Raw genomic sequence first — 56,541 nt, forward strand, 5'->3', positions numbered from 1 at the left:
GGTGCGGGCCAGATCCTCGAACATGCCCCACACCTGGTTGTAGAGCCGCTCGTCCATGGACCAGCCGCTCGCGTCACCCGCGACGGGCTCTACGGGCTCGCCGGGAGCGGCGGGCGGTGCGGCCGGGGGCGGCGGGGGCGCGGTGGTCCGGCGGCGCGGATGGCCGTAGTCGATGGCACCGCCGACCGCGGACTGGGGTGCGGTGACGGGCTGTTGGCCGTCCGCCGACCCGGTCCCGCCGGCCGGTCCGGGCGCGGACGTACGGACCCGGGCGTCCTCGCTCGTACGGGGCGGGGCCGCCGCCACCGAACGGGAGGCGCCGAGGGTGATCACGTCCTGGGCGGCGGCGGCCAGCTGCTGCGCCTCGGGCAGTCCCTGGTCGGCGAGCAGTTCTGCGAGGCCGCCCGCGTATCCCTGCCCGACGGCACGGATCTTCCAGCCGCCCCGGCGGCGGTAGAGCTCCAGGGCGACGACGGCGGACTCGGTGCTGAGACCGGTGACGGTGTAGCTGGCGATCTCGGTGCCGTCGGGGCCGGTGACGGCCACGAAGGGCGCGGCGACGGCCGCGAAGCGGCTGGGTCCCGGGGCGCCGGGCGCCAGGGCGAGGAGCACGTGCACCCGGTGCACCTCCTCGGCCAGGGCCTCCAGGTCCACGGCGAGGCGGTGGTCGGGGGCGGCCTGTCCGGAGACCTCGACTCCGGGCAGGACCGGCGAGCCGGGGTGGGCGACCCGATCCGCGCCGCGCACCCTGCCCTGCTCGTCGCCGAGCGTGGCGCCGACCACGACCGGGGTGCCGACCGACACCCGGATCTCCAGTCGGGTCTGGGGCAGGGGGTGGTTCTGTCCCCGTACCAGCTCGGCCGTCATCGCCTCTGTCCCCTCGTCGAGTTGATGGTGGTGCGTGTGCGGTTGCGAGGCAGCTCCCGGTGGCGCCGTGCCTCCGGGAGCTGCGGTGTCGGTGATCCGGTGCGGTCAGAGCTGCGGCAGGATCGCCGGCATCAGGTCCTGGAAGGTGCGGCCGTTGGCGGGGTTGCCGATGGCGGTCATCTGCCAGCCGCCGCCCGCACGGTGCACCTTGGCCATGATCTGCGCGGTGTACTGGCCGCCGCCGTCCAGCGTGTAGCGGGCCAGCTCCTGGCCGTTGGTCTCGTCGACCAGACGGCAGAACGCGTTCTGCACCTCCTGGAACGTCTGGCCGGTGAACGAGTTGACCGTGAAGACGATCTGGTCGATGTGGACCGGCACGCGCGAGAGGTCCACCAGGATCGACTCGTCGTCACCGCCCTGGCCCGTGCCGCCCACGAGGTTGTCACCGGTGTGCCGGACCGAGCCGTCGTCGCTGACCAGGTGGCGGAAGAAGACCACGTCGACGGGCTGCTTGTCGGCGAAGAGCACCGCCGACGCGTCCAGGTCGATCTCCCGCGTCCGCTTGCCGAACAGGCCCCGGCGCGGTGCCGCCTGCCAGCCGAGCCCCATCCGCACCGCGGTCAGGGTGCCGCCACCCTGCTTCTCCAGACTGATGGCCTGGCCCTTGGACAGATTGACCGTCACGCGCTGTCCCCTCTCCCCATGTGTCGTTCTTGATGCGCTTTGCGCTCTTCTACGTTGTTCGGGCCGACCCTACGCAGCGGCAAGGCCCCCGCCGCCCCGCAGGGGCCTTTTGTGGCGGTGTTGCAACACACCGCGTATGCCCGGCACCGGCGCCCGCCGACGGGCCGGTCAGGCGAGCCCCGCCTCCTTCATCTGACGGAGCTCCTTCTTCAACTCGCCCACCTCGTCGCGCAGTCGGGCCGCCACCTCGAACTGCAGATCCGCGGCCGCGGCCCGCATCCGGTCGGTCATCTCCTCGATGATTCCGGCCAGTTCGGCCGCGGGCCGGTCGGTGAGCTCCTTCTTGCCGCCCTTGGCCGTCTTCGCCGCCTTGCCGCCGAGCGAGGGCACCGGCGCCTTGCCTTCCTTGCCCTTGCGGTATCCGGAGCCAAGCAGTTCCTCGGTGTCGACCTCTTCGCGCGCGATCGTCGCCACGATGTCGTTGATCTTCTTCCGCAGCGGCTGCGGGTCGATCCCCTTCTCCTTGTTGTACGCGATCTGCTTCTCGCGGCGCCGGTTGGTCTCCTCGATGGCCTTCTCCATCGCCGGGGTGATGCGGTCGGCGTACATGTGGACCTGGCCGGAGACGTTGCGCGCCGCTCGGCCGATGGTCTGGATCAGGGAGGTGCCGGAGCGCAGGAAGCCCTCCTTGTCGGCGTCGAGGATCGACACCAGGGAGACCTCGGGCAGGTCGAGGCCCTCGCGCAGCAGGTTGATGCCGACGAGCACGTCGTACTCGCCGGCGCGCAGTTCGCGAAGGAGCTCGATGCGGCGCAGGGTGTCGACGTCGCTGTGCAAGTACCGCACCTGGATGCCCAGTTCGAGGAAGTAGTCGGTGAGGTCCTCGGCCATCTTCTTGGTGAGGGTGGTGACCAGGACCCGCTCGTCCTTCTCGGTGCGCTTGCGGATCTCGTGCACCAGGTCGTCGATCTGGCCCTCGGTGGGCTTGACCACGACCTCGGGGTCGACCAGGCCGGTGGGGCGGATGATCTGCTCCACGAAGCCGTCGCCGCGCGACAGTTCGTACTTGCCGGGAGTGGCCGACAGATAGACGGTCTGGCCGATGCGGCCGAGGAACTCCTCCCACTTCAGCGGCCGGTTGTCCAGCGCCGACGGCAGCCGGAAGCCATGGTCGACCAGGGTCCGCTTGCGGGAGGCGTCACCCTCGTACATCGCGCCGATCTGCGGCACGGTCACATGCGACTCGTCCAGGACGAGCAGGAAGTCCTCGGGGAAGTAGTCGATCAGGGTGTTGGGCGCGGTGCCGGGCTCGCGGCCGTCGAAGTGCATCGAGTAGTTCTCGACGCCGGAGCAGCTGCCGATCTGGCGGAGCATCTCGATGTCGTACGTGGTGCGCATGCGCAGCCGCTGGGCCTCCAGGAGCTTGCCCTGCTTCTCCAGCTCGGCGAGGCGCTGCTCCAGCTCCTTCTCGATGCCGTTGACGGCCTTCTCCATGCGCTCCGGGCCCGCCACGTAGTGGCTGGCGGGGAAGACGTAGAGCGACTGGTCCTCACTGATGATCTCGCCCGTGATCGGGTGGAGGGTGGAGAGCGCCTCGATCTCGTCGCCGAACATCTCGATGCGGACGGCCAGTTCCTCGTACACCGGGAAGATCTCGATGGTGTCGCCGCGCACCCTGAAGGTGCCGCGGGCGAACGCCACGTCGTTGCGCGTGTACTGGATGTCCACGAAGCGGCGCAGCAGCTGGTCGCGGTCGATCTCGTCGCCGACCTTGAGCTGGACCATCCGGTCGACGTACTCCTGCGGGGTGCCGAGGCCGTAGATGCAGGAGACGGAGGCGACCACGATCACGTCGCGACGGGTCAGCAGCGAGTTCGTCGCGGAGTGGCGCAGCCGCTCGACCTCCTCGTTGATCGAGGAGTCCTTCTCGATGTAGGTGTCCGACTGCGGGACGTACGCCTCGGGCTGGTAGTAGTCGTAGTACGACACGAAGTACTCGACGGCGTTGTTGGGCAGCAGCTCGCGGAACTCGTTGGCCAGCTGGGCGGCTAGGGTCTTGTTCGGCGCCATGACGAGCGTGGGGCGCTGGAGCTTCTCGATCATCCAGGCAGTCGTCGCCGACTTTCCGGTGCCGGTGGCGCCGAGGAGGACGACATCCTTCTCACCTGCACGGATGCGCTTCTCCAGGTCGGCGATGGCCGCCGGCTGGTCACCGCTGGGCTGGTAGGGACTGACGACCTCGAAAGGCGCCACCGTACGTTCGATCTTGGAAACGGGCCGCATGCAACCACCGTACGACCCGCCACTGACAACCGGGGTCCGATCGCGTCCCGGTCACCAGTCGTGCGGGGAGGCCGAGCCTTCGCGCGGGGGCTCGGAAGCCGCCCAGCTGGTGCGTTCCGGGAACGACGGGCGGTGCCGGGGCACCGGGACGATCCGGGGTGGACGCTTCTCCCAGTCCGGTTTGCCCATGACGACCAGCGGATCGAACATCACGACCACCCCGGCGAGGAGCAGGAAGGCGACGGGACCGATCAGCATCGGCGCGAGCAGGGCGGCCGGCGACTCCCCGCCGCCCGCGGCATGCGTGCCGTGCAGCTGGACGCTGAGCGCGGCCATCCCCGTGTAGTGCATGCCGCTGACCGCGACGCCCATGACGAGGCTGGCCCCCAGACTGGCCAGGAAGCCATGCACGGAGACGGCGGCCCAGAGCGCGGCGGTGGCGGCCACCACCGCGATCACCACGGAGATGCTGACGATGAGGGTGTTGTACTCGAACTGCCCGTTCATCCTGATCCCGGCCATGCCCAGGTAGTGCATGGTGGCCACGCCCAGACCGGTGATCGTGCCTCCGGTGACCAGCGCCATGGGGGTGGCGCCCCGGTAGCCGACGATGAAGATGCCGATGCCGACCATCACGATCGCGACGGCGAGGCTGGCGAAGGTGATGCCCCGGTCGTAGCCGAGCGGCGCCTCATGGACCGTGAAGCCCATCATCGCGATGAAGTGCATGGTCCAGATGCCCGACCCTATGGAGGTGGCGCCGAGGGCCAGCCAGGCGGCCTTGAAGGAGCGCTCGGTCCGCAGGGACCGGGCGGTGCAGCGCAGTCCCAGTGCTCCGCCGAGGCAGGCCATGATGAACGCCGCGACCGGCGTCACAAGGCCATAGGTGAATCCGTCGACCGTCCCGTGCATACCCGTGTGCCCTTCACCCCGTACCGACTGAAGAGGCCCTACCCCTGTTGCGGCCCTGGTTCGGGGCGACCCTAGGGCCCGCTGCGCGACAGGCAAACATTTTCCGGGCAATTTATCGACTCCGGGCGCCTGGGAGTTCCGGTCTGGGCGGATCCGTTCCCATTGGTGCCGCCGATTTCCGCCCCTCGCGCCTCTCGCGGGCGGGCCGCGCTGTCAGTGGGCGGCCGTACGGTGGTCGACATGGACAGCAGTGCGCAGTTCGTCGAATGGGCCGTCGTCGAGAGCGACATCGGCCCGCTGCTCCTCGCCGCCACCGGCCAGGGCCTGGTCAACGTGGTGTTCCACGCGGATGAAGCGGTGCGCGACCGGGCCGTGCGGGCCCTCGCCGCCCGGTTCGGCACCGAGCCGGCCCCGGCCGTGCCCGGCCGGGCGGGTCCACTGGATGAGCCCATACGTCAGATCGCGGCCTACTTCGCGGGCGGGCTGCGGGAGTTCGCGCTGCCGCTCGACTGGTCGCTCGCGTCCGGCTTCAACCGGCAGGTACTGCGCGAACTGGCGACGGGCGTTCCGTACGGGACGGTGGTGGGCTACGGCGATCTGGCCCGCCGGGTCGGCCAGCCCGGAGCGGCCCAGGCGGTGGGCGCGGCCATGGGGGCCAACCCGCTGCCGGTGGTGGTGCCCTGCCACCGCGTGGTGGAGAGCGACGGTGGGCTCGGCGGATTCGGCGGCGGCCTGGAAACGAAGCGGCGCCTCCTCGCCCTTGAGGGGGTGCTGCCGGAGCCGCTGTTCTGAGGGGTTGCGGCGGCGCTGGGGGCCGTTTGTCTCTTGCACGGGTACGGGGTACGGGCGGGCTGCCGCAGCCCTGTTCTGGGCGACTGTGGCCCGGGGCCGTTTGCATCGTGCGCGGGTGCCAGGGGGCCCGGGGATGTGTGGCAGCCCGTATTCTGCGCGGCTGCGGCCCCAGGGGGCCGTTTGCACCGTGCGCGTGTACGGGCTGGCACACTGCGCCAGTGACTACGCTCCCGGATGCCTCCGACACCGGCCGCGCACCCGACAGGGCCGCACTGCCGGCGCTGCGGCGGCGAATAACCGCAGTGCTGATCGCGAGCCAGATACTCGGCGGACTCGCGAATGCCACGGGGATCGCACTCGCTGCCGTACTGGCCGCCGAGATCAGCGGCAGCCAGGCCCTGTCCGGGCTCGCCTCGGCGTCCATGGTGGCCGGGCCCGCGCTGCTCGCGATGCCGCTGGCCGCGCTTATGACCAAGCGCGGCCGCCGCCCCGGACTGGTGCTCGCCTATCTCCTCGGCGCGGTGGGAGCCGTGGTCGCGGTCACCGGCGCGGTGCTCGACAGCTTCCCGCTGCTGCTCTGCGGCATGGCCGTCTTCGGGGCCGGGTCCCTGGGCAACCTCCAGGCCCGGTACGCCGCCGCCGACCTCGCCGAGCCCGGCCGGCGGGGCCGGGCGATCTCCACCGTGGTCTGGGCGACGACGATCGGCGCCGTGCTCGGCCCGAACATCGCCGCACCCGCCGGGCGCAGCGTCACCGGGTTCGGCATACCGGCGGCCGCGGGCCCGTTCGTCTGGGCGGCCGGGGTGTTCCTGCTTTCCGCCGGACTCGTCGCCGTACTGCTGCGCCCGGACCCCCTGCTGACCGCACGCGAACTGGACGGCAGCGCGGCGCAGCCCCCGGCGGCCCGCTCGCTGCGGGCCGGGGTCGCGGCGGTCAGGGACTCACCTCGGGCCCGCCTCGCGCTGGTCACCGTGGCCGTCTCGCACACCGCAATGGTGTCGATCATGTCGATGACGCCGGTCGCGCTCACCCGCCACGGCGCGGACATCGAGCTGATCGGCCTGGTCATCAGCATCCACATCGCGGGGATGTACGCGTTCTCGCCAGTGATGGGCTGGCTCGCCGACCGCCTCGGGCGGCTCTCGGTGATCGGTCTGGCGGCCGGACTGCTGTGCTGCGCCGCCCTGTTGGCGGGCACCGCGGGCGCGAGCCACGGGCAGACCATGGCGGGACTCTTCCTGCTGGGCCTCGGCTGGTCGGCGGGACTGGTCTCCGGTTCGGCCCTGCTGACCGACTCCGTACCGGGCCCCGCCCGCGCCGCCGTGCAGGGCCTCTGCGACCTGACCATGAATGTGGCGGCAGGCCTCGGCGGCCTCGCGGCCGGCCTGATCGTGGCCCGCGCGGGCTACGGCTGGCTGAACGCGGTGGGCGCGTCATTACTGCTGCCGATGGCGGGCTTGGCACTGTTCACATCCCGGCGGCATGGGGCGCGGGGCACGGCCTAAGGAACAGCGAGGGGGTGGTTTCGGGGGGCCGGCTCATGCCTCCCGAAACCAGGGAACGCGGTTCAGGGCCCGACTACAGACTGATGTGGTAGGCCTTGCGCAGCGTCTCGTGGACGGTCCAGGTCGTTCGGTCGCCCTCGCGCAGCACGCATGCGTCGCCGGGGCCGACCTCCAGCGTGTCGCCGCCCGCCACCTCGACGGTGGCGCGACCGCTGATCACCACGAAGAGTTCGCTGGCCTCGGTGTCGGTCACCACGCCCGGGGTGATCTGCCAGATGCCCCGTATCTGCTTCCCGTCCGCCGACTCCCACAGCACCTTCCCGGTCACCTCCGGGGTGCCGGAGACGATCTGTCCGGGGTCGAGCGGCTCCGGCTCCAGTTCGGCGTCGGCAATGTGCACGGCAAAGGATGCGGGTGCGACGAGCGAGTGGGGAGAAGCAAGCGAGTCGGGAGAAGCAGCGGAGTCGGGGGCGGTGCGGGCCTGGTCCATGGTGCTCATGGCCGGTCAATCTAGCCGCGTACGGCAACGGCTCCGACCGGCAGTCCGGCCAGGTCTGACCACCCCTCCGCGACAGTCTGTCCAGCGCGTCTCCTCAGCCGGCGCGCAGTCGCTCAAACCGGCTTCGTCAGGAAGAAGTTGGAATGCCGGAGCGAGCGGCCCGGATCTGCCGCTGCCCTCAGCCGAGCTGTCCTTGGCTACGTGCGGCGCGTCGACATCCGCAGCCCGGCCCCGGCCCCGCGCGGCAGAACGTTTACCCGGCTTCCGGACGTGCCAGGGATGGGGCATGCCCTTTGACGACGTACCTGATGCGAGCAAGGTGTCGGACGAAGTACGGACCGCCCTCGACGAAGGCCGTCCGGTTGTCGCCCTGGAGTCGACGATCATCTCGCACGGCCTCCCCCGGCCGCGCAATCTGCGGGTCGCCACCGAGCTTGAGCAACTGGTACGGGCCAAGGGCGCCGTTCCCGCGACGATCGCCGTCCTCGACGGGCGGCCCCTGGTGGGCCTGGACAAGGCGCAGTTGGAGCGGGTGGCGAACGAGGAGTTGCGCAAGCTGGGGCACCGCGATCTGCCGATGGCCCTGGCGACCGGGGCGAGTGGGGCGACGACCGTGTCGGCGACCGCGTTCCTGGCCGCGCGGGCGGGCCTGCGCGTCTTCGCGACCGGCGGGCTCGGCGGCGTACACCGCGAATGGGCCGAGACGCAGGACGAGTCGGCGGATCTGCGACTCCTCGCCCGCACTCCGATCGCCGTGGTGTGCGCCGGCGTGAAGTCGATCCTCGATGTACCGGCCACGCTCCAGCGCCTGGAGACGCTGGGAATCGGCGTGCTCGGCTACGGCACGGACCGCTTCCCCGGGTTCTACCTCTCCAGTTCGGGCGAGCCGGTCGACTGGACGGTACGCACGCCTCAGGAGGCCGCGGACGTGCTGCGGGCCCATCGTTCACTCGCGCTCAACTCGGCGCTGATCGTGGCCAATCCCGTACCCGAGGCCGAACAACTCGATCCGCGACTGCACGACGAGGTGCTCGCGGCGGGCCTCGCCGCCTGCCGGGCCGCTGGCGTCACGGGCCAGGCGGTGACCCCGTTCCTCCTCGGCTACCTGGTCGAGCACACGGACGGCGCCTCACTGGAGGCGAACGTGGCGGCGGTGCGCGGCAACGTCCGGCTCGCCGCGGACATCGCGGCGGCGCTGTGAGGGATGCCGCGGGTGCGGGTGACGACCGGACAGGGGTGGGCGGCGGGCGCACCGGCACGGGCGGCGGGCGCACCGAGGCGGATGACGGGTGCCCCGGCGCCGACGGCGGGCTGACCGGCTCGGGCGGTGGGCTCCTCGTCGTCGGGGACGTCGTCACCGACGTGGTCGCCCGGCATCGCGGCCCGCTCGCGTCCGCGACGGACACCATGGCCCACATCCGTACGGTGCCAGGCGGCGCGGGCGCCAACGCGGCCTGCTGGGCGGCCCATTCGGGCTGTCCGGACGTACGCCTGCTGGCCCGGGTCGGCCGGGACTCGGCCGGCTGGCACGATCTTCGGCTGCGCCGGGCCGGCGTGCGCCCCCTGCTGATCCCGGACGCCGACGCACCCACCGCGACCGTGATCGCCCTGGTCGACACGGCGACGGCGGAGCGCACCTTCCTGACCGACAGCGGCGCCGTCCACCGCATGAACCCCGCCGACTGGTCGCCCACCCTCCTCGACGGCGTCTCCCACCTCCACCTCTCCGGGTACCTTCTCTTCGCCGACCCGAGCCGCGAACTGGCCCTCGTCGCAAGGAAGTCGGCCCAGCGGACCCGCGTCACCGTGAGCCTGGACCCGGCATCGACCGGCTTCATCCACGCGCTGGGCGTCGACCGCTTCCTGGCCATGGCCGAGGGCACGGACATCCTGCTGCCCAACGCGGACGAGGCGGCCTTCCTGACCGGACTGCCCGAACCAGCCGACGCCGCAGCCAAGTTGAGCCGCCAGTTCCCCCTGGTGGCGGTCACCCTGGGCGCGGCAGGAGCGCTGGTGGCCGCTGCCGGGGAGGTCATCGCGGAAGTCGCGGCGCCGCAGGCGACAGCCCTGGACTCCACCGGCGCGGGCGACGCCTTCACCGGCGCCTTCCTCGCCGCCCACCTGACCTGCGCGCCCCCGAGGGAGGCGGCGGAGGCGGGGTGCCGGGCGGGAGCACTGGCGGTGGGGCTGGTGGGAGGAAGGCCACCGTTGGGGTAGGGGTGGTGGCAAATGATGGACGGGCGTGCCAGGAGAGCCAGGTCATCGTGCCGGCCGACGGCTTCGCCGACCCGATCACCTGTGGTCTTCCCGCCGGTTGCCCTCCGGTCGGGCCAGGCCGGGAAGGCCACCCGCACCGGCTGGTTCCGCGTCGAACGGCGCTACCGTGACGGCTGGTCCACCCTGTACAACTCGCCGATGCCCTTCAGCCAGTACTTCAGCGGGGGCCGGGCCACGGAACGCGTCTTCCAGTCCCAGGCAGTCTGCCTGCCGGTCGGCTAGGGGATGTCCGTCCAAGCCGGATGCCGAGGATCGTCGACGCGTACGACAACATCGGCGGCGTCCCCCGGCCACACCTCGGCTTCGTAGCGTTCGAAGGCGGTGAGCGTCCAGCGGGCGTTCTCTTCCGTGCGGCGTCGCAGGGCAGGTGCGGACAGCCCGAGGTGCACGGTGAGGTCGAAGGGGAACCAGCGGCCGAGGAGCAAGGGGCCGTGCAGGACCAGCACTCCTCCTTCGGGGAGAAGTCGGTAGGGGCTTCGGGTCGCCCGGTCGGTCGCCGGGTCCCAGAGGTCGGGCAGTACCCGGCCGGTGCCGCCCGGCTCCAGTGGTCCGAACACCTCCCGCCACAGGGCGCCGGTGTCGAACCAGCCGTCGTAGTACGTGTCCGGGTCCTCGCGGCCGTACTCGTAGCGCAACGAGGCCGGTCGCAGGAAGCCCTCGGTCGAGACCGTGAGAACGGACCTGCCGCGAAGGCGGAGCGATTCCGCCACGCGTTCCGCCAGCTCCGCGGGGCGGGCCGCCGGGGCACCGTCGATGCCGATGCGCAGCCAGGGGCTGCCGTCGGCCGCCTTGAGGTCCATGGCCCGTTCGGTGAGAGCCCCGGTCAGCCGTTCCCAGGTGATCGCTTCGAGTCGCACGCCTCCATCATGCGGGGCGGGCCGACTTGACCTTGACGGCAGGATCCGGGCATCGCCGCGGTGAGCAACGACACGACAGCGGTGGATCCACGAACGGCAAGGCCAATCCGCCCTGTTCGACCGGCCATTGAGCGGGGAATCACAGAAGGGCGAGTACGCGAAGAGAGCCCTGTGGGGGTGCGAGGAGACAGGGCCGGTCGCCGCCCAGGGCGGCGTCAAGAAGGAGGCTGTCCCATCCTCGTCATAGAACCCCGGCGGCACCATCGCTGCACCGAGTGCGACCGCGCCCCGCTGCGCCATCTCGTCCTGGAATCCGGCGTTCCGCGCTGCCTGGACTGCTCGGACCTCGGCCATCTGGTCTTCCTGCCGCGCGGCGACACCGCGCTGACCCGCCGGGCCCGCGCGGGCAGTTCGCTCTCCGCCGTCGTGATCCGCTTCAACCGGCGCCGACGACGCTACGAGCGCCAGGGCGTCTTCGTCGAGGAGCCGGCCCTCGCCGCCGCGGAGGCCGCCTGCCTCGCCGACGCCGAGGCGCGCGCCCGGCGGCGCGCCCGGGACGCCGAGCGCCGCGCCGCCGAGGACGTACGGTTCACCGCCGCGCTGACCGAGGAGATCCTGCGTCTGTTTCCGTACTGCCCGGCCGAACGGGCCCGCGACATCGCGCTCCACGCCTCGGTGCGCGGCAGCGGCAGGGTGGGCCGGTCGGCGGCGGGTCGCGCACTGGACGAAGCCGCCGTGACGGCCGCCGTACGCGCCTCCGTACGGCATCTGGACACGGAGTACGACGCGCTGCTCATGGCCCGGGTTCCGCACAACCGGGCGCGGGCGGGGGTCGCCGCGGCGATCGACGCGGTACTGGCCTCCTGGGCCAGGGAAGCCGAGCCTCCCCCCGCGTAGCGCGGGTACGCGCGAGCCGGAGCGGACTCCCGGCCTCCACAACTCCCCTTTCCCGCCCCACACTTGAACCATCCCCCTGGGTATCCCTCCCCCATGACGACTGCGCCGGCTCGCCCCTTGCTGCTCCTCGACGTGGACGGCCCGCTCAACCCCTACGCCGCCCGCCTCCCCCAGGTGCGCGGCTACCGCGCCCACCGCCTCCACCCCTCGTCCTGGCTCTCCCGACAGACACCGGGCTCCCGCGCGCACCGGTGGGGCCTGCGCGTCTATCTCAACTCCTCCCACGGCCCACGGCTCCGCTCCCTCCCGTACGAACTGGTGTGGGCCACCACCTGGATGAACGAGGCGAACGAAATGATCGCGCCGGTCATCGGCCTCCCGCCCGACCTCCCCTTCATCGCCTGGCCCGAGCTCTTCGCCACCGATCCGGACGGCCTGTACTGGAAGACCAGACCCCTGCTGAAGTGGGCCGCGGGCCGCCCTTTCGCCTGGGTGGACGACATGATCACCAACCTGGACGACACTTATGTGCGCGACAACCACGATTCACCCGCGCTCCTGTTGCGCGTACACCCCCGACAAGGCTTGCGCGAGGCGGACTTCAGGCAGCTGACGCAGTGGGCGGCGAGCGTGTGAGACCCGGCCGCCGAGGCATATCGGCACCCTGGGCCACGACCCGTTCAGGCCTCGCGGTTCAGCCGAGCAGCGCCGTGAGCGCTCCCACCGGATCCGCGTCCGGGGTGCCGCGCGGCCACCAGTCCTCTCTCTCCGGGTCCGATTCGTATCCGTACCAGAGCCCGTCGCGGCCGTAGCGGAGTTGGGTGGTCCGGGTGGCGAGGCGGTTGCGGCTGGGGCGGAAGTCCGGGAATCCGGCGGCGGTCAGGGCAGGGCGGGCGCGGTCGAAGGGGCCCGCCGGCGGATCCCAGGGGGTTTCCAGTACGCCGAGTGCCGCTATGCCGCCCTGTCGCCAGGCGGCCACCGCGCGTGCCAGGTCGGTGGGGGTGCGGTCGGTGGCCCGGGTCAGGGACGTGTAGAGCGCCCGGGTGGCCGAGGTGAGGCCGGAGCCGGGGTGGGCGGCGGCGAGGCGGACGGCGTCCTGCCAGATGGAGAGCGGGGCGATCGGGTCCTCTCCGGTGCTGAGGAGCGTGTGGGCGCGGATGGCCGCCTCGGTGGCGAGGAGGTCGAGGGACAGCGGGTCGGGGCCCCCGTGCACCTCGGGGAAGGCGGGCGGGTGGCCCGGCCTCGGCGGCATGGGGAACGGCGGCGGGAGAGGGGGGAGCGTGCGCGACTGGACCGCCGTACGGGCCTGGACGGTGGGGAGTTGAGGGGCGGGGGCCACCCGCTCGACGGCCATGCGGGTGGCATTGCGCCGGGTGAGCGCGGCGAGGACTTCCTGCTCACCCCTCCCCCGCATCAGCAGCAGCACGAACGGATCCTCGTCCAGGAGCCGGGCGGTCTGGTAGCAGAGCGCCGCCGCGTGCTTGCAGGGATAGCCGTCGTCGGGGCAGGAGCAGTCGGGGATCAAATCGCCGGAGGCGGGCAGCAGGGCCGCCTCATCGGCCAGGGCGTGCGGAAGGTCCTTGTCGAGGAGCGCGGCGATGTGGGCGGGTGCCGCCGCCGCGGTGTCGAGGAAGTCCTCCCAGGCCTGGTCGGGGAGGGTGCGCAGACGCAGTTCCGTACGGTAGGGGCGCGGGCGGGAGCCGTGCACGTACGCGGTGATCCGGCCGGGCGTGACGGTGATCGCGTCCACGTTGCCGGCCGCCGCGTAGGCGCGCCCGCGTGCCAGTCTGGCCGGGTCCAGGGCGAGTTCCTCCAGGGCCTCCACCCAGGCGTCGCCCCACCAGGTCCCGGCCCGCTCGGAGCGGGCGCCGAGCGTGGGATAGGTGCGGCGGCGATCGTCGTGACGGGGGGTGCGGATGGACGGGCGGGCGGTCATGGCGTCCTCCGCAGCGAGATCAGGTCGGCCAGTTCCCGGTCGGTGAGTTCGGTCAGGGCGCTTTCGCCGCAGCCCAGGACGGCCTCCGCCAACTGGCGTTTCTGTTCCAGCATTTCGGCGATGCGGTCCTCGACCGTGCCCTCCGCGATCAGGCGGTGGACCTGGACCGGCTGGGTCTGGCCGATGCGGTAGGCGCGGTCGGTGGCCTGTTCCTCCACTGCCGGGTTCCACCACCGGTCGTAGTGGATGACATGGCCCGCGCGGGTGAGGTTGAGACCGGTCCCGGCGGCCTTCAGGGAGAGGATGAAGACGGGGACCTCGCCGGACTGGAAGGCGTCGACCAGGCGGTCCCGCTCGGTCACCGGCGTTCCCCCGTGGAGCAGTTGGGAGGGCACGCCGCGTGCGGTGAGGTGCGTGGAGAGCAGCCGGGCCATGGCGACGTACTGGGTGAAGACCAGCACCGAGCCGTCCTCGCTGAGGATGGTGTCCACCAGTTCTTCGAGCAGGGCCAGTTTCCCGGAGCGGGACGAAAGGCGCGGAGCCGCCTCCTTCAGGTACTGGGCGGGGTGGTTGCAGATCTGCTTCAGCGCGGTGAGCAGCTTCATGATCTGGGCGCGGCGGGCGATGCCCTCCGAGGCCTCGACCGCCGTCATCACCTCGCGGACCACCGCCTCGTAGAGGGCGGCCTGTTCGCGGGTGAGCGGCACGGGGTGGTCGGTCTCCGTCTTGGGCGGCAGTTCGGGCACGATGCCCGGGTCGGACTTCTTCCTCCGCAGGAGGAAGGGGCGGACCAGACGGGAGAGGCGGGCCGCCGCGTCCTCGTCCTCGCCGTTCTCGACCAGCCGGGCGTGCCGGGCCCGGAACGCCTTCAGGGGGCCGAGCAGCCCGGGGGTCGTCCAGTCGAGCAGCGCCCACAGCTCGGAGAGGTTGTTCTCCACCGGGGTGCCGGTGAGCGCGATCCTGGCCGGGGCGGGGATGGTGCGCAGCGCCTTCGCGGTCGCCGAGAAGGGGTTCTTGACGTGCTGGGCCTCGTCCGCGACCACCATGTTCCAGGTGTGGGCGGCCAGTTGGGGCGCGCTGCCGCGCATCGTGCCGTAGGTGGTGAGGACGAAGCCGCCTTCGATGTCCTCCAGGGTGCGGCTGCTGCCGTGGAAGCGGTGGACCGGGACGCCCGGCGCGAACCGGGTGATCTCCCGCTGCCAGTTGCCGAGCAGTGAGGCCGGGCAGACCACCAGGGTCGGCTCGGTGCGGGCCCGGCGCAGATGCAGGGCGATCACGGTGATCGTCTTGCCGAGGCCCATGTCGTCGGCGAGGCAACCGCCGAGGCCCAGCGAGGTCATCAGCTCCAGCCAGGCCAGGCCGCGCAGTTGGTAGTCGCGCAGTGTCGCGTTCAGGCCGGGCGGCTGCTCGGCCGTCGCGGGGCCTTCGAGGAGCCGGTCGCGGAGCACCGCCAGCGCGCCGACCGGGACCGCCTCGACCGTCTCGCCGTCGATCTCCGCGGTGCCGGTGAGCGCGACGGACAGCGCGTCCACGGGGTCGAGCAGGCCCAGGTCGCGCTTGCGTGCCTTGCGGACGAGCTCGGGGTCGGCGATCACCCACTGGTCGCGCAGCCGCACGATCGGACGGTGGGATTCGGCGAGCACATCCATTTCGGCGTCGCTGAGCGGTTCACCGCCGAGCGCCAACTGCCAGTTGAAGGCGAGGAGTTCCTCGGCGTCGAAGAAGGAGGTGCCGTCGGTCGCCGAGCCGGGCGCCGGCCGTACGACGGCGGCGGCGCTCAGCGTACGGGCCAGTTCGCGCGGCCAGTGGACGGCGACGCCCGCCGCGTCCAGCCTCGCCGATGCCTCGCCGAGCAGCTCGTACAACTCGGTCTCGGTGAGCGGCAGTACATCGGGGACGCTCCGCTCCAGGAGCAGTCCCAGCGGCGGCCAGACGCGGGCCGCGCGGCGCAGGGCGAGCAGCGCGTCGATCCGGGCCCGCGGGCCGAAGGCGTCAACTCCGGAGCCGATTCCGCCGGTTCGTGCCCGGTCGCCGCTTCCGGCCCGGCTCCCCGGCTCCTCGCCGTCCGCCCAGAGGCGGGCCGCGTCGACGACGAGGGTGGGGTCGGCGAGGCTGTGCACCTGGACGATCGCCGAGCCCGCGCGCCGGGCCTCGCCCTCCTCCTCGGACACCGTGTCGAACAACTCGTATCCGGACAGGTCCAGGCGGAGCGACACCCGTACGCCCGCGTCCATGCCCGCGGCCGCCTCCGCCGCCCAGGCACGGGCGGCGGGCAGGTGCTGGGCGGCGGGCGCGGCGAACGGGGCTCCCGCCGCGTACGCCGCGGCCGGGGTGCGCGGCAGGCTGTCCGCGACCGCGTCGAGGAAGGACCGCACCAGTGCCTCGGGGTCGGGCAGTTGGAGGGCTCCCCGGCCCGGGACGGGGGCGGCGTACGCCTCGTACGGCATGGCGGCGGCGATGGCCCGCAGCTGGGCGATGTCGTCGGCGTCCAGTGGTCCGGCCCGCCAGGCGTCGTGGCTGGTCGAGGTGAGTCCGGGCAGCAGCCTGCCGCGGGCGACGAGGTGCAGGGCGTGCAGTGCGGCGGCGCCCCAGCAGGCCGCCGCCGGGTGTGCGGCGCGGTGGCGGCGGGCCGCGATCAGCGCCGGAAGGGCGTCTACGACGGCCACGAGGAGAGCGGGGACCTTGCGGCTGCGGGCGCCCGCGCCGTGGCGGCGCACCACGGTCAGCTGGGTCACCTCACCCAGCGTTCCCTGCGGCACCGGCCCCTGGGCGGGGTCCCAGAAGGCGACCCTTCCGTCGCGCGGCAGCCCGGCGGGCAGGAACACGGCGGCCGCGGCCGTCCAGGCCCACGGAGGCGCGGCGGGCCCTGCCCCCGCGGCCCCCGCCTCGTGCTCCCGGGCGAAGCCGTGGCGGGGCTCCGGCCCATACCGGTGCTCGGGCTGCTCCTGCCAGGCGCGGGAGGCCGTCGGCCGCTCCGGGTGTCGCGTCGGTGTCGGCTGGGTCATGTGGCCGGTCACCTCCCTTCGTCCGCGGGTCGTCGTTCATCGCGTGGTCCGCGACTGTTCTACGACCTTACGGGCGGGGTCTGACAATGGGCCCCGCGGCCTCAGCGCACCCCCTCCCACAAGGCACGTTCCTCGCCGCGGGGGTCGCTCTCGACGGTCGGCGCGACATCGAAGACCTTGGTCGTCCGGCTCTCGCGGTCATACGGAGCCCAGCCCGGATCACCGGTCTTCGCGAAGGCCACCCAGGCCCCGTGCATCGCGTCCGCGAGTGCCTGCGGAGGCCGCTCGCCGAGGATCTGGGCGTACTCCGGGTCATCGAGCCGGTCGAAGACGAAGGCCAGCTCTGAGGCGTGGCAGGCGCCGAGTCTGCCACCGTGGGCCGGGGAGCGCCGGGCGAACTCGTACATGTACGAGCCGGGCACCGACTCGGCGATCCGGATGGCCGGGATCCGGTAGAACCAGTCGGTCGTGACCGCGTCGAACAGCTCACCGGGCACGGCGCCCGGTCGGCGCTCCGCGTATACACGCAGCGCCTTGTCGGGGTCGAGTCCGTACGCCGTCGTCGCCAGCCGGAGCCTGGACTGCGGCAGTACGTCGATGCGTTCGGTCGGCACCAGGAAGAGGCGGTACTCCTCGCGGTTGCTGCCGGCCAGGAGCTCTACCCCGCAGTCGGGCGCGGGAAGCGGCAGCTCGTCGAGGACGGGTTCGAACGGCATCATGTTGAGCGCCGCCTCGCCCCACAGCGCCGGATCCGGGCGGGCACCGATCTCGCCCCGCAGCTGCGCCTGCGCGCGCAGCAGCTCTTCGAGGGGCACGGCGGCGAAGTCCTCCGCCGTCGCCTCGATGCCGAGCTTCCCGGCGAGCCTGGCCGTGATCAGTTCGGCCGAGGCGGGCCGCAGGAAGTGGTGGGCGGCGCCGCTCTGCAGGATCGCGCGCCGGAACAGTCCGCGTGTGCGGGGCAGTGACAGCAGCGCGCCGATGCTCATGGCGCCCGCGGACTCGCCGAAGACGGTCACCCGGCCGGGGTCACCGCCGAAGGCCTCGATGTTGTCGCGGACCCATTCCAGGGCGGCGATCTGGTCGAGCAGCCCCCGGTTGTCGGGCCGGTCGGGCAGCCGCAGGAAGCCGTCGGTGCCGAGCCGGTAGTTGATGCTCACGTACACCACACCGTCGCGGGCGAAGGCGCTTCCATCGTACGCGGACGCCGATCCGGAGCCATTGGCGAAGGCCCCGCCGTGGATCCACACCATCACGGGGAGTCCGCCGCCGGGGAGCGGGTTCGGTGTCCAGATGTTGAGGTTGAGGCAGTCCTCGCCCTGGGAGCCGTCGTCCGGGAGGAGGGTGTCGAAGGGCGGCGCGTACGGGGCTCTGGGGACGCTCGCTCCATAGGAGAGCGCGTCGCGGACGCCGTCCCAGGAGGCGGCCGGCGCGGGTGCGCGAAAGCGTGCCTCCCCGAAGGGGGGTGCGGCGAACGGGATGCCGAGGAAGGCGGCCACGCCGTCGGCGACGAGCCGTCCTCGCACCGCGCCCTGGCGGGTCGTTCGGATGGGTTCCATCAGGTTCGTACGCCTTCCGACAGGGTTTCGAGCAGGGCCGTGCCGAACTCCGCGGGACGTTCGACATGGACCGCGTGCCCGGCTCCGGGCACCGCAATCTCTCGTACCCTGCCGCCGGCCGTGCGTAAAGGCCCAGCGCGTGGCGGGTCTGGGCCAGCATCGGCTGGGCCGGGGTGCCATCCCAGCCGGGTCGCGGTGCCCGCGCCGTAGCTTGCCTCCAACGGCAGGCAGGAGGGATACCCGGCCGTCCCGGCGGCGCTCGCGACGCCGCCCCCGCCCAGCAGGCCCATCAGCACCGCCGTGAGGTGATGTGCGCGCACCACACAAGACGAAGGGGAGGTGATGCGCGGCCCGGTCGCTCGGGCGGGCTATCGACGCGGCACACCGGATGCCGGAACGACCGGCAGGGGGCAGGCTGGCGGCACTGACCGCCGCAGCCATGCCGTACAGACGAGGACCGCTCATGTCCGTGCCCGCGTCCCAGTCCCCCGCCCCGGCCTCGCGCCGCCGTCGCGCGGCGATCGTCGCCGGGGCCGTGCTGCTCGCCCTCGCCACCGCGGCCTGCTCGGAGCTCGACCGGACGGCGATCGGAACGATCTCCTACTCGACCGGCACGGAGCAGCCCGTCATGCTGACCAGCCCGAAGGTGCGGGGCTGCCACCGGCTCCCGCCGACCGGCGCGACGTACCTCAACAACAACACCCTGGTCGACATGGTCATGTACCCGACACCGAACTGCACCGGCAAGGCCACGACGTACATCGGCAGCAGGTTCGCCAACAACGTGGCGCCGAAGGCCCCGCCTTGGCGCAGCTACACCTTTGTGCACTGAGGCGGCCCGGACCGCACCGAGCGGGCCACGGGGCCCCGCCCCCAGCTGGTGTCCCTCTGGCCCTAGCTTCTAGAGCTCCAGCCAGCCATGGCCCACGTACCAGTGGCCGCCGTCCAGCAGGTGCTGCGCGACGGCCTGCTCCACCCGGGTGCGCTGCGGAAGCTGCGCAATGGGTAGTTCCGGGTCGCCGAACACGAAGCCGACGGGGTCGCGGTCGGACGGCTCGTCGTCTTTGTATGCGGTACAGAACAAACCTTGAAATCGCAGAATGTTGGAGCGCTCGGGGAGATGGTCGCCCAGCTGCGGGTCGAGCAGCCAGGAGTGGCAGACGCCCACCCGGTACCGCTCCTCGGGGTAGTGGCGCGCGAAGAACTCCTTGGCCTCGGCGATGGAGTCGGCGCAGGCGCTGGGTGTCAACGGACCCTGGAAGTCCGGGATATGAAGACTCAGGCAGGTGTCGTCGGGGTCCGCCTCCAGACCGGCGGCCTGGACGGCCCGGCTCGTACGCTCCCCGAGCCGCGAGCGCTGGAACTGGAGCCGGCCGAGCTGGTAGATCTCCCCGCGGAAGTGCAGCCGCAGCCAGCCGGGCGCGTCGAGCCCACCGTTTCCGCGCCGCCTGCGGTGCACCGCGATGTGCCGGCCGAGGTCGGCGAGCGTACGGCGGGCGATGTCCTCGGGGATCTCTCGTTGCCGGTGGTACGCCCTGATGTGCGGCAGCGCCGCGATGGCGACGTACACGGGGAACCAGCGCTCCAGCTCCCCCAACCCGGCTGGCAGCGCGGGCGGTTCGGGGCGGAGTCCGATGGTCCCGATGTCCTGTACAAGGCCCCGCACCGCTCGGTCCAGCAGCTCGCCGAGCTCGGGTTCGGCGGTGAACCGGGCGGCCAGCGCGGTCAGTTCGTTGATGTCCTCGTGCGGGACGGCGAGGTCGAGCAGAGTCTCGGGGAGGTCGTCGACGAGCAGCATGCGCGCCACCCTAGCCATCCCGCCCCCGGGACACTGCGGCAATTCCGGGCACGCCCCACGCCCTGGGCCCCAGGGATCGGCTCCCCCTCCCGGCTTTCACGCGCGCCGCAGCGGGTAGACCTCTCTTAGAGGCGATCATCATGCTGCGCACCGGTAACGAACCGATCACCGCCCGCAGCCCCCTGCGGATGCGGCTGTGGCTGAGCATCTGGGGCCTGATCTGGGCCCTCGGTGGCACGGTCGGCTTCGCCCTGGAGGGCCGGCCGGGCTGGACCGCGGCGTGCGCGGTGCTGACGGTGGTGGTCGTGGTTGACCTCATCATGATCATTCGCCACATCCGGCAGGGGCCGCACTATCAGCCCGGCCGCGACATCCCGCCGTACGAGCCGCCGAGAACACGCTGGCCGTGAGGCCCCCCCGGCTACGCCCCCTCCTCCTCGAACCGCGCTGCCGCGAGGTACTCCGGCTTCGGGTCCAGGGCCGCCGCGAGGCGGAAGTGGCGTTTTGCCTGGGCGGGGCGGGACTCGCGTTCATAGGTGCGGGCCAGGGCGAAGTGGGCGAAGGCGTTGTCCGGTTCGCGCTCCAGGACCAGCTGGAACTCCAGCTCCGCGGAACGGAGTTGGGCCGAGGCGAAGAAGGCGCGGGCGCGCAGCAGGCGGGCCGCGGTGTTCTCGGGGTGGGCCGCGATGACCGAGTCGAGGAGTTTGACGGCGCCGCGCGGGTCCCGGGCGGCCAGGAGATGTTCGGCCGCACGGTAGTCGATGACGTGCGTCTCGGGGGTGCTCTCCGCCACGTGCATGTCCTTTCCCTCGCTGCGCGTTGTCAACGCCATGCCCAGCTCGTGTATTCCGTACGCATACGAACGCGGTCGCCCCTCCGGGAGGCGTGACTCAGAGCGCGGCCATCGCCAAGGTCAGCCCCAGCAGCACGATCACGGCTCCCGCCGCCATGAACGCCCGGTCCAGGGCGGTGCGTTCGCGGCCGAGGAGGATGACGGTGCGCGGGTCCGCCGGGTCGTAGGACACACGGACGCTGGCGCCCGGCGGAAGCGGCTCGCGGCGGTTGGGAGGGACCGGCGAAGGGAGTTCCAGGACGCGGCCGTCGGCCGTCTCGTACTGCAGGAGGGGGCGCTCCGACCCCTGCGGCGCCGGCTTCACCAGCGCCCACGTGAGCGCACCCGCCGCCTCCACGCGCCGGGTCTCCCGCAGCCCGTACGCCCCGGCGAGGACCGCCACGAGTCCGCCGAGCACTGTGAAACCCGCCAGTATGAAGAGCACACTCGGATCGTAATCCGCACCGGGTCGGGGCGGCGGCCCAAGTCGTGGAAACCCCGCGTGAAGAGGGAATCCGTACGGTTCGTGTACGCGCCGGTTCACACGGATGCCGGGTTCACGCCCTCAGAGCTGTGAGGCCCGCAGCGTGCCGGGGCCACTTACGCGCCGGGACCGCCATGTGCTGGGCCCACTACGTGCCAGGTTCGCGCCCTCGGAGCCGCGCCGCCACCAGCGCGCCAGGTCACGTACGCCGGAATCACCCCTAGCGGACCCCGGAAACACCCTCGCGGGCCCTACCGCCCCGCCCGCTCCACCAGCCCCTCCCACACCTTCCGCACCTGCGGCTCCAGCGCCTCCAAGGGGCCGTCATTGTCGATGACGACATCGGCCACGGCCAGCCGCTGGGCGCGGTCGGCCTGGGCGGCCATGCGGGCGCGGGCTTCGTCGGGGGTCATACCGCGCAGGCGCACGAGCCGGTCCAGCTGGGTTTCGGGGGCCGCGTCCACGACCACCACCAGGTCGTACAGCGGCGCCAGCCCGTTCTCCGCGAGCAGGGGTACGTCGTGGATGACGACCGAGTCGGGACCCGCCGCCGATTCGAGCGCCGCGGACCGCGCCCCGACCAGCGGGTGCACGATCTTGTTGAGGATCGCGAGCTTGTCGGGGTCGGAGAACACGACGCCGCCCAGCTTGGGGCGGTCCAGCGTGCCGTCCGCGGACAGGATGCCGGGGCCGAACGCCTCGACCACCGCCGCCAGGCCCGAAGTCCCGGGCTCGACGACCTCGCGGGCGATCCTGTCCGCGTCGATCAGCACGGCTCCGTACGAGACGAAAAGCCGTGAAACTTCACTCTTGCCGGCGCCGATACCGCCGGTCAGGCCCACCTTCAGCATGAGCGGAAGCCTAGGGGGTTCCCGTAAACCCGGCGCGGCCGGACGCACCTCCTGGGCGGGGCCGCCCTACGCGTCGCCCTCCCGCTCCGCGAGGAAGCGTTCGAACTCGCGGCCCAGTTCCTCCGCCGACGGCAGGTCCGCCGGTTCGGCGACCAGATTGCCGCGGGATTCCGCGCCCGCCACCGCGTCGTACTGGTGCTCAAGGCCCTGGACCAGGCTGACCAGATCCTCGTCGCCCTCGCCGATCTGCCGCTCGATCTCGGTCTGGGTGCGCTGCGCCTCCGTACGGAGGCCGTGCGCAACGCTCGGCAGAACCAGGCCCGTTGCCGCCGTCACCGCCTCCAGAGCGGTCAGCGCCGCATCCGGGTAGGCCGAGCGCGCCACGTAGTGCGGGACGTGCGCGGCGACGCCCAGGACGTCGTGGCCGGACTCCATGAGGCGGTACTCGATCAGCGACTCGGCGCTGCCGGGCACCTGCGCCTCGTCGAACGGCGAACGGTGGCCGGGCATCAGGTCCGTGCGGTTGCCGTGCGGTGTGATGCCGACGGGGCGGGTGTGCGGGACGCCCATCGGGATGCCGTGGAAGTTGACCGAGAGGCGCACGCCGAGGCGCTCGACGATCTGGCGGACGGCGAGCGCGAAGCGCTCCCACTCGACGTCCGGCTCGGGGCCGGACATCAGCAGGAAGGGCGCGCCCGTGGCGTCCTGGACCAGACGGATCTCCAGCGCGGGGACCTCGAAGTCCGTCCAGCGGTCCCGCTTGAAGGTCAGCAGCGGGCGGCGGGCACGGTAGTCGACCAGGCGGTCGTGGTCGAAGCGGGCCACCACCTGGTGGGGCAGCGTGTCCAGCAGCTTCTCGACGATCTGCTCGCCGGTCTCACCCGCGTCGATGTAGCCGTCGAAGTGGTAGAGCATGACCAGGCCGGCCGACTCCTGCGCGAGCGCCATGTCGACGACAGCGAGGCCCTTCGGCTCCCATTCGTACAAATCCTGCGGATCAAGCACGATTACCGCTCCTCCTCGTGTTCACCAGGAAGAACGACTGCGGGGACGCGGGCATTCCCATCCGCGCCGCTTTCCTGAAAGCCCCGCAACTTGCTTGCCGGGGAGACAAGTTGGCGAAGGGGCGCGGCACTTGGCAGGGGAATGAAGTAAGGCCCGCTCCCCATGGGGAGCGGGCCTTACTTTCAGCTATCTACCAGCTGGGGTCAGAGCCTTAGCTCTGGCCGCCCGCCAGCTTCTCGCGCAGGGCAGCCAGCGCCTCGTCCGACGCCAGGGCGCCGGAGTTGTCGTCCGACTCCGAGGAGTACGAACCGCCGGAGACGCCCGCCGGGGCGCCGGCCGGGGCGGCAGCACCCTCGGCAGCAGCGGCCTCGTCGGCCTCGCGGGACTTGATGACCTGGGCCTGGTGCTGCTCGAAGCGCGACTGCGCCTCGGCGTACTGACCCTCCCACGCCTCGCGCTGGGTCTCGTAGCCCTCGAGCCAGTCGTTGGTCTCGGGGTCGAAGCCCTCGGGGTAGATGTAGTTGCCCTGGTCGTCGTAGGACGCGGCCATGCCGTACAGGGTCGGGTCGAACTCGACCGACGCCGGGTCGGCACCGAAGGACTCGTTGGCCTGCTTCAGGGACAGCGAGATCCGGCGACGCTCGAGGTCGATGTCGATGACCTTGACGAAGATCTCGTCGTTGACCTGGACGACCTGCTCCGGGATCTCCACGTGGCGCTCGGCCAGCTCGGAGATGTGGACCAGACCCTCGATGCCCTCGTCGACGCGGACGAACGCACCGAACGGAACGAGCTTCGTGACCTTACCGGGAACAACCTGCCCGATCTGGTGCGTACGGGCGAACTGCTGCCACGGGTCCTCCTGCGTCGCCTTCAGCGACAGGGAGACACGCTCGCGGTCCATGTCGACGTCGAGGACCTCGACGGTGACTTCCTGGCCGACCTCGACAACCTCGGACGGGTGGTCGATGTGCTTCCAGGACAGCTCGGAGACGTGGACGAGACCGTCGACGCCACCCAGGTCCACGAAGGCACCGAAGTTGACGATCGAGGAGACGACGCCGGAGCGGACCTGACCCTTCTGCAGGGTGGTGAGGAACGTCTGGCGAACCTCGGACTGGGTCTGCTCGAGCCAGGCACGGCGGGACAGGACCACGTTGTTGCGGTTCTTGTCCAGCTCGATGATCTTCGCCTCGAGCTCCTTGCCCACGTAGGGCTGGAGGTCGCGGACGCGGCGCATCTCGACGAGGGAAGCCGGCAGGAAGCCACGGAGGCCGATATCGAGGATGAGACCACCCTTGACCACCTCGATGACGGTGCCGGTGACGATGCCGTCCTCTTCCTTGATCTTCTCGATGGTGCCCCAGGCACGCTCGTACTGAGCGCGCTTCTTCGAGAGGATCAGGCGGCCTTCCTTGTCCTCCTTCTGGAGAACCAGGGCCTCGATCTCGTCGCCGACCTTGACGACCTCGTTCGGGTCGACGTCGTGCTTGATCGAGAGCTCGCGGCTCGGGATGACACCTTCGGTCTTGTAACCGATGTCGAGCAGGACCTCGTCCCGGTCGACCTTCACGATGACGCCGTCGACGATGTCGCCGTCGTTGAAGTACTTGATCGTCTCGTCGATCGCGGCGAGGAAGGCTTCCTCGTTACCGATGTCGTTGACCGCAACCTGCGGGGTGGTGGCGGTGGTCTCGGTGCTGCTCGTCATGTGGGAAAGGGCTCCGGTTACGGACAGAAAGTCGTAGGTACTGCCACGCCGAGAGCCCGTATCGCCTCTGCAGAAGCCGGACAGCCTGGGAAGCGCCTATCCGGGTCGGTCCGGATGGCGCCTCGACAACCGAGGGGACATACAACAGATGGAAGCGCGCCTGCTACGTCTGAGGTGCGCAGGCTCGCAGCGCAACTTGTAGCATACGGGGGCAGCCGGACACGGTCAATGCGCGAAGGCGCACACCCGGGGCGGATCACCGCAATCCCGGCACAATTAAGGTTCACCGAGGCCACGATGGGCCCCGCAGACCTCGTTCAAGAACACGAGGTCGCGTTCCGCGCAAACTACAACGACGGACACGATGAGCCAAGAGATCCAAGCGTACGAGTCCGAGAACGGGCCCGAATCCGAGCCCGCGGCGACCCGGCGTGCCGCCGGGGACACGGAGAGCAGCCGGGCGAGCCGCGGCTGGTGGGACCGGAACGCCGACGAGTACCAGACCGATCACGGAGCGTTCCTGGGGGACGACCGTTTCGTCTGGGGACCCGAGGGTCTGGACGAGGCGGACGCCCGCCTCCTGGGTCCGGCCGAGTCCCTGAAGGACCTCGACGTCCTGGAGATCGGCGCGGGCGCGGCCCAGTGCTCGCGCTGGCTGGCCGCGCAGGGCGCCCGCCCGGTGGCCCTTGACCTCTCGCACCGCCAGCTCCAGCACGCGCTGCGCATCGACGGCGGCACGTTCCCTCTGATCGAGGCGGACGCGGGCGCACTCCCCTTCGCGGACGGAAGTTTCGACCTGGCCTGCTCGGCATATGGCGCGGTCCCCTTCGTGGCGGACCCGGTGAAGGTCTTCCGCGAGGTGCGGCGGGTGCTGCGCCCCGGCGGCCGCTGGATCTTCTCGGTCACCCACCCCATCCGCTGGGCGTTCCCCGACGAACCCGGCCCCGAGGGCCTGTCCGTCGCCGCCTCCTATTTCGACCGTACGCCGTATGTCGAGCAGGACGAGCGCGGCGAGGCGGTCTATGTGGAGCACCACCGCACGCTGGGCGACCGGGTGCGGGACGTGGTCGCGGGCGGCTTCCGCCTGGAGGACCTGGTCGAGCCGGAGTGGCCTGCCTGGAACACCCAGGAGTGGGGCGGCTGGTCCCCCCTGCGGGGCAATCTGATCCCCGGGACCGCCGTCTTCGTGTGCGTACGGGACTGACGCGGGCCCACGCCTGACCGGCCCCGGGCAGCACGTGCCCGGGGGCGGCCGCGGCGCCTCCCTTGACCGGTGACGCCCTCTGGGGCTGCCCGCTCGCGGCGAACGCTTCCGGAGCGCTTTACGAGTCGGGTCGGTCCTGTGCCGTGATGTCGAGAACGGCGAGGAAGGCGGTCGCCGCCGGCGTGCGGCTGAAGCGGCTCCAGATGACGTACTCGACGCGCGCCGGTGCGTCGGTGACCTCGATGGTGATGACGCCCGCGAGCTGAGGCGCGTAGGCGGAGGGGAGCATGGCCACGCCGAGGCGCTGCCCGACGAGTCGGGCGATGAAGTCCGCGGTGGTCACTTCGAAGGCGACGTCACGGCCGAGACCGGCGGCCGAGAAGGCTTGGTCGGACTGGATGCGTCCGGCTGTCCCGGCCGGAAGGTCCACGAACACCTCGCAAGAGAGCCGACGCAGGTCGACCGCCGGCTCGTCGGCGAGGGGATGGTCCGGCGCGACCACCGCGACGAGTCGGTCACGGGCGAGTTCGTGGGCGGCGACACCCTGGGGTCGTGCCGTGGTCGGCAGCCCGAGGAACGCCACGTCGAGGGAGCCCTGCCTGACCTGCTCGGCGAGTTCGTCGCTCGCGCCGACACGCAGGCTGATGCGCACGTGCGGGTACTGCTGGCGGAAGTCACGCAGCGCACTCGGGATGTCGACCGCGGCGACGGTGGGGATCAGGCCCACGGCGAGTCGTCCGCGTACCTCTCCGACGGCTGCGGCGACCTCGGCGGCCGCGCGCTCGGCGGCGTCCAAACACTGGCGGGCGGCCGGGAGGAACGCTTCACCGGCCGGTGTCAGCCGCACCCGGCGGCTGGTGCGCTCGAAGAGTCTCGCGCCGAGTTCCCGTTCCAGGCGCGCGATTTGGTGGCTGAGGGCGGACTGGACGACCAGACATCGTTCGGCGGCCCTGGTGAAGCTGTTCGTCTCGGCGACGGCGACGACGTACCGCATCTGCTGGAGCTCCATCGATCCATCTTGTATCGAGATTGATGAGCTGACAAACATGTGTTGGACTCATTGATCGCACGGCGATGAGACTGCGCGTATGACAAGTCCCGCAGCAATCAGGGGGTCCCACGGCACCAGCAGAGGTGCTCCCCGCGGAAATCTGCCTCGCACCGCCCTCACGGCGCTCGCTCCCCTGGCGTGGGGCACGACCTACATCGTCACCACCGAGCTTCTCCCGCGGGGACACCCGCTGTTCGCGGGACTCCTGCGTGCGTTGCCCGCCGGCCTGATCGCGCTGGCGATCACCCGGACGCTGCCGCGCGGCGCCTGGTGGGGAAAGGCCGCGGTGCTCGGTGTGCTGAACATCGGGCTGCTCTTCCCGTTGTTGTTCATCGCGGCCGAACGCCTGCCGGGCGGTGTCGCCGGCACCGTGGCGGCGGCCCAGCCGCTCATCGTCGCCGTCCTGGCCGTGACGGTCCTCCACGAGAGCCCCTCCGCCTGGCGCCTCGCCTGGGGCGTCATGGGCGTCGGGGGCGTCAGCCTGGTGGTGATCGGGCCGGCTGCGGCACTCGACGTCGCCGGGATCGTGGCGGGCCTTGCCGGCGCGGCCTCCATGGCGCTCGGCCTGACGTTCACCAAACGCTGGGGCCGGCCCTCCGAGGTCAGCCCCACCGCCTTCGCGGGCTGGCAACTCACCGCAGGGGGCCTCTTCCTGGTGCCCGTCACCTTCCTTGTCGAGGGGCCGCCTCCCGCGATCGACGCGACCGCCGCCCTCGGCTACCTCTGGCTGGGCCTGGTCGGCGGTCTGGTCTCCTTCGTCCTGTGGTTCCGCGGCATCACCACCCTGCCCGTCACCTCCGTCGCGGTTCTCACCCTGCTCTCGCCGCTGGTCGCCGCCTCTCTCGGCGCCGTACTGCTCGGCCAGACGCTCGGCCCGGTCCAACTCGTGGGGTTCGGGCTCTCACTCGCCGCCATCGTCGCGGGGCAGCTCCCGCCGCCCGCTCGCTCGCACGACTCAGCTTCCACACGCACACCGGAGAGGACACCTCGATGAAGATCGCCGTCGTCGGAGCCGCAGGAATGGTCGGCTCGCGCGTCGTCGACGAAGCCGCACGCCGGGGCCACGACCTCATCGCGGTATTCCGGACAGTACGGACGGCCGCTCTGCCGCCCGGAGTGACCGCGGTCCAGGGCGACGCCGACGACCCCGACCACATGAGCCGGCTGTTCAACGGCACCGACGCGGTCGTGGCCGCCACCCGCCCTGCCCCCGGGCACGAACACACCGCCGTCACGACCACGACGGCGCTGCTCGACGCGGCCGCGGCAGCCCGGACACGCATCCTCGTTGTCGGCGGCGCCGGCCCCCTGGAGATCCCGGGACGTCCCGGCCGGCTCGTTGTCGACAGCCCTGAGTACGTGCCGCAGGAATGGCGCACCGTCGCCGCCGCCAGCGCCGCGCAACTGGACGTCTGCCGCACACACCCGGCCAACTGGGTCTACCTCAGCCCGCCCGCCGTCCTCGAACCCGGACGCCGCACCGGAAAGTACCGCCGCGGCACCACCACGCTCATCACCGGCCCCGACGGCACGTCCCGCATCTCGGCCGAAGACCTGGCCCTGGCCGTGGTCGACGCACTCGAGCATCCGGGCGAGGACAGACACTTCACCGTCGGTTACTAGGTTCTGGAGGTCGGGACGCCGTGCACAGCAGGCATCCCGCCACCGACACAGCCCATTAGTCATACAATCCACCGCCCTTGTGGACAGAGCGTCACGCCGACCGGCGGGACGTACGACACTGAACGCATGATCCGAACCGACGCACTCGACGTCCTCCCGGTACGCGACGCCGTGCCCGAGCTGCTCGCCGCGCTCGACGGGCACGGGACGGCCGTGCTGTGCGCGCCGCCCGGCACCGGCAAGACCACGCTGGTACCCCTCGTGCTCGCCGGGCTCGTCGGGGGCGGCCCGGTGCGCCGGGTCGTTGTCGCCGAGCCGCGCCGGATAGCGGCCCGCGCGGCCGCGCGCCGGATGGCGTGGCTGCTCGGCGAGCGGACCGGTCAGCGGGTCGGCTTCACCGTGCGCGGCGAGCGGTCGGTGGGGCCGGGCACGGTTGTCGAGGTCGTCACCACCGGTGTACTCCTCCAACGCCTCCAGCGCGACCAGGAGTTGAGCGGAGTCGACGTCGTCGTCCTCGACGAGTGCCACGAGCGCCACCTCGACGCGGACACGGTGGCCGCCTTCCTCCTGGACGTACGGGCCGCCCTGCGGCCGGAACTGCGCTTGGTGGCGGCGTCCGCGACGACGGACGCCGAGGGCTGGGCCCGGCTGCTGGGCAACGCGCCCGTGGTCGAGGCCGCCGGTGTCGCGCACCCGGTGGAGGTCGTGTGGGCACCGCCCGCGCAGCCGGTCCGACCGCCGCACGGCATGCGGGTGGACCCGATCCTGCTCACACACGTGGCCTCGACGGTACGGCGGGCGCTGGCCGAGCGGGACGGTGATGTGCTCTGCTTCCTGCCCGGAGTGGGTGAAATCACCCGCGTGGCACGGCAGTTGGGAGATCTGCCCGGCATCGAGGTGCTCCAGGTGCACGGTCGGGCCCCCGCCTCCGTGCAGGATGCGGTGCTCGCCGGATCCGGCGGGCGGCGGGTGGTGCTCGCCACCTCGGTCGCCGAGTCCTCACTGACCGTGCCCGGGGTGCGCGTGGTCGTGGACTGCGGTCTGGCCCGCGAGCCACGCGTGGACCACGCCCGGGGTCTCGGCGCGCTGACGACGGTACGGGCCTCACGGGCGGCGGCCCGCCAGCGCGCCGGCCGGGCCGGGCGCGAGGCCCCGGGCGCGGTCTACCGCTGCTGGACCGAGGCCGAACACCTCCGCCTGACGCGCTTCCCGGCCCCCGAGATCCGGGTCGCCGACCTGGCCGCCTTCGCGTTGCAGGCCGCCTGCTGGGGCGACCCGTCGGCGCGGAGCCTGGCCCTTCTCGACGCGCCGCCGGCGGGCGCGATGGCCGCGGCTCGTTCCGTCCTGGCGGCGATCGGCGCGGTGGACGAGCACGGCCGGGCCACCGACCGAGGCGCCCGGATGGCCCGGCTCGGCCTGCACCCGCGGCTTGCCCGAGCCCTCCTTGACGGTGCGGCCGAGGTCGGCGGGCAGCGCGCCGCCGAGGTGGTGGCGCTGCTGAGCGAGGAGCCGCCCCGGGAGTACGGGGACGATCTGGCGGCGGCTTGGCGCGCGGCACGCCGGGGCGCGGACGCATACGCGGCGCGCTGGTTGCAGGAGGTGCGCCGCCTCGCCTCGTTCGCCGGGACCCACCCCGAGCAGGGATCCGCCGAGGCCGCCGCCGGGCTCATCGCGGCGCTGGCGTTCCCCGAACGGGTGGCGCGGGCCCGCGGTGGTGGCTCCTTCCTGATGGTGTCCGGCACCGGAGCCGAGGTGGCGCCGGGGTCCGGGCTGCGCAGCGCGGACTGGCTGGCGGTGGCCGTCGCGGACCGGCCCGTGCAGGCGGCCTCCGCGCGGGTGCGCCTGGCCGCCGTCGTCGACGAGCCGACCGCCCGGCTCGCCGCAGGGCATCTGCTGACGGAGAGCGAGGAGGTGCACTGGGAGGACGGCGATGTCGTGGCCCGCCGGGCGGCCCGGCTCGGCGCGGTCGACATATCTCTGCGCCCGCTGAAGAACCCGGACCCCGCCCTGGTGCGCGAGGCGCTGCTCGACGGCCTGGCGCGTGACGGGCTCGGCCTGCTGCGCTGGACCCGTGAGGCGCGGGGTTTGCGGGAACGGCTCGCGTTTCTGCACCGGGTGCTCGGGGAGCCCTGGCCCGAAGTCTCCGACGCCGCACTGCTCAACCGGGCCGAGGAGTGGCTGGAGCCCGAGCTCTCGCGGGCCCGTCGCCGGGCCGACCTCGGGCGGATGGAAGCGGGGCAGGCGCTGAACCGGCTGCTGCCGTGGGCGACCGGAGAGGCGGCCCGGCTCGACGAACTGGCCCCGGAGCGCATCGAGGTGCCCAGCGGATCACGGATCCGGGTGGAGTACGGGGGTGAACAACCGGTCCTCGCCGTGAAGTTGCAGGAGATGTTCGGCCTGGACGGCACGCCGGAGGTGGCCGGTGTGCCGGTGCTGATCCATCTGCTCTCCCCGGCGGGGCGGCCCGCCGCCGTCACCGCCGACCTGGCGAACTTCTGGCGCGACGGCTACCGCGCGGTCCGCGCCGAGCTGCGCGGCCGCTACCCGAAACACCCGTGGCCACAGGATCCGACGGGGGCGGAGGCGACGCGGTTCACGAAGGCGCGGCTCAGGCAATGACGGGTTCGAGCCGCTCCGTGACGGCGGGGGGCGGGTCGCTGGGGCGGCGGCTGCGCGCTTCCAGCCAGAGGGAGAGGGAGAGCAGGGCGATACCGAGACCGAGGAAGCCCCAGGGGAGGTAGGAGGTGAGGAGGAGGACCAGGGTGCGGTTCTTCTTGACCAGGTCGACGGTGTAGTTGACGTAGTCGTCACGCATCTTGACGTCCCCCGCGAAGACGGTGACCTTGTCCCGGCCGCCGAGCAGGGTGCCGCCCCGCAGCTCCTCGTGGTTGATCTCCTCGCCGTTGACCGGAGCGCCGGTCACCGGGTCGATCCAGAACCTGCGCTGGGTGGTGTACCAGAGGGTGGTGCCGGTGGTCTTCTCCAGGGTGCTGGAGTCGACGCCGGGCAGCGGCATCTTCTTGGGGTAGGGCACCTTGGTCCATGGGATGGTCTGCTCGAAGTAGTAGACGTCCAGGCCGTGGAACTTCTGGGTCCCCTGGTAGTGGATGGGCGCGGAGGCGCGGGCCTGGAAGTCGAAGTACTCGTAGTCCCGCTTCTCGGTCAGGAACGGCCACTTGAACTCGATGCCCTTGCGCTGCACCGGCTCCCCGTCGACCATCTCGCCGGTGGCGTGGACGGGTGCCTGGCTGTGCGCGTCGAAGATGTAGCGCTCGGGGATCTGGGAGACCATCTTGCCGTCGGGGCCCTGGATGTAGGAGAGGGTGTCCCAGACGACGACGTCCTTGCCCGCGGTCTTCTCGATCTCCTTGGCCGCCTCCACATTGCCCTTGAGCGTCTGGACGACGGTGACCTTGGGGACCTGCTTGGACTGCATGGTGCCGTAGTCGATGAGGGTGGCGTCCTTCGCTTCGAGGACGGCCTCCTGGTACTGGCTGGGCGGGATCTTCGCCAGCCGGGGAAAGGCGTACCAGCGCAGCAGGGGCGACAGGGCGCCGAAGAACACGGCAAGGGCGAGCAGGACGAGACTGGCTTTGCGTCGCATGGACCTGCTCTCCCTCTACTTGGTCTGGGTGATCTTCCCGGGGGCGCTCGGCACGGTGGTGAGCAGCGGCTTGGGCGAGGTCTTGCCCTCGGGGGCGCCGATGGCCGAGATGGTCAGGACGATGGCGAGGGCGGCGGCCAGTCCGATCGCGGCGGCTGTGAGGGCGCGCATGCTCGGCCTCCGTGGAGCTGATGGGTCGTCAGGAGGGGGCACCGTAGCAACGCCCGGCCAAGATGAGAACACGTCGAACAGCCCCTCTGCCGACGGTCGGCGGAGGGGCTGCTGGGAAGAGCGGGGACCAGGGGGTGTCCGGTGGATCGCGGCCGGACACCTCCCGGGCGGGCTCAGGAGGCGGCGGCCACCTTGAGCTGGACGGTGAGTGTGGCGCCGCCGTCGGTGGTGAGGCGGAGCAGGAAAGTACCGGTCTGGCCGTCCGCGTACATCTTCGGCAGGACCAGCGCTCCCTTCGCGTCCGTCTTGAGGTCCTTGAGCTCGCGGACCGGGTTGCCCTTGGCGTCCTTGAAGTACGGGCCCTTGTCGTTGACCTTGGGCTCGGCCTTCGGGTCGGCGCCGACGGCCGGGGTCACGATCATGGCCGCGGAGGCCGCGACACCGGAGGCGGCCGCGCCCTTGAAGGTCGCCTTGACACACACCTGGTTCGCGAACTCGCCGTTCGGCGCGGCCGTCAGCTCCTTGGTGTCGCTGAGGGCCAGCTTGTCGGCCTGACGGGCGACGACGGTCGCCTTCCACTCCACGGCGGACAGGTTCGTGTCAACGACGGTGGCCCGCACCGTGAACGTGCCGGTCTTCTCGCCCGCCGTCAGCGCCGGGGCGGCGGCCGTGCCGTCCGCCGAGGTGGCCACGGTCATGGTGGTGGCCCCGCTGGTGAAGCGGGTGTCGGTGTCGCCGACGATCTCGAACTTCACCGCGACCTTCGCCATCGCCTTGCCGGACGCGTCCTTGACCCGCGCGGTCGGCTGTACGGCGAACGCGCCGCCCGCGAAGGCCGTCAGCTCCTTGGTACCCGCGTCTTCGAACGTCGTCGGCCGCGGTACGGGCGTCGGGTTCGGGGTGCCGCCGTCGCCACCGGGCTTGGCCGGCGGCACCGGCGGCTTCGCCGGCGGGGCGGGCGGGGTCGGCTTGGGGGTCTGCTTCGTTTTCGGCGGCGCCTTCGGTGTGACCGGCGGCGTGCCGGCGGACTGGTCGCTGCGGCGGCCGGGCACCGAACCCGTGCCGTCGGGGACCTGGTAGCTGCCGCGCCGGTAGAAGTCGAACCACGTCGTGACCGTGGTCAGGTACTCCTGCGACTGGTTGTAGCTCAGGATCGCCTTGTCCAGGTCGGCCTTCACCGCTAGGTCGCGACCGTTCGCGCAGAGGTAGAACCCGGCGGTGAGCGCCGCGTCGTAGACGTTGTTGGGGTCCTTGACGCCGTCGCCGTTGCCGTCCTTGCCCCAGGTCACCCAGGTCGACGGGATGAACTGCATCGGCCCGACCGCCCGGTCGTGCAACTTGTCGCCGTCATACCGGCCGTTGTCGGTGTCGGGGATGTTGGCGAACCCGACGCCGTTGAGCACCGGGCCGAGGATCGGGGTGAGGGTGGTGCCGTTGGCGTCGACGCGACCGCCGTCGGCATGTCCCGATTCGACCTTTCCGATGGCCCCGAGGATCTGCCAGGGGAGGTGGCAGCCGGGCCGGTCCGTCGCGAGCGCCGCCTCCGCCTTCTTGTACGCGTCGAGGACGGTCGCAGGTATGCCCTGCTGGTCACCGCCGACGGGGTTGGTCGCCGTCGGATTCGGCGGCGTCGGCGACACGAGCGGCGGAAGGTCCGTGTAGTACGGGGAGTTGCCGGAGGCCGGGTTGCTGGGGGTGGGCGTCGGCGTCGCATCCGAGGCCGACTGGTCGCCCGAGCTGCTCGCGTGCACGACCCCCGGCGCCTGCGACGCGGAAAGCGCCGCCACCGCCACCGCGGCCACCGCCGTGGTGCCCGCTCCCTTGCGCAGTCGTCGGCCCATGTGCGGTGCCATACGTCAAGTCCCTCCCCGTACTCGGCTGTCCGCGCTCCCCAGCGCGAGAACTCAGGTGACACTACGGCAACCGATGGCGCCATGACACCGCGGCCCGACCGGTTTTCACTGATTCGCCATCTGTGCGTCGCCCGTTGACTGGTGGGGAACCGGTGCCGGATACCGAACATTGTTGATCGCTGACGGATAAATCATGTCCGTCAGCTGGCAGTTGAAGTCGCGTAGCACGTCGCGGTCCGGCGCGAACGAGCCGCCACCGGAGCCGACGCGACAACCCGTCCACGTGCCGTGCCGTCTACGGGTCGACGGCCGTGCCCGCCGCGATGCCGTTCGGCCGGGTCACGCACTCCCCCGCTCGGCGCTGTCACCGTGGACGTGCTGACCAGGTACACCCCCGTCGCGATGTGGCTGCTTCCGCGGAAACCGCTGGTCGCGCCGGTACTGAGAGCTTCCTGGCGTGCACGGGTGTACGCAGGCGTCCGCGGCCGGGGGCCTCACAGCGGGCCGGAGTCCGGCCCCCGATTGGCTGGTTCTCGCTGTCGGCCGCGATCGGCCCGGCCGGACGTGCCCGTGCGGCAACGCCAGATCAGGCCGCCTCGGCCGAGGCGAGCCCCACCGGACCCCCGCCTCGGCCAACCCGGTCCGGCCGGACTACGCCTGCCCCGCCTGCCCCCGCTGCCCCTCAGTGCGCCGCCGATTCCCAGTCGTGGCCCGCGCCCACCGAGACGTCCAGGGGCGCGCGGAGTTCCACCGCTCCGGCCATCTCGCGGCGGACCAGTTCCTCCACCCGCTCACGCTCGCCCGGCGCGACTTCCAGGACGATTTCGTCGTGGACCTGGAGCAGGAGACGGGAGTCGAGGCCCGCTTCGGTCAGGGCACGGTCCACGTTCAGCATCGCCACCTTCACGATGTCCGCCGCCGTGCCCTGGATCGGCGCGTTGAGCGCCATCCGCTCGGCCATCTCGCGGCGCTGGCGGTTGTCGCTGTTGAGGTCGGGCAGGTAGCGGCGCCGGCCCAGCATCGTCTCCGTGTAGCCCGTCGCGCGCGCCTCCTCCACCACCCGCTGCAGGTAGTCCCGCACTCCGCCGAAGCGCTCGAAGAACGTGTCCATCAGGCCACGCGCCTCCCCCGCCTCGATGTTGAGCTGCTGCGAGAGACCGAAGGCCGACAGACCGTACGCGAGGCCGTACGACATCGCCTTGATCTTGCGCCGCATCTCCGGGTCGACCTTCGACTTGGCGACGCCGAAGACCTGCGAGGCGACCGTGGTGTGCAGGTCCTCGCCGGAGGCGAACGCCTGGATGAGGCCCTCGTCCTCGGACAGGTGGGCCATCACACGCAGTTCGATCTGGCTGTAGTCCGCGGTGAGCAGCGACTCGTAGCCCTCGCCGACCACGAAGCCCCGCCGGATCGCGCGGCCCTCGTCCGTGCGGACCGGGATGTTCTGCAGGTTGGGGTCGGTCGAGGAGAGGCGGCCCGTCGCCGCGACCGTCTGGTTGAACGTGGTGTGGATGCGGCCGTCCGCCGCGATCGTCTTGATCAGGCCCTCGACGGTGACCCTCAGCTTCGCCTGCTCGCGGTGGCGCAGCATGATGACCGGCAGCTCGTGCTCGGTCTGGGCGGCCAGCCACGCCAGCGCGTCGGCGTCCGTGGTGTAGCCGGTCTTGGTCTTCTTCGTCTTGGGCAGGGCCAGTTCACCGAAGAGGACTTCCTGGAGCTGCTTGGGCGAGCCCAGGTTGAACTCGTGGCCCACCGAGGCGTGCGCCTCCTTCACGGCCTGCTGCACCGCGGCCGCGAACTGCTGCTCCATGGCTTCGAGATGGGCCCGGTCGGCTGCGATGCCGTTCCGCTCCATGCGGGCCAGGAGGAGGGAGGTGGGCAGTTCGACGTCGTGCAGCAGGTCCGCCGCACCGACCTCCTTCAACCGCTCCGTGAACGCGCCGCCCAGATCGAGGACGGCCCGCGCCTGAGCCATCAGGGCGTCGGCCTCCGCCTCGTCGTCCGCGCCGAAGGCGAGCTGCCCGTCCGCGGCGGCCGGGGCCAGCTCGCGCCCCAGGTACTCCACGGACAGCGCGTCCAGCGCGAAGGAGCGGCGGCCCGGCTTGACGAGGTAGGCGGCGAGCGCGGTGTCCATCGTGACGCCCGCGATGCTCCAGCCGTGCTCCGGGAAGACCCGCATCGCGGCCTTCGCGTTGTGCATGACCTTGGGGTGTGCGGCGTCCGCGATCCAGGCGGCGAAGGCCTGCTCGTCGGCCTGGTCGAGCCGGGCCGGGTCGAACCAGGCCGCGGCGCCGGCGGCCGCGGCCAGCGCGATCTCGGTGACGCTGCCGGCGCCCAGCGCCCAGCTGTCGACGGTGGCCACGCCCAGCGGCTGCCCGCCGTGCTCGGCCAGCCAGGGAGCCAGCTCGCCGGCGGCCAGGACCGCGCCGTCCAGCTCCACCCCGGCGGCCGGCGCCGACGCCTCCTCCTCGCCCGCGCCCGGGTCGACGGCGAGCAGCCGCTCGCGCAGCGACGGGTTGCGGATCTCCAGGACGTCGAGGACGCCGGTCACCGCGGCGCGGTCGTACGGGACACGCGCCAAGTCGGCCGGGCCCTTGGGCAGCTCGACGTCCTTGACCATCTCGGTCAGGCGGCGGTTCAGCTTCACCGCGTCCAGGTGGTCGCGGAAGTTCTGCCCCGCCTTGCCCTTGACCTCCTCGGCGCGCTCGACGAGCTCCGCGAACGAACCGAACTGGTTGATCCACTTCGCGGCGGTCTTCTCACCGACACCCGGGATGCCCGGCAGGTTGTCCGACGGGTCGCCGCGCAGCGCCGCGAAGTCCGGGTACTGCTGCGGGGTGAGCCCGTACTTCTCCTCGACCTTCTCCGGGGTGAAGCGGGTCAGCTCGGAGACGCCCTTCGTCGGGTAGAGGACGGTGACGTGCTCGGAGACCAGCTGGAAGGAATCGCGGTCACCGGTGACGATCAGGACCTCGAAGCCCGCCGCCTCGGCCTGGGTGGCGAGGGTGGCGATGATGTCGTCGGCCTCGAAGCCGTCGGTCGCGAACCGGTCGGCGTGCATCGCGTCGAGCAGCTCGCCGATCAGCTCGACCTGGCCCTTGAACTCGTCCGGGGTCTTCGACCGGTTCGCCTTGTACTCGGGGAACTCCGTCGAGCGCCACGTCTTGCGGGACACGTCGAACGCCACCGCGAAGTGCGTGGGCGCCTCGTCACGCAGGGTGTTCGCGAGCATCGACATGAAGCCGTAGACCGCATTGGTCGGCTGCCCCGTCGCGGTCGTGAAGTTCTCCGCGGGCAGCGCGAAGAACGCCCGGTACGCCAGGGAGTGCCCGTCCATGAGGAGCAGGCGCGGTCGGTTGTCCGGGGTCTTCTTCGATGCTGTCTCAGCCATGCCCCCGATCCTGCCACGCCCCACTGACAATCCTGGCCAGTCCCGGACCCGGCCGACCTGTCCGACGCGGCTGTCAGTGCCGCGTGACAGGATCGGATACGTACACATCTCGTGTCCGCTCGAAGGGGAGCAGCGCCATGGTCAGCAAGCCGCCCGCAGGTGATCCGGTCCAGGACGCGCCGCAGGTCGCCGCGCCGAAGCATGCCGCCGCCGGCCTCCCCGCCATCGGCCACACCCTGCTCATGGCCCAGCAGCAGATGGGCCTGCGCCGCACCGCGCAGACCCTGCTGAAGGTCAACCAGAAGGACGGCTTCGACTGTCCGGGCTGCGCCTGGCCCGAGACCGACAAGCGGCACACCGCGGAGTTCTGCGAGAACGGGGCGAAGGCCGTGGCCGAGGAGGCGACCCTGCGCCGGGTCACCCCCGACTTCTTCGCCGCCCACCCGCTCGCCGACCTCGCCACCCGCAGCGGGTACTGGCTGGGCCAGCAGGGCCGCATCACCCAGCCGATGCTCCTGGAACGAGGAGCAGGACCCGAGGGCACCGAGACGTACGAGGCCGTCACCTGGGAGCGCGCCTTCGGGATCATCGCGGAGGAGCTCAACGCTCTCGGCTCCCCCGACGAGGCCCTCTTCTACACCTCGGGCCGCACCAGCAACGAGGCCGCCTTCCTGTTGCAGTTGTTCGCCCGCGAGTTCGGCACCAACAACCTGCCGGACTGCTCCAACATGTGCCACGAATCGTCCGGTTCGGCGCTGACGGAGACGATCGGCATCGGCAAGGGCAGCGTCTCCCTGGAGGACCTCCACCAGGCCGACCTGATCGTGGTGGCCGGGCAGAACCCGGGCACCAACCACCCCAGGATGCTGTCCGCCCTGGAGAAGGCGAAGGCCGCCGGAGCGAAGATCATCTCGGTGAATCCGCTGCCGGAAGCGGGACTTGAGAAGTTCAAGAACCCGCAGACCCCGCAGGGCATGATCATGGGCGCCGCCCTCACCGACCTGTTCCTGCAGATCCGCATCGGCGGCGACCAGGCCCTCTTCCGCCTCCTCAACAAGCTGATCCTCGAAACCGAAGGCGCCGTCGACGAGCTGTTCGTGCGCGAACACACCCATGGATACGAGGAGTTCAAGGCCGCGGCGAAGGAAGCGGACTGGGACGAGACACTCGCCGCGACCGGCCTGAACCGCACCGAGATCGAGCAGGCCCTCGCCATGGTGCTCGCCTCCAAGCGCACCATCGTGTGCTGGGCGATGGGCCTGACCCAGCACAAGCACGCCGTGCCGACCATCCGCGAGGTCGTCAACTTCCTCCTGCTGCGCGGCAACATCGGCCGGACCGGCGCCGGAGTCTGCCCGGTGCGCGGACACTCCAACGTGCAGGGCGACCGCACCATGGGCATCTTCGAGCGGCCCGCGCCCGCGTTCCTCGACGCCCTGGAGAAGGAGTTCGGCTTCGCCCCGCCCCGCCACCACGGCTACGACGTCGTACGGTCCATCGAAGCGCTGCGGGACGGCAGGGCGAAGGTCTTCTTCGCCATGGGCGGCAACTTCGTGGGCGCCACCCCCGACACCGAGGTCACCGAGGCCGCGATGCGGCAGGCCTCGCTGACCGTCCACGTCTCGACCAAGCTCAACCGCTCGCACGCGGTGACCGGCCGCCGCGCCCTGATCCTGCCCACCCTGGGGCGCACCGACAAGGACGTGCAGAAGAGCGGCAAGCAGTTCGTGACCGTCGAGGACTCCATGGGCATGGTGCACGCATCGCGCGGCAACCTCGCCCCCGCGAGCCCCCACCTGCTGTCCGAGCCGGCCATCGTCGTCCGCATGGCCCGAGCCACCCTCGGCGCCAAGTCCTCCATCGACTGGGCCGCGTTCGAGAAGGACTACGCCACCATCCGCGACCGCATCGCGCGCGTCGTGCCCGGCTTCGAGGACTTCAACAAGAAGGTCGCGCACCCCGGCGGCTTCCAGCTGCCGCACGGCCCGCGCGACGAGCGCCGCTTCCCCACCGCCACCGGCAAGGCCAACTTCACCGCCGCGCCCGTCGAGTTCCCGACGCTGCCCGAGGGCCGGCTGCTGCTCCAGACCCTGCGCTCGCACGACCAGTACAACACCACCATCTACGGCCTGGACGACCGCTACCGCGGCATCAAGGGCGGCCGCCGCATCGTCATGGTCAACCCCGAGGACGCGCGCGAACTGGGCCTGGCCGACGGCTCGTACACGGATCTGGTCAGCGAGTGGAAGGACGGCGTGGAGCGCCGCGCCCCCGGCTTCCGCGTCGTCCACTACCCGACCGCGCGCGGCTGCGCCGCCGCCTACTACCCGGAGACCAACGTCCTGGTGCCGCTGGGCTCGACGGCCGACGTCAGCAACACCCCGGCCAGCAAGTCGGTGGTCGTACGTTTCGAACGCACGGAGTAGACACGGGGAGAGGACACACGGAGCAGAAACGCACGACGCGGGTGGCCGGGAAGGGCAGACGCCCGTGATCCGCAATGAGAGCTGGGTCCTAAGCGTTTGCTCAGGGCATCTGGTATGACGGTGCCCACAGCGCAGTCACCGCAGATGAACGGAGCCGGAGCCCATGGGCGAGCAGAGCAGCGTGAAGTTCCCGCAGGAAGTCATCGACGAGTACGCGGCCCTCGGTGTCGACCTGCCCGCCCTGTTCTCCGCCGGGCACCTCGGCAACCGCATGGGCGTGCAGATCATCGAGGCCTCGGCGGAGCGGGTCGTGGCCACCATGCCCGTCGAGGGAAACACCCAGCCCTACGGGCTGCTGCACGGCGGCGCCTCCGCGGTGCTCGCCGAGACCCTCGGCTCGGTCGGCTCGATGCTGCACGGCGGCCTCACCAAGATCGCGGTCGGGGTGGACCTGAACTGCACCCACCACCGCGGGGTGCGCAGCGGCCTGGTCACCGGGGTGGCCACGCCCGTGCACCGCGGGCGCTCGACGGCGACGTACGAGATCGTCATCACCGACGAGCAGGACAAGCGGGTCTGCACGGCCCGGCTGACCTGCCTGCTGCGCGACGCCGAGGGCCTCAAGGACTGAGCCCCGGACCACCCCCTGCGCCGGGCCTCCCGGATCGCCCAAGTCCGCTTTCTGGCCGGTGAGTTGACGACTCACCGGCCATTGTCATGTCACACCCGGCGTTCTAACTTCGTGTCATGGGGACCCCAACGCGGTCACGGGCACGGCTGATCCTGGCGGGCGCACTGGCCGTATCGGCCGCTCTGGCCGGCTACTCCACCACGAGCGAAGCCCCCTCGCACCCCTCCGGCTCCCCCAACTCACCCTCCGCACAAGCCACTTCACCCCAGGACCTCTGCACCCATCTGATCACCTACTGGGCGCAGCAGGAGCTGGACGAGGGGCGGGGTTCCGGCCTGGACTACCAGGAGAAGGGGCTGTCCGACGGGCAGAACGAGATCCTGCTGGCCGCACTGGCCGCCGCCCGCAAGGAGCGCGCCGCCCACGGCGCGGCCGCCGGGGACCGGCTCATCGAGCAGCAGGCGCAGCGCGGTTGCACCGAGCGCTACCGCAACGGCACCCCGACGACGGACCCTTGGGCACAGACGAAGCTCCCCAGCCCATCCGGATCACCGTAACACTCCGTAACATTCACGCCGACCGCCGATGGCGGGTACCAGCCGCCGGCCGGTGCCCTCCCGGCCACCGACCGACATCCGGACGCCCGGCGGCCTGTCAGCAGCATGATCCCCTCAAGCCCCTTAGCGGAACTGGGCGTTCTCATCATGCGAGAAATTCGGACGTACCAAAATGTACAAATTGTCCGCACTGCACCGGCAACGTTTGGCCTTGGCATAACAAGAAAGTCACATCCTGTCCCGGCCGCTCCCCACCCTCCCCGGCCGGGCTTAGAGTCACGGCCAGTCACCGCGCCGCCGGGTGCGACTGCTGCACGGCCCCTACCACCCAGTACGGCCCGGCGACGAAACGGCACCTCATCACGAGGAGGCCGCGCCAGGGAAAGGACCCACCGTGCGACACCGTTCCTTGCTCATACTCACCACAGTGCTCACCACAGGCGCACTCACACTCACCGCCTGCGGGTCGCGCGACAACAAGGGCGGCGGCGACAGCAGCGGCACGAAGCAGACGGTCGTCATCGGCGTCGACGCACCCCTCACGGGTGACCTGTCCGCCCTCGGCCTCGGCATCAAGAACTCCGCCGACCTCGCCGCGCAGACGGCCAACAAGCAGAACCTCGTGCCCGGCGTAGAGTTCAAGACCCAGCCGCTGGACGACCAGGCCCAGCCGTCCGTCGGCCAGCAGAACGCCACCAAGTTCATCGGCGACAAAACCGTCGTCGGCGTCGTCGGCCCCCTGAACTCCAGCGTCTCGCAGTCCATGCAGAAGCCGCTCAACGACGCCGGCCTCACCCAGATCTCCCCCGCCAACACGGGCACCGAACTGACCCAGGGCGACGGCTGGAAGACCGGCACCAAGAAGCGCCCGTACAAGACGTTCTTCCGCACCGCCACCACCGACCAGGTCCAGGGCGCCTTCGCCGCCAAGTACCTGTTCAACAACGCCAAGCTCGACTCGGTCTACCTCATCGACGACCAGAAGACCTACGGCGCCGGCCTCGCCGCCTCCTTCAAGGACACCTTCACCAAGCTCGGCGGCAAGATCGTCGGCTCGGACCACATCAACCCCGACGACCGCGACTTCAACGCCATCGTCGCCAAGGTCAAGAGCACCGGCGCCAAGGCCCTCTACTACGGCGGCGAATACCCCGCCGCAGGCCCCCTGTCCCAGCAGCTCAAGGACAGCGGCACCAACATCCCGCTCATGGGCGGCGACGGCATCTACAGCGCCGACTTCATCAAGCTCAACAAGAAGGCCGAAGGCGACCTCGCCACCTCCGTCGGCAAGCCCGTCGAACAGCTCGACTCCGCCAAGACCTTCATCGCGAACTACAAGGCCGCCAACTTCAAGGACGCCTACGAGGCCTACGGGGGCGGCACCTACGACGCCACCTGGGCCATCATCGAAGCCGTCAAGGACGTCGTCGCAGCCAACAACAACAAGCTCCCCAGCGGCGACCTGCGCACCAAGGTCCTCGACGCCGTCGGCAAGGTCAAGTTCGACGGAGTCACCGGCCCCGTCTCCTTCGACGAGTACGGCGACACCACCAACACCATGATGACCGCCTACAAGGTCACCAGCGGCGCCTGGAAGCCCGAGCTCAGCGAGGCCTACAAGCCGTAACCCGGCGACATCCCGCCACACGCACTCAAAGGACCGCGCGGGAGCGCCACCAGCGCTCCCGCGCGGTGCCATATCCGATCACTTCACGGAGGCCCCGCGGTGCACGAACTGCCGCAACAGCTGGCCAATGGACTCATCCTCGGCGCGATGTACGGACTGATCGCGATCGGCTACACGATGGTCTACGGCATTGTCCAGCTCATCAACTTCGCCCACGGCGAGATATTCATGGTCGGGGGCTTCGGGGCCCTCACCGTCTTCCTCGCCCTCCCGGCCGGCTTCTCACTCCTCGCCGCCATCCCACTCATGATCATCGGCGGAGTCATCGTCTCCGTCCTCGTCGCCACCGCAGCCGAACGGTTCGCCTACCGGCCCCTGCGCAACGCCCCCCGCCTCGCCCCCCTCATCACCGCCATCGGCCTCTCCCTCGCCCTCCAGCAGGCCGTATGGAAGTGGTATCCCGACGCCAAGAAGGACCGCTCCTTCCCCCAGTTCGACGGAGCCCCCTTCCACATCCTCGGCGCCAACATCCAGCGCGGCGACCTCTTCATCCTCATCGCCGCCCCCGTCTGCATGATCGCCCTCGGGTTCTACGTCACCAAAACCCGCACCGGCCGCGGCATGCAAGCCACCGCCCAAGACCCCGACACCGCCAAACTCATGGGCATCAACACCGACCGCATCATCGTCATGGCCTTCGCCATCGGCGCCGCGTTCGCAGCCATCGCAGCCGTCGGCTACGGCCTCCACAACGGCCAAGTCGGCTTCCGCATGGGCTTCATCATGGGCCTCAAAGCCTTCACCGCCGCCGTACTCGGCGGCATCGGCAACATCTACGGAGCCATGCTCGGCGGCATCGTCCTCGGCCTCGCCGAATCCCTCGCCGTCGGCTACATCGGCAACATCCCCAGCATGGAACTCTTCGGCGGCGGCGCCTGGAAGGACGTATGGGCCTTCGTCCTCCTCATCGTCGTCCTCCTCGTGCGACCCCAAGGCCTGCTCGGCGAACGCGTCGCGGACAGGGCGTGATCACCATGACCGACACCACCACCCGCACCGACAGCGCGAACCCGCTCATCCCGCTGCCGACCCCCCTCGCCCGCCACACCACCACCGCAGGCGCAGCCCTCGCCCTCATCGGCACCTTCATGGCCTGGACCTGGACCGCCAACTTCCCCGGCGACCTCACCGTCACCGGCTACCCCGGCGGCCTCCAACTCCTCACCCTCACCAGCGCCGCCCTCACCATCGTCTTCGCACTCTCCGGATACGGCATCCCCGGACTGCGCTGGCTCACCCCCGCCGCCACCAACGCCCCCCTCCGCCTCCTCGCCCTCGGCACCCTCGGCACCACCGGCTACACCCTCGGCGCCATCTCCACCGAACTCGGCGGCATCGTCAACCTCGAACCCGGCGCCTGGGTATCCGGCATCGGCGCCCTGATCGCCACCACCGGCGCCTTCGCCCTCCCCGCCGACACCCCCGCCACCGACACCACCGGCGACAACCTCTGGCAACGCATCCGCCACACCCTCACCGCCCCCACCCCCCGCCAAGCCCAACCCATCCCCGACTGGGCCGGCATCCTCATCATCGTCGCCGCCTTCGCCATCGGCCTCTACGCCTTCGCCTACGGCATCGACACCGCATACTCCGAACTCTTCATCGGCTTCCTCATCACCGCCGTGTTCGCGTTCGCCGCACTCACCCAAGCAGGCCTCCTCGCCCGCCTCTCCGCACTCACCGCACAACACCGCACCGTCACCCTCAGCGCCGCCTTCGTCGCCGCCATCTGCTTCCCCTTCACCCAAAACAGCGACGAATACTCCCTCATCGGCGCCAACATCCTCATCTTCGCCACCGTCGCCCTCGGCCTCAACGTCGTCGTCGGCCTCGCCGGCCTCCTCGACCTCGGCTACGTCGCCTTCCTCGGCGTCGGCGCCTACGCCGCAGCCCTCGTCTCCGGCGCCACCCAATCCAGCATCGGCGTCCAATTCCCGTTCTGGGCAGCCGTGTTGACCGGAGCCGGCGCATCCCTCGTCTTCGGCGTCCTCATCGGCGCCCCCACCCTGCGGCTACGCGGCGACTACCTCGCCATCGTCACCCTCGGCTTCGGCGAGATCTTCCGCATCACCATGAACAACCTCAACGGGAACAGCGGACCCAACGTCACCAACGGCTCCCGAGGCATCCCCGCCATCCCCGACATCACCATCTTCGGATACGACCTCGGCATCAGCCACGACGTCGCCGGCTTCACCCTCGGCAAACCCGGCAACTACTACCTGCTGATGCTCGTCATCACCCTCATCGTCGTCACCGTCTTCCGACGCAGCGCCGACTCCCGCATCGGCCGCGCCTGGGTCGCCATCCGCGAAGACGAAACCGCCGCCACCGCCATGGGCATCAACGGCTTCCGCGTCAAACTCATCGCCTTCGCACTCGGCGCCACCCTCGCCGGACTCGCCGGCACCGTACAAGGCCACCTCACCAGCACCGTCACCCCCGAGCAGTACCAATTCGCCGGCTCCGTACCCCCCAACTCCGCCTTCCTCCTCGCCGCCGTCATCCTCGGCGGCATGGGAACCATGAGCGGACCCCTCATCGGCGCCTCACTGCTCTACCTCATCCCGGCCAAACTCCAATTCATGCAGGACTACCAGCTCCTCCTCTTCGGAGTCGCCCTCATCGTCCTCATGCGCCTGCGCCCCGAAGGCATCGTCGCCGACCGCAGGAAGAAACTCGAATTCCACGAGACCGGCCAACTCGACATCCCGGAACAAGGCCTCACCGACACACCCGTCGGCGTCACCAAGGCGGGGGCGTGACCAGCATGACCACCACCACGACCACCACCGTCCTCCACGCCAGCGGCGTCACCATGCGCTTCGGCGGACTCACCGCCGTACGCAACGTCGACCTCACCGTCAACAGCGGCGAAATCGTCGGCCTCATCGGACCCAACGGCGCAGGCAAAACCACCTTCTTCAACTGCCTCACCGGCCTCTACGTCCCCACCGAAGGCACGGTGACCTACAAGGACACCGTCCTCCCCCCCAAACCCCACCTCGTCACCCAAGCCGGCGTCGCCCGCACCTTCCAGAACATCCGGCTCTTCCCCAACATGACCGTCCTGGAAAACGTCCTCGTCGGCCGCCACACCCGCACCAAAGAAGGCCTCTGGTCCGCCCTCCTGCGCCTCCCCGGCTTCAAAAAAGCCGAAAAGGCCTCCACCGAACGAGCCATGGAACTCCTGGAGTTCACCGGCCTCGCCCACAAAGCAGAACACCTCTCCCGCAACCTCCCCTACGGCGAACAACGCAAGCTCGAAATCGCCCGCGCTCTCGCCAGCGAACCCGGACTCCTCCTCCTCGACGAGCCCACCGCCGGCATGAACCCCCAAGAAACCCGCGCCGCCGAAGAACTCATCTTCGCCATCCGCGACCAAGGCATCGCCGTACTCGTCATCGAGCACGACATGCGGTTCATCATGAACCTCTGCGACCGCGTCTCCGTCCTCGTCCAAGGCGAAAAACTCGTCGAAGGCACCCCCGACATCGTCCAAGCCGACGAACGCGTCATCGCCGCCTACCTCGGCACCCCCTTCGAAGGCGCCCCCGGAGACGAGGAAATAGCCGAAGTCGAAGCCGCCGAAACGGCACAAAGCACCACCAGCACCGAAGGAGACACCCCGTGACCGCACTCCTCGAAGTCGAGGACCTCCGGGTCGCCTACGGCAAAATCGAAGCCGTCAAAGGCATCTCCTTCAGCGTCGAAGCAGGACAGGTCGTCACCCTCATCGGCACCAACGGCGCCGGAAAAACCACCACCCTGCGCACCCTCTCCGGCCTCCTCGAACCCCTCGCCGGCCGCATCACATTCGACGGCAAACCACTCAAAAACGTACCCGCACACAAAATCGTCGCCCTAGGAATGGCCCACTCCCCCGAAGGCCGCCACATATTCCCCCGCATGACCATCGAGGACAACCTCCGCCTCGGCGCCTACCTCCGCGACGACAAACCCGGCATCGAAAAAGACATCCAACGCGCCTACGACCTCTTCCCCATCCTCGGCGAACGCCGCAAACAAGCCGCAGGCACCCTCTCCGGCGGCGAACAACAAATGCTCGCCATGGGCCGCGCACTGATGTCCCAGCCCAAACTCCTCATGCTGGACGAACCCTCCATGGGCCTCTCCCCCATCATGATGCAGAAAATCATGGCCACCATCACCGAACTCAAAGCCCAAGGCACCACCATCCTGCTCGTCGAACAGAACGCCCAAGCCGCGCTCTCCCTCGCCGACCAGGGCCACGTCATGGAAATCGGCAAAATCGTCCTCTCCGGAACCGGCCAGGACCTCCTCCACGACGAATCCGTCCGCAAGGCCTACCTCGGCGAAGACTGACACGACGCTGCACATACGACTGTGGCCCGCACCCCGGAAACCCGGATGCGGGCCACACTCACATACGCAGGCGCGGGGCTACTCCCCCTTCGCCGCCTTCTTCTCCTCAGCGTCCTCAATAACCGCCTCGGCAACCTGCTGCATCGACATCCGCCGATCCATCGACGTCTTCTGAATCCACCGGAACGCCGCAGGCTCCGACAACCCGTACTGCGTCTGAAGAATCGACTTCGCCCGGTCGACCAACTTCCGCGTCTCCAGCCGCTGCGAGAGGTCGGCGACCTCCTTCTCCAACGCCTTCAACTCCGCGAACCGCGACACCGCCATCTCAATGGCAGGCACCACGTCACTCTTCGAGAACGGCTTCACGAGGTACGCCATCGCCCCCGCGTCCCGAGCCCGCTCCACCAGATCCCGCTGCGAGAACGCGGTCAGCATCAGGACCGGGGCGATGGACTCCTTCGCGATCAACTCGGCAGCGGAGATCCCGTCCAGCACGGGCATCTTCACATCGAGGATCACGAGGTCCGGCCGGTGCTCCCGGGCGAGCTCGACGGCCCGCTGCCCGTCACCGGCCTCGCCCACGACCGCGTAGCCCTCTTCTTCGAGCATCTCTTTGAGGTCGAGGCGGATGAGGGCCTCGTCCTCGGCGATGACGACACGGGTCGTCAGCGGCGGAACGTGCGACGCGTCGTCGTCGGCGACGGGCTGGGGCGACTCGGGGGCGGTCACGGGGGGCTCCTTGCTTAAGGCAGGTACTGCCCCATGAGCCTACCTAGCTCCTGTATCTTTGAGACACGAGGGGTTTCTAGTATCCTTCGTTTCGAAGGGGCCCCGGTAGCCCAGCGGTAGAGGCCATGGATTCAAAACCCATCCAGCGTCGGTTCGAATCCGACTCGGGGCACTTCTCCTTCGATTCCAAGGTTCAGTGACTGTTGGCGATCTTCACTCGACCCAGTGAACACTTGGTCGAATCACCGCCGTAGGGCACACATACGGCGAATCTCGCAGGCATGTACGACATCGGAAAGCGTCGCTATGCCTTGGCGCTCCTCAACCAGGGCCGCAGCCTGAACTCCGTCAGCAAGCAGACCGGGATATCCCGCACCGCGATACGCGCCTGGCAGACCCGGATCGAGCCACTGCCCCGCATGCTCGGCAACATCGCCCCCTGCCCGAGATGCCGCCCCACGCCGGGCGCACCCGAGGACACCGCCGCGTACGCGTACCTGCTCGGGCTCTACCTCGGCGACGGCTGCATCAGCGCGCATCCGCGCGGCGTCGGCCACTACCTGCGAATCGCGTGCGCCGACGCGTGGCCCGGCCTCATCGAGGCGTGCCGAAGCGCGATCAAGGCTGTACGCCCCGAAGACCAGGCGTACGTCCTGCAGAAGCAGGGGTGCGTCATGGTGACCAGCTACGGTCGGCATTGGCCGTGCTTCTTCCCCCAGCACGGGCCGGGCAAGAAGCACCAGCGAAAGATCGCGCTCGCCGAGTGGCAGCAGCAGATCGTCGACGAGCACCCTTGGGCGTTCCTCCGCGGCCTCATCCACTCCGACGGCTCCCGCATCACCAACTGGACCGAGAAGGAAATCGGCGGCAAGCGGAAGCGCTACGAGTACACCCGGTACTTCTTCACCAACGCCTCCCGCGACATCCTCGCCCTCTTCACCGACACCCTCGACAAGGTCGGCGTCGAGTGGCGGCCGGCCAACCAGAGCCGGACCGCGCAGAACATCTCAGTCGCCCGCAAGGAATCCGTCGCCCTCATGGACCAGCACATAGGCCCCAAGTACTGACCGGCACCCGGCAATGTGACCCGTCACAGCGTCTCAGCCCCCGGCCAGGGAGCTTTTCCAAATACCGCCAGAACCCTTGAAGCGCCCCGCACCGCCGCGCGATCTTCGGCGCATGACCCCCATCAATCGTCGCGGCTTCGTCGCCGCCGCCGGGGCCGCCGCTGCGGCCATCGCGCTGAATCCGCAGACCGCCGCCGCCTCCGAAACGGCCGAGGACGACTTCGTCGATGCCGAGCGGGGGTTCATCGCCGCTCTCACCCCCGGTGTCGTGAAGGACGCCAAAGGCAAGGTGGTGTGGGACAGCGATGCGTACGGCTTCCTGAAGCAGGGCGCGGCTCCCCGCACCGCGAATGCCGGCCTGTGGCGGCAGGGCCAACTGGTCTCGAAGCAGGGCCTGTTCAAGGTGACGGATCGGATCTACCAGGTCCGTGGGCTGGACCTCTCCAACATGACCATCGTTGAGGGAGACTCCGGAGTCATCGTCATCGACCCGCTCATTTCCGCCGAGACGGCGGCCGCCGCGCTGGCGCTCTACCGCGAGCACCGTGGGCCCCGGAACGTCACCGGTCTCATCTACACCCACCCCCACGTCGACCACTTCGGGGGCTGTCGGGGGGTGCTGCCCGATGGGCCGGGCAGTGTGCCCGTTCTCGCGCCCGAGGGGTTCATGGAGCATGCCGTGTCCGAGAACGTGTATGCCGGTACGGCGATGACCCGCCGGTCGGTGTACATGTACGGCGCGCAGCTTCCCAAGGGCGCGGCGGGGCAGATCGGCTGTGGGCTGGGGCAGAGCGTTTCGTACGGGACGATCGGGTTGATCCCGCCGACGCGGTATGTGTCACGGACGGGTCAGGTGGAGACCGTCGACGGGGTGCAGATCGAGTTCCAGATGACGCCCGGCACCGAGGCACCCGCCGAGATGAACTTCCTCTTCCCGGAGCTGCGGGCGGTGTGCATGGCGGAGAACGCGACGCACACGATGCACAACATCATCACGTTGCGGGGTGCGCAGGTGCGTGATGCGCGGCAGTGGGCGCGCTATCTGGGTGAGTCCATCGATCTGTTCGAGGGGCGGGTCGATGTCGCCTTCGCTTCGCATCACTGGCCGACGTGGGGTGGTGCGGCGATCGTTTCGCTGCTGGGGGTGCAGCGGGATCTGTATGCGTACATGCATGACCAGACCTTGCGGATGATCAATCGAGGGCTGACGGGCCGCGAGATCGCGGAGGAGATCGAGTTGCCGCCGGCGCTGTCTCGGGTGTGGGCGAATCGAGGTTATTACGGTTCGCTGAGTCATAACGTCAAGGGGATCTATCAGCGGTACATGGGTTGGTTTGATGGGAACCCGGCGCACCTCTGGGAGCACACTCCTGTCGATGAGGCGAAGCGGTATGTGCGGGCCATGGGTGGGCAGCGGGCCACTGTTGTCAAGGCTGAGCGGTTCGCGGCGGAGGGGGATCTGCGGTTTGCCGTGACGCTGCTCAATCACTGTGTGTTCGCCGATCCGGAGGATCGGGACGCCAAGTCTCAACTCGCGGCCATCTACGACCGGTTGGGGTACGCCAGCGAGAATGCGGTGTGGCGGAACTTCTATCTCACCGGGGCGCAGGAGTTGCGTCATGGGGTGAGGGTTCCGGATGCGTCCACGACGGGTGCGGACATGCTGATGGCGTTGTCCGTCGATCAGCTCATTGATTCCGTTGCCATACGTGTCAATGGGCCTCGCGCGTGGAATGTGGCGCTGACCATGGACTGGGTGTTGCCGTCGCTCGGTCGGGTGTGGCATCTGCGGTTGCGGAATGGGGTGTTGACGTATCGGAGTTCTTCGAAGCCGGACGAGGGTGCCGGGGTTGCGTTGACGATGACCAAGCCGCAGTTGCTCGGGCTGCTGGGCGGTAAGGGGCTCGGTGGGATCGGGGTTCAGGGTGATGCTTCGTTGTTGACGGTGTTGCTGGGTGTGCTGGACAAGCCGGATCCGTCGTTCGCGATTGTCACGCCGTAGGGGTGTGGCGTTGTGCGGGAGTGGGGATGCGGCCGCTCCAGTTACGCGGGGCCGCTCCCAACTCCCGTACGGGTGAGGCTACTTCGGGCTGTCGTCCTCGCCGATGTGGTGGACTCGGACGAGGTTGGTGGAGCCGGGGACTCCGGGTGGGGAGCCGGCGGTGATGACGACGACGTCGCCCTTTTGGCAGCGGCCGACTTTGAGGAGCATGTCGTCCACTTGGGCGACCATTTCGTCGGTGGATTCGACGTGGGGGCCGAGGAAGGTTTCGACGCCCCAGGTGAGGTTGAGCTGGGAGCGGGTGGCGGGGACGGGGGTGAAGGCGAGGAGGGGGATCGGGGAGCGGTACCTCGACAGTCGTTTGACGGTGTCGCCGGACTGGGTGAAGGCGACGAGGAATTTCGCTCCGAGGAAGTCGCCCATTTCTGCTGCTGCGCGGGCGACGGCGCCGCCTTGGGTGCGGGGTTTGTTGCGTTCGGTGAGGGGTGGGAGTCCCTTCGCCAGTACGTCTTCTTCTGCCGCTTCCACGATGCGGCCCATCGTTTTGACGGTTTCGATGGGGTATTTGCCCACGCTGGTCTCGCCCGACAGCATGACCGCGTCCGTGCCGTCGATGACGGCGTTGGCGACGTCGCTTGCTTCGGCCCTGGTGGGGCGGGAGTTGTCGATCATCGAGTCGAGCATCTGGGTGGCGACGATGACGGGCTTCGCGTTCCGCTTGGCCAGCTTGATGGCGCGTTTTTGGACGATGGGGACTTGTTCGAGGGGCATTTCGACGCCGAGGTCTCCGCGGGCGACCATGATGCCGTCGAAGGCGGCGACGATGTCGTCGATGTTGTCGACGGCTTGTGGTTTCTCGATTTTGGCGATGACGGGGAGCCGGCGGCCTTCTTCGTCCATGATGCGGTGGACGTCTTCGATGTCGCGTCCGCTGCGGACGAAGGAGAGGGCGATGATGTCGGCTCCGGTGCGCAGTGCCCAGCGGAGGTCGTCCTGGTCCTTGTCGGAGAGGGCGGGGACGGAGACGGCGACGCCGGGGAGGTTGAGGCCTTTGTGGTCGGAGACCATGCCTCCTTCGACGACGCGGGTGTGGACGCGGGGGCCGTCGACGGCGGTGACTTGGAGGGCGACCTTTCCGTCGTCCACGAGGATGCGTTCGCCGGTGGTGACGTCGGTGGCGAGGCCGGGGTAGGTGGTGCCGCAGAGGTGGCGGTCGCCTTGGGTGCCGTCTTCGACGGTGATGGTGAACTCGTCGCCGCGTTCAAGGAGTACGGGGCCTTCGCGGAAGCGTCCGAGGCGGATCTTCGGGCCTTGAAGGTCGGCGAGGATGCCGATGCTGCGGCCGGTTTCGTCGGAGGCTTTGCGGACGCGTTGGTAGCGCTCCTCGTGCTCGGCGTAGGTGCCGTGGCTGAGGTTGAAGCGGGCTACGTCCATTCCGGCTTGGACCAGTGCCTTGATCTGGTCGTATGTGTCGGTGGCTGGCCCTAGGGTGCAGACGATTTTGGCTCGGCGCATGGTTCGAGCCTAGGGCTTACCGGTGGGTAGAGAATTGGTCGCGCGTTACTACTCAACAACCTTTGCGTGAAAGGTTATTGACAAGTGTTGAATTGTGCGCGGGGGCGCTCCGATGAGCATTTCGGAGCGCCCAGCGCGCGGCTTCACTCCGACCTTCACTACGGCCTCCGCTACGGGGCCTACAGCGCGGGCGGGGTCATGATGAAGCGGGCGTTGATGCGGGCGTGGACGGATTGGCGTTGGGGTTCGAGGTCGAGGGCGGGGGCGGGTTCGGGGGCTGCGCCGGCTACGGCTCGGTAGGCCATGCCTCCTGGGGCGGGTCGGCCGTAGAGGGGGGTGGTGTTCTCGGCGCCGGGGTCGGAGAGTTCGACGAGGGCGGCGAGGGTGGCGCCGAGGGCGTCGGCGTATTCGCGGGCGCGTGCGACGGCTTCGTGGACGGCTCGGCGGCGTACTTCGGTGTGGGCGGGCGAGTCGGGGCGCAGGGACCACCAGGGGCCGTCGACGCGGGTGAGTTCGAGGTCGGCGAGGCGGGTGGTGAGTTCGCCGAGTGCGGTGAAGTCGGTGAGTTCGGCGGTGATGTGGGCGCTGCCGTGGTAGGTCTTCACGCGTTCGCCGCGGCCGTGTTGGGTGAGCTGGGGGCTGAGGGAGAAGGCGCTGGTTTCGATTTTCTCGACGGCGTCGCCGTAGGTTTTGACGAGGTCGATGACGTGGGTGTTGCGGCGGGTGAGGTCGTCGAGGGCGGTGCGGCGGTCGGTGCCGCGGGCGGTGACGGCGATGGTGATGCGGGCGATTTCGGGGTCGACTTCGAGGTGGGCTTCGCCGTGGACGGCGAGGCGGGGGGCGTCGGGGGTTCCGTAGGGCTGGGTGGTGGTCATGCGTCCACTGTGGCACCCGGTTCTGTCAGGGTCCGGTCATCAGATCGAAACCTGCCGGGGGTGTTGCGGGTGGTCGGTTCTGCGTCAGAATCCGGGGGTCTACGCGCGTCGCAGTATCTGCGCAACTTCTACGCGCGTCACACGACTTCAGGGAGAGACCATGCCGCTGAACCGCAGGACGTTCCTGGGCCGTACGGCCGCCGCCGGGGCCGGTGTCGCCGTCGCCACGGGCACCGCGCTGCCCGCCGAGGCCAGGGACCAGGACCGTGACCTGGACCACGGGCACGGGCGTGGGCCGAAGCGGTACGCGTTCACCGTGATGGGCACCACGGATCTGCACGGTCACGTCTTCAACTGGGACTACTTCACGGACAAGGAGTACGACGACGCCGCGCACAACGACGTCGGTCTGGCGAAGATCTCGACGCTGGTGGAGCAGGTCCGCAAGGAGAAGGGCCACCGCAACACGCTGTTGATCGACGCGGGTGACATCATCCAGGGCACCCAGCTGTCGTACTACTACGCGCGGGTGGAGCCGATCACCGGTTCGGGCGGCAAGCGGGGTCCCAAGCATCCGATGGCGCTGGCCATGAACCACATGCGGTACGACGCGGCGGCGCTGGGCAACCACGAGTTCAACTACGGCATACCGACGCTGCGGGCGTTCCAGGAGCAGTTGGACTTCCCGCTGCTCGGTGCGAACGCGCTGCACGCCAAGACGCTGAAGCCGGCGTTTCCGCCGTACGCGGTGCGCCGTCTGAGGGTGCCGCACGGCCCGGATGTGAAGGTCGGGATCCTGGGGCTGACGAATCCGGGGATCGCGATCTGGGACAAGGCCAATGTGCAGGGGCAGATGACGTTCCCGGGTCTGGTGGAGCAGGCGAAGATCTATGTGCCGAAGCTGCGGGCGCTGGGTTGTGACGTGGTGATCTGTACGGATCATTCGGGTCTGGACGGCAGTACGTCCTACGGTGACGCGCTGCCGTATCCGGAGAACGCGTCGTCGCTGGTGGCGCAGCAGGTGCCGGGTATCGACGCGATCCTGGTGGGACACACGCACAAGGAGGTGGCGTCGCGGACGGTGGTGAACGAGGAGACCGGGAAGTCCGTGGTGCTGTCGGAGCCGTACATGTGGGGCATGCGGCTGAGCGTCTTCGATTTCGCGCTGGAGTTCTCGAAGGGGCGCTGGCACGTGACGTCGGTGACGGCGGATGTGCGCAACGCGAACGCGGTGGCCGAGGACCCGGTGGTGGCGAAGCTGGTGAAGGCGGAGCACGACAAGGTCGTGGCGTACGTCAACCAGGTGGTGGGCACCAATGGCGCGGAGATGCGGTCGACCGAGGCTCCGTACAAGGATGTGCCGATCATCGATCTGATCAATCACATTCAGGCGGAGACGGTGAAGACGGCGCTGGCGTCGACGCAGTACGCGTCGCTGCCGGTGCTGTCGCAGGCGGCGTGTTTCTCGCGGTCGGCGGTGATTCCGGCGGGCAAGGTGACGATCAAGGACGTCGCGGGCCTGTATGTGTACGAGAACACGCTGGAGGCACGACTTCTGACGGGTGCTCAGGTGCGGGCGTATCTGGAGTTCTCGGCGAACTACTACGTGCAGACGACGGGCAAGGTCGATCCTGCGGCGATCACCAACGCGAACAACACGCCGGACTACAACTACGACGTGGTGAGCGGCGTTTCGTACGAGGTCGACATCGCGAAGCCGGCCGGTTCGCGGGTGGGCAAGCTGATGTTCCAGGGCAAGCCGCTGGACGACAAGGCGCAGTTCGTGCTGGCGGTGAACAACTACCGGGCCAATGGGGGCGGCAACTTCCCGGGGGTCGCCGCCGCCAAGCAGCTGTGGGCGAGCTCCGACGAGATCCGTAACACGATGATCGCGTGGGTGAAGGCGAAGGGTGTCATCGATCAGGCGGAGTTCGCTTCGGTGGACTGGAGGCTGACGCAGAACGGCGTGCCCGTGTTCTGAGCAGCTCGCTGAATCTTCACCGCTGTTCGACGAGCGGGACCAGGCCCGCCGGCCGCTGTGCCGGGCGGGTCTGGTCTTTTTTGTCGAGGCCGAAGGTGGTGAAGGCGGTGCGGGCCGGCAGCGGGTAGGGCTCCTTGCCGGTGACGGAGTTGAGGATGGCGGCGCTGCGCCAGGCGGCGAGGCCGAGGTCGGGGGCGCCGACGCCGTGGGTGTGCTTCTCGGCGTTCTGGACGTAGATGTTTCCGGTGACGCAGGGGTCGAGGACGAGCTTGAACTCCTCGTCCACGCACGGGCGTTCGCAGGCGTCGTAGCGCAGGTACGGGTCGAGTCCGGCGAGGATCCGGCCGAGGGGGCGTTCGCGGTAGCCGGTGGCGAGGACGACGGCGTCGGTGGTGAGGCGGGAGCGGGTGCCCTGCTGGACGTGTTCGAGGTGGAGTTCCACTTTGGTGGTGGCGACGCGTCCGGCGGTGCGCACGGTGACGCCGGGGGTGAGGGTGGCGTCGGGCCAGCCGCCGTGCTGGGTGCGGCGGTAGAGCTCGTCGTGGATGGCGGCGAGGGTGTCGGTGTCGATGCCTTTGTGGAGCTGCCATTGGCGGGGCAGGAGCTGGTCGCGTACGGGTTCGGGCAGGGCGTGGAAGTAGCGGGTGTAGTCGGGGGTGAAGTGTTCGAGGCCGAGCTTGGAGTACTCCATGGGTGCGAACGCTTCGGTGCGGGTCAGCCAGGTGAGTTTCTCGGCGCCGGCGGGCCGGTTCCTGAGGAGGTCGAGGAAGACTTCGGCGCCCGACTGGCCGGAGCCGATGACGGTGATGTGTTCGGCGGCCAGGAGCCGTTCGCGGTGGCCGAGGTAGTCGGCGGAGTGGATGACGGGGACGGCCGGGGCGTCGGCGAGTGGTTTGAGGGGGTCGGGTACGTACGGTTCGGTGCCGACGCCGACGACGAGGTGGCGGGCGTAGGTGCGGCCGAGCGCTTCTGCTTCGCCGTGGAGGTCGAGCTGGGTGAAGTCGACTTCGAACAGGGCGCGTTCGGGGTTCCAGCGGACGGCGTCGACCTGGTGGGAGAAGTGCAGGCCG

At 70.1% G+C, this 56,541-nt stretch carries 48 protein-coding genes and 1 tRNA gene (2 of these 49 cut by a window edge); 25 read left to right on the forward strand and 24 right to left on the reverse strand.

What is annotated here, in order from left to right; genetic code table 11:
• The 4 genes from ACIQ8J_RS00800 to ACIQ8J_RS00815 form a co-directional block, all read right to left on the reverse strand.
• Positions 1-867: the 5' end (the start) of a TerD family protein gene (locus tag ACIQ8J_RS00800; protein WP_403263460.1), read on the reverse strand. Its footprint begins 1,044 nt before the window's first position; 867 of the gene's 1,911 nt are visible here — the first part of the coding sequence; its start codon is at positions 865-867; its stop codon lies off the left edge, out of view.
• 105 nt (positions 868-972) lie between these two features.
• Positions 973-1,551, reverse strand: a complete 579-nt coding sequence (locus ACIQ8J_RS00805; protein WP_403263461.1) for a TerD family protein — start codon at positions 1,549-1,551, stop codon at positions 973-975.
• A gap of 168 nt (positions 1,552-1,719) precedes the next feature.
• On the reverse strand, positions 1,720-3,834 hold the full coding sequence (gene uvrB / locus ACIQ8J_RS00810) for an excinuclease ABC subunit UvrB (RefSeq protein WP_403263462.1): 2,115 nt from the start codon (positions 3,832-3,834) through the stop codon (positions 1,720-1,722).
• 51 nt (positions 3,835-3,885) lie between these two features.
• Positions 3,886-4,746 carry an MHYT domain-containing protein gene (locus ACIQ8J_RS00815; protein ID WP_403263464.1) on the reverse strand — a complete coding sequence of 287 codons (861 nt, stop codon included), beginning with the start codon at positions 4,744-4,746 and terminating at the stop codon, positions 3,886-3,888.
• A gap of 240 nt (positions 4,747-4,986) precedes the next feature.
• Between ACIQ8J_RS00815 and ACIQ8J_RS00820 the strand changes: the two genes are divergently transcribed.
• Both ACIQ8J_RS00820 and ACIQ8J_RS00825 read left to right on the forward strand, forming a co-directional pair.
• A complete protein-coding gene (locus ACIQ8J_RS00820; RefSeq protein WP_403263466.1) occupies positions 4,987-5,538 on the forward strand; it encodes a methylated-DNA--[protein]-cysteine S-methyltransferase in 552 nt (183 codons plus the stop codon).
• 218 nt (positions 5,539-5,756) lie between these two features.
• On the forward strand, positions 5,757-7,043 hold the full coding sequence (locus tag ACIQ8J_RS00825) for an MFS transporter (RefSeq protein ID WP_403263468.1): 1,287 nt from the start codon (positions 5,757-5,759) through the stop codon (positions 7,041-7,043).
• Positions 7,044-7,116: 73 nt separating this feature from the next.
• Here the strand turns inward: ACIQ8J_RS00825 and ACIQ8J_RS00830 are convergent, their stop codons facing one another.
• Positions 7,117-7,542, reverse strand: a complete 426-nt coding sequence (locus ACIQ8J_RS00830; RefSeq protein WP_403263470.1) for a cupin domain-containing protein — start codon at positions 7,540-7,542, stop codon at positions 7,117-7,119.
• Positions 7,543-7,828: 286 nt separating this feature from the next.
• On the opposite strand from ACIQ8J_RS00830, the gene ACIQ8J_RS00835 reads away from it, so the two are divergent.
• The 3 genes from ACIQ8J_RS00835 to ACIQ8J_RS00845 all read left to right on the forward strand — a co-directional run bounded on the left by ACIQ8J_RS00835 (position 7,829) and on the right by ACIQ8J_RS00845 (position 10,041).
• Entirely contained in the window at positions 7,829-8,743 is a 915-nt protein-coding gene (locus ACIQ8J_RS00835) for a pseudouridine-5'-phosphate glycosidase (protein WP_403263472.1), read from the forward strand.
• Positions 8,744-8,853: 110 nt separating this feature from the next.
• On the forward strand, positions 8,854-9,759 hold the full coding sequence (locus ACIQ8J_RS00840; RefSeq protein WP_403265135.1) for a carbohydrate kinase family protein: 906 nt from the start codon (positions 8,854-8,856) through the stop codon (positions 9,757-9,759).
• Between the two features lie 81 nt (positions 9,760-9,840).
• Positions 9,841-10,041 carry a L,D-transpeptidase gene (locus tag ACIQ8J_RS00845; protein WP_403263474.1) on the forward strand — a complete coding sequence of 67 codons (201 nt, stop codon included), beginning with the start codon at positions 9,841-9,843 and terminating at the stop codon, positions 10,039-10,041.
• Here ACIQ8J_RS00845 and ACIQ8J_RS00850 read toward each other — a convergent pair.
• On the reverse strand, positions 10,038-10,676 hold the full coding sequence (locus ACIQ8J_RS00850) for a uridine kinase (protein WP_403263476.1): 639 nt from the start codon (positions 10,674-10,676) through the stop codon (positions 10,038-10,040). The genes ACIQ8J_RS00845 and ACIQ8J_RS00850 overlap by 4 nt on opposite strands.
• A 177-nt stretch (positions 10,677-10,853) precedes the next feature.
• Between ACIQ8J_RS00850 and ACIQ8J_RS00855 the strand changes: the two genes are divergently transcribed.
• Both ACIQ8J_RS00855 and ACIQ8J_RS00860 read left to right on the forward strand, forming a co-directional pair.
• Positions 10,854-11,573 (forward strand): DUF2293 domain-containing protein, encoded by a 720-nt coding sequence (locus ACIQ8J_RS00855; RefSeq protein WP_403263478.1) that lies wholly within the window; start codon positions 10,854-10,856, stop codon positions 11,571-11,573.
• Positions 11,574-11,666: 93 nt separating this feature from the next.
• Positions 11,667-12,209, forward strand: coding sequence for a hypothetical protein (locus ACIQ8J_RS00860; RefSeq protein ID WP_403263480.1), 543 nt, complete (start codon positions 11,667-11,669; stop codon positions 12,207-12,209).
• A gap of 58 nt (positions 12,210-12,267) precedes the next feature.
• On the opposite strand, the gene ACIQ8J_RS00865 is transcribed toward ACIQ8J_RS00860, so the two are convergent.
• The 3 genes from ACIQ8J_RS00865 to ACIQ8J_RS00875 all read right to left on the reverse strand — a co-directional run bounded on the left by ACIQ8J_RS00865 (position 12,268) and on the right by ACIQ8J_RS00875 (position 18,070).
• The gene (locus ACIQ8J_RS00865) at positions 12,268-13,509 is read right to left on the reverse strand and encodes an SWIM zinc finger family protein (protein WP_403263482.1); all 1,242 of its coding nucleotides are present in this window, start codon (positions 13,507-13,509) and stop codon (positions 12,268-12,270) included.
• Positions 13,506-16,514, reverse strand: coding sequence for an SNF2-related protein (locus ACIQ8J_RS00870; RefSeq protein ID WP_403263483.1), 3,009 nt, complete (start codon positions 16,512-16,514; stop codon positions 13,506-13,508). Before ACIQ8J_RS00870 ends, ACIQ8J_RS00865 begins: the two co-directional genes overlap by 4 nt.
• A 101-nt stretch (positions 16,515-16,615) precedes the next feature.
• The gene (locus tag ACIQ8J_RS00875) at positions 16,616-18,070 is read right to left on the reverse strand and encodes a carboxylesterase/lipase family protein (RefSeq protein ID WP_403263485.1); all 1,455 of its coding nucleotides are present in this window, start codon (positions 18,068-18,070) and stop codon (positions 16,616-16,618) included.
• A gap of 463 nt (positions 18,071-18,533) precedes the next feature.
• Here ACIQ8J_RS00875 and ACIQ8J_RS00880 point away from each other — a divergent pair, with 463 nt between their 5' ends.
• Entirely contained in the window at positions 18,534-18,902 is a 369-nt protein-coding gene (locus tag ACIQ8J_RS00880; protein ID WP_403263487.1) for a hypothetical protein, read from the forward strand.
• Between the two features lie 69 nt (positions 18,903-18,971).
• On the opposite strand, the gene ACIQ8J_RS00885 is transcribed toward ACIQ8J_RS00880, so the two are convergent.
• Entirely contained in the window at positions 18,972-19,868 is an 897-nt protein-coding gene (locus ACIQ8J_RS00885; RefSeq protein WP_403263489.1) for an acyltransferase domain-containing protein, read from the reverse strand.
• Between the two features lie 140 nt (positions 19,869-20,008).
• Between ACIQ8J_RS00885 and ACIQ8J_RS00890 the strand changes: the two genes are divergently transcribed.
• Positions 20,009-20,278: a DUF6343 family protein gene (locus ACIQ8J_RS00890; protein ID WP_403263491.1), complete on the forward strand. Its 270-nt coding sequence runs from the start codon at positions 20,009-20,011 to the stop codon at positions 20,276-20,278.
• Positions 20,279-20,289: 11 nt separating this feature from the next.
• Here the strand turns inward: ACIQ8J_RS00890 and ACIQ8J_RS00895 are convergent, their stop codons facing one another.
• The 5 genes from ACIQ8J_RS00895 to rpsA form a co-directional block, all read right to left on the reverse strand.
• Positions 20,290-20,667: a tetratricopeptide repeat protein gene (locus ACIQ8J_RS00895; protein ID WP_403263492.1), complete on the reverse strand. Its 378-nt coding sequence runs from the start codon at positions 20,665-20,667 to the stop codon at positions 20,290-20,292.
• A 91-nt stretch (positions 20,668-20,758) separates the two neighbouring features.
• Positions 20,759-21,145, reverse strand: a complete 387-nt coding sequence (locus ACIQ8J_RS00900; RefSeq protein WP_403263493.1) for a DUF3592 domain-containing protein — start codon at positions 21,143-21,145, stop codon at positions 20,759-20,761.
• Between the two features lie 290 nt (positions 21,146-21,435).
• Complete coding sequence (gene coaE, locus ACIQ8J_RS00905) at positions 21,436-22,035, reverse strand: dephospho-CoA kinase (RefSeq protein ID WP_403263495.1); 600 nt, start codon at positions 22,033-22,035, stop codon at positions 21,436-21,438.
• Positions 22,036-22,101: 66 nt separating this feature from the next.
• Positions 22,102-23,040: a PAC2 family protein gene (locus ACIQ8J_RS00910; RefSeq protein WP_403263497.1), complete on the reverse strand. Its 939-nt coding sequence runs from the start codon at positions 23,038-23,040 to the stop codon at positions 22,102-22,104.
• 211 nt (positions 23,041-23,251) lie between these two features.
• Positions 23,252-24,751 (reverse strand): 30S ribosomal protein S1, encoded by a 1,500-nt coding sequence (gene rpsA, locus ACIQ8J_RS00915; RefSeq protein WP_100574468.1) that lies wholly within the window; start codon positions 24,749-24,751, stop codon positions 23,252-23,254.
• 364 nt (positions 24,752-25,115) lie between these two features.
• Between rpsA and ACIQ8J_RS00920 the strand changes: the two genes are divergently transcribed.
• Positions 25,116-25,955: a class I SAM-dependent methyltransferase gene (locus ACIQ8J_RS00920; protein WP_403263498.1), complete on the forward strand. Its 840-nt coding sequence runs from the start codon at positions 25,116-25,118 to the stop codon at positions 25,953-25,955.
• Between the two features lie 118 nt (positions 25,956-26,073).
• On the opposite strand, the gene ACIQ8J_RS00925 is transcribed toward ACIQ8J_RS00920, so the two are convergent.
• Complete coding sequence (locus tag ACIQ8J_RS00925; protein ID WP_403263500.1) at positions 26,074-26,964, reverse strand: LysR family transcriptional regulator; 891 nt, start codon at positions 26,962-26,964, stop codon at positions 26,074-26,076.
• A gap of 79 nt (positions 26,965-27,043) precedes the next feature.
• Here ACIQ8J_RS00925 and ACIQ8J_RS00930 point away from each other — a divergent pair, with 79 nt between their 5' ends.
• The 3 genes from ACIQ8J_RS00930 to hrpB all read left to right on the forward strand — a co-directional run bounded on the left by ACIQ8J_RS00930 (position 27,044) and on the right by hrpB (position 31,248).
• Entirely contained in the window at positions 27,044-28,000 is a 957-nt protein-coding gene (locus tag ACIQ8J_RS00930; RefSeq protein WP_403263502.1) for an EamA family transporter, read from the forward strand.
• Positions 27,997-28,629: an NAD(P)-dependent oxidoreductase gene (locus tag ACIQ8J_RS00935; protein ID WP_403263504.1), complete on the forward strand. Its 633-nt coding sequence runs from the start codon at positions 27,997-27,999 to the stop codon at positions 28,627-28,629. Before ACIQ8J_RS00930 ends, ACIQ8J_RS00935 begins: the two co-directional genes overlap by 4 nt.
• 126 nt (positions 28,630-28,755) lie before the next feature.
• Entirely contained in the window at positions 28,756-31,248 is a 2,493-nt protein-coding gene (hrpB, locus tag ACIQ8J_RS00940; RefSeq protein WP_403263506.1) for an ATP-dependent helicase HrpB, read from the forward strand.
• Here hrpB and ACIQ8J_RS00945 read toward each other — a convergent pair.
• From ACIQ8J_RS00945 to polA, 4 genes are all read right to left on the reverse strand, one after another.
• A complete protein-coding gene (locus tag ACIQ8J_RS00945; protein WP_403263508.1) occupies positions 31,238-32,233 on the reverse strand; it encodes a DUF3068 domain-containing protein in 996 nt (331 codons plus the stop codon). The two genes, hrpB and ACIQ8J_RS00945, sit on opposite strands and share 11 nt — an antisense overlap.
• Before the next feature lie 15 nt (positions 32,234-32,248).
• A complete protein-coding gene (locus tag ACIQ8J_RS00950; protein ID WP_403263510.1) occupies positions 32,249-32,404 on the reverse strand; it encodes an SPW_0924 family protein in 156 nt (51 codons plus the stop codon).
• 173 nt (positions 32,405-32,577) lie between these two features.
• Entirely contained in the window at positions 32,578-34,257 is a 1,680-nt protein-coding gene (locus tag ACIQ8J_RS00955; protein ID WP_403263511.1) for a lytic murein transglycosylase, read from the reverse strand.
• Positions 34,258-34,939: 682 nt separating this feature from the next.
• Positions 34,940-37,648 carry a DNA polymerase I gene (polA, locus tag ACIQ8J_RS00960; RefSeq protein ID WP_403263513.1) on the reverse strand — a complete coding sequence of 903 codons (2,709 nt, stop codon included), beginning with the start codon at positions 37,646-37,648 and terminating at the stop codon, positions 34,940-34,942.
• 137 nt (positions 37,649-37,785) lie between these two features.
• Here polA and ACIQ8J_RS00965 point away from each other — a divergent pair, with 137 nt between their 5' ends.
• The 8 genes from ACIQ8J_RS00965 to ACIQ8J_RS01000 all read left to right on the forward strand — a co-directional run bounded on the left by ACIQ8J_RS00965 (position 37,786) and on the right by ACIQ8J_RS01000 (position 47,299).
• Entirely contained in the window at positions 37,786-40,074 is a 2,289-nt protein-coding gene (locus ACIQ8J_RS00965) for an FdhF/YdeP family oxidoreductase (RefSeq protein ID WP_403263515.1), read from the forward strand.
• A 163-nt stretch (positions 40,075-40,237) separates the two neighbouring features.
• Positions 40,238-40,705: a PaaI family thioesterase gene (locus ACIQ8J_RS00970; RefSeq protein ID WP_403263516.1), complete on the forward strand. Its 468-nt coding sequence runs from the start codon at positions 40,238-40,240 to the stop codon at positions 40,703-40,705.
• A gap of 116 nt (positions 40,706-40,821) precedes the next feature.
• Positions 40,822-41,262: a hypothetical protein gene (locus tag ACIQ8J_RS00975; protein WP_403263518.1), complete on the forward strand. Its 441-nt coding sequence runs from the start codon at positions 40,822-40,824 to the stop codon at positions 41,260-41,262.
• A 409-nt stretch (positions 41,263-41,671) separates the two neighbouring features.
• The gene (locus ACIQ8J_RS00980; RefSeq protein WP_403265138.1) at positions 41,672-42,889 is read left to right on the forward strand and encodes a branched-chain amino acid ABC transporter substrate-binding protein; all 1,218 of its coding nucleotides are present in this window, start codon (positions 41,672-41,674) and stop codon (positions 42,887-42,889) included.
• Between the two features lie 99 nt (positions 42,890-42,988).
• Entirely contained in the window at positions 42,989-43,918 is a 930-nt protein-coding gene (locus ACIQ8J_RS00985) for a branched-chain amino acid ABC transporter permease (RefSeq protein ID WP_399049635.1), read from the forward strand.
• 5 nt (positions 43,919-43,923) lie between these two features.
• Positions 43,924-45,717, forward strand: a complete 1,794-nt coding sequence (locus tag ACIQ8J_RS00990; protein ID WP_403263520.1) for a branched-chain amino acid ABC transporter permease — start codon at positions 43,924-43,926, stop codon at positions 45,715-45,717.
• A 5-nt stretch (positions 45,718-45,722) separates the two neighbouring features.
• Positions 45,723-46,586, forward strand: a complete 864-nt coding sequence (locus tag ACIQ8J_RS00995; protein WP_403265141.1) for an ABC transporter ATP-binding protein — start codon at positions 45,723-45,725, stop codon at positions 46,584-46,586.
• Positions 46,583-47,299: an ABC transporter ATP-binding protein gene (locus ACIQ8J_RS01000; protein WP_403263521.1), complete on the forward strand. Its 717-nt coding sequence runs from the start codon at positions 46,583-46,585 to the stop codon at positions 47,297-47,299. Before ACIQ8J_RS00995 ends, ACIQ8J_RS01000 begins: the two co-directional genes overlap by 4 nt.
• Before the next feature lie 78 nt (positions 47,300-47,377).
• Here the strand turns inward: ACIQ8J_RS01000 and ACIQ8J_RS01005 are convergent, their stop codons facing one another.
• Positions 47,378-48,031: an ANTAR domain-containing response regulator gene (locus ACIQ8J_RS01005; RefSeq protein WP_403263523.1), complete on the reverse strand. Its 654-nt coding sequence runs from the start codon at positions 48,029-48,031 to the stop codon at positions 47,378-47,380.
• Positions 48,032-48,130: 99 nt separating this feature from the next.
• On the opposite strand from ACIQ8J_RS01005, the gene ACIQ8J_RS01010 reads away from it, so the two are divergent.
• The 3 genes from ACIQ8J_RS01010 (at position 48,131) to ACIQ8J_RS01020 (ending at position 51,100) form a co-directional block, all read left to right on the forward strand.
• Positions 48,131-48,203: transfer RNA gene (locus ACIQ8J_RS01010), tRNA-Leu, on the forward strand.
• Positions 48,204-48,312: 109 nt separating this feature from the next.
• Complete coding sequence (locus ACIQ8J_RS01015) at positions 48,313-49,098, forward strand: transcriptional regulator (RefSeq protein WP_403263524.1); 786 nt, start codon at positions 48,313-48,315, stop codon at positions 49,096-49,098.
• Between the two features lie 112 nt (positions 49,099-49,210).
• Positions 49,211-51,100 (forward strand): alkyl/aryl-sulfatase, encoded by a 1,890-nt coding sequence (locus ACIQ8J_RS01020; RefSeq protein WP_403263525.1) that lies wholly within the window; start codon positions 49,211-49,213, stop codon positions 51,098-51,100.
• A gap of 78 nt (positions 51,101-51,178) precedes the next feature.
• Here the strand turns inward: ACIQ8J_RS01020 and pyk are convergent, their stop codons facing one another.
• Complete coding sequence (gene pyk / locus ACIQ8J_RS01025; protein WP_403263527.1) at positions 51,179-52,615, reverse strand: pyruvate kinase; 1,437 nt, start codon at positions 52,613-52,615, stop codon at positions 51,179-51,181.
• Positions 52,616-52,794: 179 nt separating this feature from the next.
• On the reverse strand, positions 52,795-53,490 hold the full coding sequence (locus ACIQ8J_RS01030) for an SIMPL domain-containing protein (protein ID WP_403263529.1): 696 nt from the start codon (positions 53,488-53,490) through the stop codon (positions 52,795-52,797).
• A gap of 160 nt (positions 53,491-53,650) precedes the next feature.
• Between ACIQ8J_RS01030 and ACIQ8J_RS01035 the strand changes: the two genes are divergently transcribed.
• On the forward strand, positions 53,651-55,471 hold the full coding sequence (locus ACIQ8J_RS01035) for a bifunctional metallophosphatase/5'-nucleotidase (protein ID WP_403263531.1): 1,821 nt from the start codon (positions 53,651-53,653) through the stop codon (positions 55,469-55,471).
• A 16-nt stretch (positions 55,472-55,487) separates the two neighbouring features.
• Here the strand turns inward: ACIQ8J_RS01035 and ACIQ8J_RS01040 are convergent, their stop codons facing one another.
• A protein-coding gene (locus ACIQ8J_RS01040; protein WP_403263533.1) for a lysine N(6)-hydroxylase/L-ornithine N(5)-oxygenase family protein crosses the window boundary here: on the reverse strand, positions 55,488-56,541 show its 3' portion. It continues 359 nt past the right edge of the window; only the last 1,054 of its 1,413 coding nucleotides appear in the window; its start codon lies beyond the right edge, outside the window; its stop codon occupies positions 55,488-55,490.

Source organism: Streptomyces sp. NPDC094147, from assembly GCF_044764265.1.
GTDB lineage: Bacteria > Actinomycetota > Actinomycetes > Streptomycetales > Streptomycetaceae > Streptomyces.

Excerpts from the sequence above, each read along its gene's own strand:
- uvrB (WP_403263462.1), bottom strand. The coding sequence starts at position 3,834 with ATGCGGCCCGTTTCCAAGATCGAACGTACGGTGGCGCCTTTCGAGGTC.
- ACIQ8J_RS00815 (WP_403263464.1), bottom strand. The coding sequence starts at position 4,746 with ATGCACGGGACGGTCGACGGATTCACCTATGGCCTTGTGACGCCGGTC.
- ACIQ8J_RS00820 (WP_403263466.1), top strand. The coding sequence starts at position 4,987 with ATGGACAGCAGTGCGCAGTTCGTCGAATGGGCCGTCGTCGAGAGCGAC.
- ACIQ8J_RS00830 (WP_403263470.1), bottom strand. The coding sequence starts at position 7,542 with ATGAGCACCATGGACCAGGCCCGCACCGCCCCCGACTCCGCTGCTTCT.
- ACIQ8J_RS00835 (WP_403263472.1), top strand. The coding sequence starts at position 7,829 with ATGCCCTTTGACGACGTACCTGATGCGAGCAAGGTGTCGGACGAAGTA.
- ACIQ8J_RS00860 (WP_403263480.1), top strand. The coding sequence starts at position 11,667 with ATGACGACTGCGCCGGCTCGCCCCTTGCTGCTCCTCGACGTGGACGGC.
- ACIQ8J_RS00865 (WP_403263482.1), bottom strand. The coding sequence starts at position 13,509 with ATGACCGCCCGCCCGTCCATCCGCACCCCCCGTCACGACGATCGCCGC.
- ACIQ8J_RS00870 (WP_403263483.1), bottom strand. The coding sequence starts at position 16,514 with ATGACCCAGCCGACACCGACGCGACACCCGGAGCGGCCGACGGCCTCC.
- ACIQ8J_RS00875 (WP_403263485.1), bottom strand. The coding sequence starts at position 18,070 with ATGGAACCCATCCGAACGACCCGCCAGGGCGCGGTGCGAGGACGGCTC.
- ACIQ8J_RS00880 (WP_403263487.1), top strand. The coding sequence starts at position 18,534 with ATGTCCGTGCCCGCGTCCCAGTCCCCCGCCCCGGCCTCGCGCCGCCGT.
- ACIQ8J_RS00885 (WP_403263489.1), bottom strand. The coding sequence starts at position 19,868 with ATGCTGCTCGTCGACGACCTCCCCGAGACTCTGCTCGACCTCGCCGTC.
- ACIQ8J_RS00890 (WP_403263491.1), top strand. The coding sequence starts at position 20,009 with ATGCTGCGCACCGGTAACGAACCGATCACCGCCCGCAGCCCCCTGCGG.
- ACIQ8J_RS00895 (WP_403263492.1), bottom strand. The coding sequence starts at position 20,667 with ATGCACGTGGCGGAGAGCACCCCCGAGACGCACGTCATCGACTACCGT.
- coaE (WP_403263495.1), bottom strand. The coding sequence starts at position 22,035 with ATGCTGAAGGTGGGCCTGACCGGCGGTATCGGCGCCGGCAAGAGTGAA.
- rpsA (WP_100574468.1), bottom strand. The coding sequence starts at position 24,751 with ATGACGAGCAGCACCGAGACCACCGCCACCACCCCGCAGGTTGCGGTC.
- ACIQ8J_RS00920 (WP_403263498.1), top strand. The coding sequence starts at position 25,116 with ATGAGCCAAGAGATCCAAGCGTACGAGTCCGAGAACGGGCCCGAATCC.
- ACIQ8J_RS00925 (WP_403263500.1), bottom strand. The coding sequence starts at position 26,964 with ATGGAGCTCCAGCAGATGCGGTACGTCGTCGCCGTCGCCGAGACGAAC.
- ACIQ8J_RS00930 (WP_403263502.1), top strand. The coding sequence starts at position 27,044 with ATGACAAGTCCCGCAGCAATCAGGGGGTCCCACGGCACCAGCAGAGGT.
- ACIQ8J_RS00935 (WP_403263504.1), top strand. The coding sequence starts at position 27,997 with ATGAAGATCGCCGTCGTCGGAGCCGCAGGAATGGTCGGCTCGCGCGTC.
- hrpB (WP_403263506.1), top strand. The coding sequence starts at position 28,756 with ATGATCCGAACCGACGCACTCGACGTCCTCCCGGTACGCGACGCCGTG.
- ACIQ8J_RS00945 (WP_403263508.1), bottom strand. The coding sequence starts at position 32,233 with ATGCGACGCAAAGCCAGTCTCGTCCTGCTCGCCCTTGCCGTGTTCTTC.
- ACIQ8J_RS00950 (WP_403263510.1), bottom strand. The coding sequence starts at position 32,404 with ATGCGCGCCCTCACAGCCGCCGCGATCGGACTGGCCGCCGCCCTCGCC.
- ACIQ8J_RS00955 (WP_403263511.1), bottom strand. The coding sequence starts at position 34,257 with ATGGCACCGCACATGGGCCGACGACTGCGCAAGGGAGCGGGCACCACG.
- polA (WP_403263513.1), bottom strand. The coding sequence starts at position 37,648 with ATGGCTGAGACAGCATCGAAGAAGACCCCGGACAACCGACCGCGCCTG.
- ACIQ8J_RS00965 (WP_403263515.1), top strand. The coding sequence starts at position 37,786 with ATGGTCAGCAAGCCGCCCGCAGGTGATCCGGTCCAGGACGCGCCGCAG.
- ACIQ8J_RS00970 (WP_403263516.1), top strand. The coding sequence starts at position 40,238 with ATGGGCGAGCAGAGCAGCGTGAAGTTCCCGCAGGAAGTCATCGACGAG.
- ACIQ8J_RS00975 (WP_403263518.1), top strand. The coding sequence starts at position 40,822 with ATGGGGACCCCAACGCGGTCACGGGCACGGCTGATCCTGGCGGGCGCA.
- ACIQ8J_RS00990 (WP_403263520.1), top strand. The coding sequence starts at position 43,924 with ATGACCGACACCACCACCCGCACCGACAGCGCGAACCCGCTCATCCCG.
- ACIQ8J_RS00995 (WP_403265141.1), top strand. The coding sequence starts at position 45,723 with ATGACCACCACCACGACCACCACCGTCCTCCACGCCAGCGGCGTCACC.
- ACIQ8J_RS01015 (WP_403263524.1), top strand. The coding sequence starts at position 48,313 with ATGTACGACATCGGAAAGCGTCGCTATGCCTTGGCGCTCCTCAACCAG.
- ACIQ8J_RS01020 (WP_403263525.1), top strand. The coding sequence starts at position 49,211 with ATGACCCCCATCAATCGTCGCGGCTTCGTCGCCGCCGCCGGGGCCGCC.
- pyk (WP_403263527.1), bottom strand. The coding sequence starts at position 52,615 with ATGCGCCGAGCCAAAATCGTCTGCACCCTAGGGCCAGCCACCGACACA.
- ACIQ8J_RS01030 (WP_403263529.1), bottom strand. The coding sequence starts at position 53,490 with ATGACCACCACCCAGCCCTACGGAACCCCCGACGCCCCCCGCCTCGCC.
- ACIQ8J_RS01035 (WP_403263531.1), top strand. The coding sequence starts at position 53,651 with ATGCCGCTGAACCGCAGGACGTTCCTGGGCCGTACGGCCGCCGCCGGG.